At 51.9% G+C, this 57,671-nt stretch carries 49 protein-coding genes (2 of these 49 cut by a window edge); 29 read left to right on the forward strand and 20 right to left on the reverse strand.

Annotation, left to right across the window (positions count from 1 at the left end; all coding sequences use genetic code 11):
* Window positions 1-77: the start of a hypothetical protein gene (locus tag LDL70_RS00245; RefSeq protein WP_151158746.1), read on the reverse strand. The gene continues 355 nt to the left of window position 1, outside the view; the window shows 77 of its 432 coding nt (coding positions 1-77); it begins with the start codon at window positions 75-77; the stop codon falls past the left edge of the window.
* Window positions 78-328: 251 nt separating this feature from the next.
* Here LDL70_RS00245 and LDL70_RS00250 point away from each other — a divergent pair, with 251 nt between their 5' ends.
* Window positions 329-1,486: an Mrp/NBP35 family ATP-binding protein gene (locus LDL70_RS00250; RefSeq protein WP_151158745.1), complete on the forward strand. Its 1,158-nt coding sequence runs from the start codon at window positions 329-331 to the stop codon at window positions 1,484-1,486.
* Window positions 1,487-1,535: 49 nt separating this feature from the next.
* On the opposite strand, the gene LDL70_RS00255 is transcribed toward LDL70_RS00250, so the two are convergent.
* Both LDL70_RS00255 and LDL70_RS00260 read right to left on the reverse strand, forming a co-directional pair.
* Window positions 1,536-3,167 carry an alpha-D-glucose phosphate-specific phosphoglucomutase gene (locus LDL70_RS00255; protein ID WP_225685811.1) on the reverse strand — a complete coding sequence of 544 codons (1,632 nt, stop codon included), beginning with the start codon at window positions 3,165-3,167 and terminating at the stop codon, window positions 1,536-1,538.
* Window positions 3,168-3,326: 159 nt separating this feature from the next.
* On the reverse strand, window positions 3,327-4,565 hold the full coding sequence (locus LDL70_RS00260; RefSeq protein WP_225685813.1) for an ROK family transcriptional regulator: 1,239 nt from the start codon (window positions 4,563-4,565) through the stop codon (window positions 3,327-3,329).
* A 332-nt stretch (window positions 4,566-4,897) separates the two neighbouring features.
* Here LDL70_RS00260 and LDL70_RS00265 point away from each other — a divergent pair, with 332 nt between their 5' ends.
* The 8 genes from LDL70_RS00265 to LDL70_RS00300 all read left to right on the forward strand — a co-directional run bounded on the left by LDL70_RS00265 (window position 4,898) and on the right by LDL70_RS00300 (window position 11,691).
* The gene (locus LDL70_RS00265) at window positions 4,898-5,920 is read left to right on the forward strand and encodes a substrate-binding domain-containing protein (protein WP_022710216.1); all 1,023 of its coding nucleotides are present in this window, start codon (window positions 4,898-4,900) and stop codon (window positions 5,918-5,920) included.
* A 223-nt stretch (window positions 5,921-6,143) separates the two neighbouring features.
* Entirely contained in the window at window positions 6,144-7,205 is a 1,062-nt protein-coding gene (locus LDL70_RS00270) for an ABC transporter permease (protein ID WP_370637791.1), read from the forward strand.
* Window positions 7,202-7,990 carry an ATP-binding cassette domain-containing protein gene (locus tag LDL70_RS00275; protein ID WP_022710214.1) on the forward strand — a complete coding sequence of 263 codons (789 nt, stop codon included), beginning with the start codon at window positions 7,202-7,204 and terminating at the stop codon, window positions 7,988-7,990. Before LDL70_RS00270 ends, LDL70_RS00275 begins: the two co-directional genes overlap by 4 nt.
* Window positions 7,987-8,631 carry a nucleoside/nucleotide kinase family protein gene (locus LDL70_RS00280; protein ID WP_225685817.1) on the forward strand — a complete coding sequence of 215 codons (645 nt, stop codon included), beginning with the start codon at window positions 7,987-7,989 and terminating at the stop codon, window positions 8,629-8,631. Before LDL70_RS00275 ends, LDL70_RS00280 begins: the two co-directional genes overlap by 4 nt.
* A gap of 60 nt (window positions 8,632-8,691) precedes the next feature.
* Window positions 8,692-9,390 (forward strand): fumarylacetoacetate hydrolase family protein, encoded by a 699-nt coding sequence (locus tag LDL70_RS00285; RefSeq protein WP_370637720.1) that lies wholly within the window; start codon window positions 8,692-8,694, stop codon window positions 9,388-9,390.
* 234 nt (window positions 9,391-9,624) lie between these two features.
* Complete coding sequence (locus tag LDL70_RS00290) at window positions 9,625-9,813, forward strand: hypothetical protein (protein WP_028233459.1); 189 nt, start codon at window positions 9,625-9,627, stop codon at window positions 9,811-9,813.
* On the forward strand, window positions 9,813-10,844 hold the full coding sequence (locus tag LDL70_RS00295) for a lytic transglycosylase domain-containing protein (RefSeq protein ID WP_225685828.1): 1,032 nt from the start codon (window positions 9,813-9,815) through the stop codon (window positions 10,842-10,844). The genes LDL70_RS00290 and LDL70_RS00295 overlap by 1 nt, the downstream gene beginning before the upstream one ends.
* 187 nt (window positions 10,845-11,031) lie before the next feature.
* Window positions 11,032-11,691: a hemolysin III family protein gene (locus tag LDL70_RS00300; protein ID WP_225685830.1), complete on the forward strand. Its 660-nt coding sequence runs from the start codon at window positions 11,032-11,034 to the stop codon at window positions 11,689-11,691.
* Between the two features lie 176 nt (window positions 11,692-11,867).
* Here the strand turns inward: LDL70_RS00300 and LDL70_RS00305 are convergent, their stop codons facing one another.
* Window positions 11,868-13,088: an argininosuccinate synthase gene (locus LDL70_RS00305; protein WP_075654727.1), complete on the reverse strand. Its 1,221-nt coding sequence runs from the start codon at window positions 13,086-13,088 to the stop codon at window positions 11,868-11,870.
* Between the two features lie 219 nt (window positions 13,089-13,307).
* Between LDL70_RS00305 and LDL70_RS00310 the strand changes: the two genes are divergently transcribed.
* Window positions 13,308-13,967, forward strand: a complete 660-nt coding sequence (locus tag LDL70_RS00310) for a LysE family translocator (RefSeq protein ID WP_225685832.1) — start codon at window positions 13,308-13,310, stop codon at window positions 13,965-13,967.
* A gap of 56 nt (window positions 13,968-14,023) precedes the next feature.
* Here the strand turns inward: LDL70_RS00310 and LDL70_RS00315 are convergent, their stop codons facing one another.
* The 6 genes from LDL70_RS00315 to LDL70_RS00340 form a co-directional block, all read right to left on the reverse strand.
* Complete coding sequence (locus LDL70_RS00315; RefSeq protein WP_225685834.1) at window positions 14,024-14,494, reverse strand: hypothetical protein; 471 nt, start codon at window positions 14,492-14,494, stop codon at window positions 14,024-14,026.
* Window positions 14,495-14,551: 57 nt separating this feature from the next.
* Entirely contained in the window at window positions 14,552-14,995 is a 444-nt protein-coding gene (locus LDL70_RS00320; RefSeq protein ID WP_225685835.1) for a hypothetical protein, read from the reverse strand.
* A 196-nt stretch (window positions 14,996-15,191) separates the two neighbouring features.
* Complete coding sequence (gene rlmN / locus LDL70_RS00325; RefSeq protein WP_225685845.1) at window positions 15,192-16,430, reverse strand: 23S rRNA (adenine(2503)-C(2))-methyltransferase RlmN; 1,239 nt, start codon at window positions 16,428-16,430, stop codon at window positions 15,192-15,194.
* A gap of 300 nt (window positions 16,431-16,730) precedes the next feature.
* A complete protein-coding gene (locus LDL70_RS00330) occupies window positions 16,731-17,234 on the reverse strand; it encodes an invasion associated locus B family protein (protein WP_225685852.1) in 504 nt (167 codons plus the stop codon).
* 278 nt (window positions 17,235-17,512) lie between these two features.
* Window positions 17,513-17,905: a YkvA family protein gene (locus tag LDL70_RS00335; RefSeq protein ID WP_022710203.1), complete on the reverse strand. Its 393-nt coding sequence runs from the start codon at window positions 17,903-17,905 to the stop codon at window positions 17,513-17,515.
* Window positions 17,906-17,987: 82 nt separating this feature from the next.
* Window positions 17,988-18,281: a 4a-hydroxytetrahydrobiopterin dehydratase gene (locus LDL70_RS00340; protein ID WP_075654037.1), complete on the reverse strand. Its 294-nt coding sequence runs from the start codon at window positions 18,279-18,281 to the stop codon at window positions 17,988-17,990.
* A gap of 238 nt (window positions 18,282-18,519) precedes the next feature.
* Between LDL70_RS00340 and LDL70_RS00345 the strand changes: the two genes are divergently transcribed.
* Window positions 18,520-19,008 (forward strand): low molecular weight protein-tyrosine-phosphatase, encoded by a 489-nt coding sequence (locus LDL70_RS00345; protein ID WP_225685854.1) that lies wholly within the window; start codon window positions 18,520-18,522, stop codon window positions 19,006-19,008.
* A 148-nt stretch (window positions 19,009-19,156) separates the two neighbouring features.
* Here the strand turns inward: LDL70_RS00345 and thpR are convergent, their stop codons facing one another.
* Window positions 19,157-19,777, reverse strand: a complete 621-nt coding sequence (gene thpR / locus LDL70_RS00350; protein ID WP_116086219.1) for an RNA 2',3'-cyclic phosphodiesterase — start codon at window positions 19,775-19,777, stop codon at window positions 19,157-19,159.
* 302 nt (window positions 19,778-20,079) lie between these two features.
* Window positions 20,080-20,745 carry an arylesterase gene (locus tag LDL70_RS00355; protein ID WP_225685856.1) on the reverse strand — a complete coding sequence of 222 codons (666 nt, stop codon included), beginning with the start codon at window positions 20,743-20,745 and terminating at the stop codon, window positions 20,080-20,082.
* 187 nt (window positions 20,746-20,932) lie between these two features.
* Here LDL70_RS00355 and LDL70_RS00360 point away from each other — a divergent pair, with 187 nt between their 5' ends.
* The 3 genes from LDL70_RS00360 to LDL70_RS00370 all read left to right on the forward strand — a co-directional run bounded on the left by LDL70_RS00360 (window position 20,933) and on the right by LDL70_RS00370 (window position 25,202).
* Window positions 20,933-21,670 carry an ABC transporter ATP-binding protein gene (locus LDL70_RS00360; RefSeq protein WP_225688257.1) on the forward strand — a complete coding sequence of 246 codons (738 nt, stop codon included), beginning with the start codon at window positions 20,933-20,935 and terminating at the stop codon, window positions 21,668-21,670.
* Window positions 21,671-21,687: 17 nt separating this feature from the next.
* A complete protein-coding gene (locus tag LDL70_RS00365; RefSeq protein WP_225685858.1) occupies window positions 21,688-24,261 on the forward strand; it encodes an ABC transporter permease in 2,574 nt (857 codons plus the stop codon).
* A 209-nt stretch (window positions 24,262-24,470) separates the two neighbouring features.
* Window positions 24,471-25,202: a Bax inhibitor-1/YccA family protein gene (locus LDL70_RS00370; RefSeq protein WP_075654041.1), complete on the forward strand. Its 732-nt coding sequence runs from the start codon at window positions 24,471-24,473 to the stop codon at window positions 25,200-25,202.
* 66 nt (window positions 25,203-25,268) lie between these two features.
* Here LDL70_RS00370 and LDL70_RS00375 read toward each other — a convergent pair whose 3' ends face one another.
* Window positions 25,269-27,986 carry an autotransporter outer membrane beta-barrel domain-containing protein gene (locus tag LDL70_RS00375; protein WP_225685860.1) on the reverse strand — a complete coding sequence of 906 codons (2,718 nt, stop codon included), beginning with the start codon at window positions 27,984-27,986 and terminating at the stop codon, window positions 25,269-25,271.
* 178 nt (window positions 27,987-28,164) lie between these two features.
* Window positions 28,165-30,855: an aconitate hydratase AcnA gene (gene acnA / locus LDL70_RS00380; RefSeq protein WP_370637722.1), complete on the reverse strand. Its 2,691-nt coding sequence runs from the start codon at window positions 30,853-30,855 to the stop codon at window positions 28,165-28,167.
* A 346-nt stretch (window positions 30,856-31,201) separates the two neighbouring features.
* Between acnA and ccmA the strand changes: the two genes are divergently transcribed.
* From ccmA to LDL70_RS00410, 6 genes are all read left to right on the forward strand, one after another.
* Window positions 31,202-31,861, forward strand: a complete 660-nt coding sequence (ccmA, locus tag LDL70_RS00385; protein WP_225688261.1) for a heme ABC exporter ATP-binding protein CcmA — start codon at window positions 31,202-31,204, stop codon at window positions 31,859-31,861.
* Window positions 31,858-32,523, forward strand: a complete 666-nt coding sequence (ccmB, locus tag LDL70_RS00390; RefSeq protein ID WP_022711326.1) for a heme exporter protein CcmB — start codon at window positions 31,858-31,860, stop codon at window positions 32,521-32,523. Before ccmA ends, ccmB begins: the two co-directional genes overlap by 4 nt.
* 81 nt (window positions 32,524-32,604) lie before the next feature.
* Complete coding sequence (locus LDL70_RS00395; protein WP_151158731.1) at window positions 32,605-33,420, forward strand: heme ABC transporter permease; 816 nt, start codon at window positions 32,605-32,607, stop codon at window positions 33,418-33,420.
* A complete protein-coding gene (gene ccmD / locus LDL70_RS00400; protein WP_075654044.1) occupies window positions 33,417-33,575 on the forward strand; it encodes a heme exporter protein CcmD in 159 nt (52 codons plus the stop codon). Before LDL70_RS00395 ends, ccmD begins: the two co-directional genes overlap by 4 nt.
* A 2-nt stretch (window positions 33,576-33,577) precedes the next feature.
* Window positions 33,578-34,189: a DsbE family thiol:disulfide interchange protein gene (locus tag LDL70_RS00405; protein WP_225685862.1), complete on the forward strand. Its 612-nt coding sequence runs from the start codon at window positions 33,578-33,580 to the stop codon at window positions 34,187-34,189.
* A gap of 74 nt (window positions 34,190-34,263) precedes the next feature.
* A complete protein-coding gene (locus tag LDL70_RS00410; protein WP_225685864.1) occupies window positions 34,264-35,196 on the forward strand; it encodes a hypothetical protein in 933 nt (310 codons plus the stop codon).
* A gap of 46 nt (window positions 35,197-35,242) precedes the next feature.
* Here LDL70_RS00410 and ilvD read toward each other — a convergent pair whose 3' ends face one another.
* The 3 genes from ilvD to LDL70_RS00425 form a co-directional block, all read right to left on the reverse strand.
* On the reverse strand, window positions 35,243-37,087 hold the full coding sequence (gene ilvD / locus LDL70_RS00415; RefSeq protein ID WP_221722144.1) for a dihydroxy-acid dehydratase: 1,845 nt from the start codon (window positions 37,085-37,087) through the stop codon (window positions 35,243-35,245).
* 234 nt (window positions 37,088-37,321) lie between these two features.
* Complete coding sequence (locus tag LDL70_RS00420) at window positions 37,322-37,558, reverse strand: Lrp/AsnC ligand binding domain-containing protein (protein WP_022711319.1); 237 nt, start codon at window positions 37,556-37,558, stop codon at window positions 37,322-37,324.
* Window positions 37,559-37,681: 123 nt separating this feature from the next.
* Window positions 37,682-38,071 carry an MliC family protein gene (locus tag LDL70_RS00425; RefSeq protein ID WP_022711318.1) on the reverse strand — a complete coding sequence of 130 codons (390 nt, stop codon included), beginning with the start codon at window positions 38,069-38,071 and terminating at the stop codon, window positions 37,682-37,684.
* Between the two features lie 213 nt (window positions 38,072-38,284).
* On the opposite strand from LDL70_RS00425, the gene LDL70_RS00430 reads away from it, so the two are divergent.
* The 7 genes from LDL70_RS00430 (at window position 38,285) to pncB (ending at window position 53,479) form a co-directional block, all read left to right on the forward strand.
* Window positions 38,285-38,713: a hypothetical protein gene (locus tag LDL70_RS00430; protein WP_213596119.1), complete on the forward strand. Its 429-nt coding sequence runs from the start codon at window positions 38,285-38,287 to the stop codon at window positions 38,711-38,713.
* A 170-nt stretch (window positions 38,714-38,883) separates the two neighbouring features.
* Entirely contained in the window at window positions 38,884-39,903 is a 1,020-nt protein-coding gene (locus LDL70_RS00435; RefSeq protein ID WP_370637792.1) for a sulfate ABC transporter substrate-binding protein, read from the forward strand.
* A gap of 24 nt (window positions 39,904-39,927) precedes the next feature.
* Window positions 39,928-40,839 carry a sulfate ABC transporter permease subunit CysT gene (cysT, locus tag LDL70_RS00440; protein WP_075654049.1) on the forward strand — a complete coding sequence of 304 codons (912 nt, stop codon included), beginning with the start codon at window positions 39,928-39,930 and terminating at the stop codon, window positions 40,837-40,839.
* Window positions 40,840-40,918: 79 nt separating this feature from the next.
* Window positions 40,919-41,710: a sulfate ABC transporter permease subunit CysW gene (gene cysW / locus LDL70_RS00445; protein WP_370637793.1), complete on the forward strand. Its 792-nt coding sequence runs from the start codon at window positions 40,919-40,921 to the stop codon at window positions 41,708-41,710.
* A 146-nt stretch (window positions 41,711-41,856) separates the two neighbouring features.
* On the forward strand, window positions 41,857-42,897 hold the full coding sequence (locus LDL70_RS00450) for a sulfate/molybdate ABC transporter ATP-binding protein (RefSeq protein WP_225685869.1): 1,041 nt from the start codon (window positions 41,857-41,859) through the stop codon (window positions 42,895-42,897).
* A 458-nt stretch (window positions 42,898-43,355) separates the two neighbouring features.
* Window positions 43,356-52,031, forward strand: a complete 8,676-nt coding sequence (locus LDL70_RS00455; protein ID WP_225685878.1) for a GH36-type glycosyl hydrolase domain-containing protein — start codon at window positions 43,356-43,358, stop codon at window positions 52,029-52,031.
* Between the two features lie 143 nt (window positions 52,032-52,174).
* Entirely contained in the window at window positions 52,175-53,479 is a 1,305-nt protein-coding gene (gene pncB, locus LDL70_RS00460; RefSeq protein ID WP_075654053.1) for a nicotinate phosphoribosyltransferase, read from the forward strand.
* 41 nt (window positions 53,480-53,520) lie between these two features.
* Here pncB and LDL70_RS00465 read toward each other — a convergent pair whose 3' ends face one another.
* Entirely contained in the window at window positions 53,521-54,456 is a 936-nt protein-coding gene (locus LDL70_RS00465) for a carbohydrate kinase (protein WP_225688263.1), read from the reverse strand.
* Between the two features lie 10 nt (window positions 54,457-54,466).
* Window positions 54,467-55,213, reverse strand: a complete 747-nt coding sequence (locus LDL70_RS00470; protein WP_022711309.1) for an SDR family NAD(P)-dependent oxidoreductase — start codon at window positions 55,211-55,213, stop codon at window positions 54,467-54,469.
* A 140-nt stretch (window positions 55,214-55,353) separates the two neighbouring features.
* Between LDL70_RS00470 and glpK the strand changes: the two genes are divergently transcribed.
* Entirely contained in the window at window positions 55,354-56,850 is a 1,497-nt protein-coding gene (gene glpK / locus LDL70_RS00475) for a glycerol kinase GlpK (RefSeq protein WP_225685887.1), read from the forward strand.
* Between the two features lie 297 nt (window positions 56,851-57,147).
* Entirely contained in the window at window positions 57,148-57,420 is a 273-nt protein-coding gene (locus LDL70_RS00480; RefSeq protein ID WP_370637794.1) for a GNAT family N-acetyltransferase, read from the forward strand.
* Between the two features lie 148 nt (window positions 57,421-57,568).
* On the opposite strand, the gene LDL70_RS00485 is transcribed toward LDL70_RS00480, so the two are convergent.
* Window positions 57,569-57,671: the 3' end of a PBP1A family penicillin-binding protein gene (locus LDL70_RS00485; RefSeq protein ID WP_370637725.1), read on the reverse strand. The gene runs 2,327 nt beyond the window's last position; only the last 103 of its 2,430 coding nucleotides appear in the window; its start codon lies off the right edge, out of view — the gene reads right to left on this strand; the stop codon is at window positions 57,569-57,571.

The following is a 57,671-nucleotide window of genomic DNA, read 5'->3' on the forward strand; positions in this document are numbered from 1 at the left end:
GCAAAAGACAGCAAAACAAGCGCCAATACGCACAGGATGCGTATTAAAACCAGCTTGTTTTTGTGTGTCTGAACCATCACCCTGAACTATATATAACTGCGCTTTCCGCTTTTTAGCGCGGTGCTTTACGGAAGGAAAGAGCTTTCCTCTGTAATAATGATGCCGGATCTCTCTCTGCCTCACGATGTCACAGAGGTTTGCGCGGAAAGGGCTGAAGATAACTTTCTCTCAGACACAAAATCATTTAACGATGATGCATGAAATGCCGGTTGCAGGATAAAATACTGTGCCGGCAATAGTGAACAGATTATTCGACGGGGTATGAGGCATGTCACAGGTCACCAAAGATGTGGTGCTGGCTCAGCTGAAACAGGTCACGGGACCGGATTTCGAAGGTGATATTGTCAGCCTCGGACTGGTGTCCGATATTTTCATCGCTGATAATAAAGTGTTTTTCTCCATCACCGTGCCGTCTGACCGTGCGCAGGCGATGGAGCCGTTGCGCCTTCGGGCGGAAAAACTGGTGAAAGAGATTCCGGGTGTTGCCGGTGCGCTGGTCACACTGACCGCCGAGCGCAAAGGCGGCCGCACCAGCGATGATGCTCCTCCGCCAAGCCGCCCTCAGCCCGCTGCTCAGGCGCGTCCGGCTGCACATACTCATGCAGCACCGCAGCCGCAGGCAAAACCGGGTATTCCGGGTGTTGGCAAGATTATTGCCGTGGCTTCCGGCAAAGGTGGTGTCGGTAAATCCACGACTTCGGTGAATATTGCGCTCGGGCTTCAGGCACTGGGGCTGAAAGTCGGTATTCTTGATGCCGATATTTACGGGCCGTCAATGCCGCGCCTTCTCGGTATTTCCGGTCGTCCGGAAACGGTCAATGGCCGCATCATGAAGCCGATGAGCAATTACGGCCTCAAAGTCATGTCGATGGGCTTTCTGGTGGAAGAAGAAACGCCGATGATCTGGCGCGGCCCGATGGTAATGTCGGCGCTTAATCAGATGATGCGTGAAGTGGAGTGGGGCAATCTCGATGTGATGGTTGTCGATATGCCTCCGGGCACCGGCGATGCTCAGCTGACCATGGCGCAGCAGGTGCCGCTGGCCGGTGCGGTGATCGTTTCCACCCCGCAGGATTTGGCGCTGATTGATGCCCGTAAGGGGCTGAATATGTTTGCCAAAGTTAATGTGCCGCTGCTCGGTATTGTTGAGAATATGAGCTATTTCATCGCGCCGGATACCGGCAAGCGTTATGATATTTTCGGTCATGGCGGAGCGCAGCGCGAAGCTGAGCGGCTGAATGTGCCTTTCCTCGGCGCAGTGCCGCTGGATATGCAGATCCGCGAATTGTCCGATGCGGGTATGCCGATCACGGTGAAAGAGCCGGACAGCCCGCATGCGCAAATTTATCGTGAAATTGCCGAAAAAGCCTGGGCGCAGGTGAGCGGCGGTTCATCCCGCGCAGCACCGAAGATCGTTTTTGAATAACAGATGATGAAATTGAAAAAGGCCTGCAATGCAGGCCTTTTTTGTTGGGTCAGGTAATGACGCTTGGTTTTTCGCGGCCGGTATAATGCGTGATCTCTGTGAGTTCCGCAGCGGCTGCGATCAGCGGGATCAGGGCAGCCTGGGTTTCCAGATCATGCTTGCTGCTGTCAGCCTCATAGCGTTCCAGATAGATGCGGATGGTTGCACCGGCGGTACCAGTGCCGGACAGACGCACCACAAGACGGGAACCACCGGCGAAAAGAATGCGGATGCCCTGATGCTTGCTCACTGAATGATCGACCGGATCATGATAGGCAAAATCATTGGCTGCTTCCACAACCATACCCTGCACGGTCTTGCCTTTGAGATCAGGCAGTTTGGAGCGCAATGCATCCATCAGCGCATTGGCACCATCCGAGGCGACTTCTTCATAATCGTGACGTGAATAATAATTACGGCCATAGGTTTGCCAGTGCTCATGCATAATCTCGGCGACCGATTGTTTGCGTACCGCCAGAATATTCAGCCATAGCAGCACAGCCCACAATCCGTCTTTTTCACGCACATGGTCAGAGCCGGTTCCCGCACTTTCCTCACCGCAAATGGTGACAAGACCGGTATCCAGCAGATTGCCGAAGAACTTCCAGCCGGTCGGTGTTTCATGCATGCCGATCTTCAGTTTTTCAGCCACGCGGTCTGCGGCACAACTGGTCGGCATGGAGCGGGCAATACCGGCAATGCCTTTGCTATAGGCCGGAGCCAGATGCGCATTGGCCGCAAGCACAGCCAGAGAATCCGACGGGGCAATATACATGCCCTTGCCGATAATCAGATTGCGGTCACCGTCACCATCCGATGCTGCACCGAAATCCGGCGCATTGGCCGACATCAGCTCTTCATAAAGCTCATGGGCATAAACAATATTGGGATCAGGATGGTGACCGCCGAAATCTTCCAAAGGCACAGCATTGAAAACACTGCCTGCTTTTGCGCCGAGCCGGTTTTCAAAAATCTCTTTGGCATAAGGGCCGGTCACGGCATGCATGGCGTCAAAACGCATGGTGAAACCGGATTGCAGCAGAGCGCGGATCGCCTGAAAGTCGAACAGGCTTTCCATCAAGGCAGCGTAATCTTTCACCGGATCAATGATTTCCACCACCGTATCGCCGATCTGATGCGAGCCGAGCGTATCAATGTCGATATCGGCGCAATCGGCAATCTTATAGGATGTGATGGTTTTGGAGTTGGCGAACATCGCTTCGGTCAGTTTTTCCGGAGCGGGGCCGCCGTTGCTGATATTGAACTTGATGCCAAAATCACCCTGCGGTCCGCCGGCATTATGGCTGGCAGAGAGAATAATACAGCCAAAGGCTTTATTCTTGCGGATGAGATTGGAAGCCGCAGGCGTCGAGGTAATGCCGCCAAGACCGACCAGAATGCGGCCAAAACCATTCGCAGCAGCAATTTTGATCGTGCTCTGGATGACCTTGCGGTTGAGATAACGTCCGTCACCGCCGAGCACGAGTGTCTTGCCCTGAAAATCTTCCAGACTGTCAAAGATCGACTGGATGAAGTTCTCCGCATAATGTTCCTGAGCAAAGACAGTCACTTTTTTGCGCAAGCCCGAAGTGCCCGGCTTCTGATCTGTAAAAGCTGTGGTGCTGATAGTTTTAAAAGTCATGATCTGGCTTTGTCCTGACAATAACGGCTCTCGCAAAAGATAAATGCATGTGGAATGAACAAGTTGCATTCATGACGGATATTATAGGCAGTCCTGTGAAGTCGAAGTAAATGATTTCACACAAATAGCGGTTTATTGTTCAACTTTGGTAAGACGGGTTTATTGTATGTGTTTAAAAAGAACATTTTGATCAAAGAGATAGCGGCTGAAGATTGGCAGCCGCGCTGCCCCCAGTGCTTTGGCATGAACACCAACTGTGCCTTCTTCAATCACCGGCGGGATGATTCCCTGTAAATTAAGCCTGCCGATTTCACTCCGTGTAGTTTCAACAATCTTGGCGCGTAAATTTTCAGGCATCCAGCCGTCAATAATGGCAGCAGGAAAATCAATTACACTGGCGGCCGATGAAATGGCATGGGCAAGGCTGCGCGCGGTCAGCAATACCCATTCATCAAGCACAGGGTTGAAAATTTCCCAATTATCCGGCGCCGCCCAAAGCGGAGCCGTGTCTATATTCTGTTGTTTGAGGCTGCGCTCTAATATGAACAGCGATGCGGTATCAATCAGCTGGGCAGGGCGGCTGATCTGGCCTGCCGTGGTGACAAAACCGTTGCCCATCGGCATGGAACCCAGTGCGCCGGCATTACCGCTGCGTCCGGCATAAAGCGTATTGTTGAGGACAACGCCGCCGCCGATAAATGAGCCGATGAAAAAATAGACATAATCCGCATAGTCCGGCCCTGAACCGAAGGTCAGTTCCGCACCGCAGGCGGCGGTGGCATCATTCTGGATCAGAACGGGAAAAGGCAGTTTCAGGCTCAGTGCTTCGCAAATATCGGTGCTTTGCCAGGCCTGCAAATCCGCAGGCGGCGCGCCGACTTCCTCAACCCAGTTCCAGAGTTCAAACGGCATGGCAATGCCGAGACCGGCGATGCGGCTTTGCTGAAAAGGCGTGAGCTGCGCCGTGAATTGCTCAATAGCCGAAAGCGTGAAATGCAGAATATTATCCGGCACCGGCCACAGATAGGTCTGGTGCATACGTGCGCGGATCATACCGGTAAAATCAACCAGAACCAGTTCCGCACTGCGACGCCCGATCTTCAGGCCAAAGGAAAACACCCCGTCAGGATTGAGCATCATCGGCTGGCTTGGCTGGCCGACACGTCCGCGCTGTTTCTCACCGCTTAGCAATAATCCGTCCTGCTCGAGATTGCGGATGATGACGGACACGGTTTGCGCCGACAGGCCGGTTAGTCTGGCAATATCTGCCCGCGGCATGGCACCGTGACGGCGCACAACGGAAAGGATCAGCCTTTCATTATAGGCGCGCATGCCGGTCTGGTCAGAGCCGCGGCTGGTTGTGGCAGGGTCAATAGGGGCGCCTTGCGGATAGTGCATCGGGTGTCCTGTAAGGAGCATTCGGGATAAAGAGCTGGAATAAGAGAATTATTTTTGAAGTAAAGCCTGCGCAGACAGTTTTTGTCATCACGCTGATCTTAGGCTGACATAGCGAATTAATAAATCAAGTGGATTTATTAATTGACAGGGCTGAAAACCCGTGTTTCCATGATCGCGCTTGCACATATTTCTGGGGGCAATAAATTTGCCCTTTCATGAAATTGCAGCGCAGAGGCGGCGGAAGAGGGCGCCTGAGACAATTGATTTGGCTGGTTCAGCTACGCAGTTCGGTGCTTGAACTGATCGTAGAAAAATGACTCTGGGAGGAGTTCATGAGAAAAACTATTCTTACCTCTGCTTTTGCCCTTCTGGCATTGGGCGTTGCGGGTGCGGGAGCGCAGGCGGCTGAAGTGACGGCTTGCGTGATTACCAAAACAGATACCAATCCGTTCTTTGTAAAAATCAAGGAAGGCGCGACTGCCAAATCCAAGGAGCTTGGCATCAATCTGAAATCCTATGCGGGTAAGATTGACGGCGATACGGAAAGTCAGATTGCAGCAGTGGAAACCTGTATTGCCGATGGTGCAAAAGGTATTCTCATTACCGCTTCTGACACTAAAGGCATTGTTCCTGTACTGAAACAGGCGCGTGATGCCGGTATGCTGGTGATCGCTCTGGATACACCGCTGGAACCGGCTGATGCAGCGGATGCAACTTTCGCAACAGACAATTTTCTGGCCGGTGAACTGGTCGGTAAATGGGCTGCAGGGCGTCTGGGTGATAAAGCCAAAGATGCTAAAGTCGCTTTCCTGAACCTTACCGCCATGCAGCCGAGTGTTGACGTGCTGCGCGATCAGGGCTTTGCCACAGGTTTCGGTATTGATCCGAAGAATAAAGATGTGCTCGGCGATGAGGATGATCCGCGTATTGCCGGTCGCGATCTGACCGATGGTAATGAAGAAGGCGGCCGTCGCGCCATGGAAAACCTTCTGCAAAAAGACCCGAATATCAATGTGGTACACACCATTAACGAACCTGCTGCTGCCGGTGCCTATGAGGCGCTGAAAGCTGTTGGCCGTGAAAAAGATGTGATGATTGTTTCCATCGATGGCGGCTGTCCGGGTGTAAAAAATGTGGCTGACGGCGTGATCGGCGCAACAGCGCAGCAATATCCGATGCAGATGGCAACACTTGGTATTGAGGCAATTAAGAAATTTGCTGATACCGGTGAAAAGCCGAAGCCGACAGATGGCAAGACTTTTGTTGATACCGGCGTGATGCTGGTAACCGACCAGCCGGTTGAAGGTGTTGAATCTATCGATACCAAAGAAGGTCTGGCGAAGTGCTGGGGCTGATCCCCGTGCCTTTCTAATAGAGCATAATTTCTTAAACTTGAATCAGTTGAAGGTAAAATTATGCTCTAATTTTAAAGTGTCAGAGCGACCTTGTGTAGCGCCCGGTCGGGCGCACGGCGCTCTAAAAAATCAACCGGCGTGATCTTCATGCCGGTTCCTTTTCAGGCTGCAGCAACCGGAAGCTCCTATGACAGAAACCACGCAAAATCATGAAACGGAAGTCATGCGCGCACCGCAGGATTTTGAAAAGGTTCTGGTGAACAGCGCTTCCGGTGTCGCCAGTTTTGAGAATGAGGATCGCAGTCTGCTCTACAGAATGCGTGTGATCCTGCATCACAATCCGGCAGCCGTACCGCTGATCGTGCTGGTGATGTCACTGGCGATTTTTGCTGTTCTGGTCGGATCTAAATTTTTCTCTGCCTTTGCGCTGACACTCATTTTGCAGCAGGTTGCCATTACCGGCATCATTGCTTCCGCGCAGACACTTGTCATTCTGACGGCCGGTATTGATCTGTCTGTCGGTGCAATCATGGTGCTGTCTTCGGTGGTAATGGGGCAGTTTACTTTCCGCTATGGTCTGCCGCCGGAACTTTCCATCCTGTGCGGTTTTGCCGTCGGTGCATTATGCGGTTTTTTCAATGGCTGGTTCGTGGCCTATTGGAAATTGCCGCCTTTCATCGTCACGCTTGGTATGTGGCAAATCGTATTGGCAACCAATTTTCTCTATTCCGCCAATGAAACCATCCGTGCGCAGGAAATCACCGAAAAAGCGCCAATATTGCAGTTTTTCGGAAATAATATCCGCTTCGGCGGTGCGGTCTTTACCTATGGTGTGATTGCCATGGTGCTGCTGGTTCTGGTTCTCTGGTATGTGCTCAATCATACGGCATGGGGGCGGCATGTTTATGCGATCGGCGATGATCCCGAAGCGGCACAGCTTTCCGGTGTACGTGTCAAACCGGTTTTGATGTCGGTTTATATTCTGGCCGGACTGATCTGCGCACTGGCCGGATGGGCGATGATCGGTCGTCTCGGTTCGGTCTCACCGACGGCGGGGCAGTTTGCGAATATTGAATCCATTACGGCTGTGGTGATCGGCGGGATTTCCCTGTTCGGTGGTCGCGGTTCCATTCTCGGCACATTGTTCGGTGCATTGATTGTCGGCGTGTTTTCGCTGGGATTGCGCCTGTGGGGAACCGATCCGCAATGGACCTATCTGCTGATTGGTGTCCTGATTATCGTTGCGGTCGCAATTGACCAGTGGATCAGAAAGGCTGCGGCATGAAACAGTCAGTTCAGCCGGTTTTATCGGCAAAAGGCCTCGTCAAACGCTATGGCCGCGTTACGGCGCTGGATCATGCGGATTTCGATCTCTATCCGGGTGAAGTTTTGGCGGTTATCGGCGATAACGGTGCAGGAAAGTCTTCACTGATTAAAGCGCTGTCCGGTGCGATCCAGCCGGATGAAGGTGAGATTTTTCTCGACGGCCAACCGGTGAGCTTCCGTTCACCGATCGCCGCGCGGGCAGCAGGCATTGAAACTGTTTATCAAAATCTGGCTTTGTCGCCTGCTTTGTCGATTGCCAATAATATGTTTCTGGGGCGCGAATTGCGCAAACCCGGACTGATGGGCAGTGTGTTCCGCCAGCTCGATCATAAGAAAATGGAGCAGATCGCCCGCGATAAGCTTTCAGAACTCGGACTGATGACCATCCAGAATATTTCGCAAGCGGTGGAAACACTTTCCGGCGGTCAGCGTCAGGGTGTGGCCGTGGCGCGTGCGGCGGCTTTCGGTTCCAAAGTGGTGATTATGGATGAGCCGACAGCCGCGTTAGGGGTTAAAGAATCCCGCCGTGTGCTCGATCTTATTCAGGAAGTGAAATCACGTGGTCTGCCGATTGTTCTGATCTCCCATAATATGCCCCATGTATTTGAAGTGGCGGATCGTGTGCATGTGCACCGGCTGGGCAAAAGACTGGCGGTGATTAATCCCCGTCAATGTTCTATGTCTGATGCTGTGGCGCTGATGACCGGCGCATTGACCCCGACTGATGAGATGCTGGCTGCATGATGCCTGAAACACCTGTGATAAAGCGTGAAGCGCTGGCTGCGGAAATTCTGGCACGGGCAAAGGGGCGCGAGCGTCTGATTGTTGCGATTGCCGGAGCACCTGCCGCAGGAAAATCAACACTGGCGGAGGCATTGTGTCAGGAGATCAATGCTTTGTCCGCTGCTCAGCCATCTGTTGTCGTGCCGATGGACGGGTTTCATTATGATAATGCCATTCTGGATGCGCGTGGTTACAGGGCGCGCAAAGGCGCACCGCATAGTTTTGATGCGGATGGTTTTCGGGCGCTGCTGTCCCGTTTGAAATCGGAAACCGGTGATATTGCGATTCCGGTTTTTGACCGCTCAATGGATCTGGCGCGGGCGGGGGCTGCCATGGTCACAGCGCAACATCAGATTTTACTGGTCGAGGGTAATTATCTGCTGCTGGATCAGCCTGTCTGGTGCGATTTGCGCCAATATTTTGATCTGAGCATTTTCTTGCAAGTGCCGCTTCCGGTTCTGGAACAGCGGCTTATTCAGCGCTGGCTGGATCATGGTGCGGATTATGAAGCAGCCAGAGCGCGTGCGCTTGCTAATGATATTCCGAATGCGCAAACCGTGACAGAGCAGTCCCGTGAGGCAGACTTTATCTTGCAGCATTGAAACTTTCCTGTAGGCTCGGGCAAATTCAGAATTTAACAGCCAGAATTTACCAGTAAGAGAATGCCCATGTCTGAGACGCTGATCTTTCCTGCCCGCCCGCCGGTAACCTTGCCGATTGAGGGGAGCGATCAGCGCTTTCCCGTTCGCCGTATTTATTGTGTGGGCCGCAATTATGCAGACCATGCGCGGGAAATGGGACATGATCCGGATCGTGAGCCACCATTTTTCTTCCAGAAAAATCCGGATAATCTGGTGACAGATGGCGGTAATTTTCCCTATCCGCCGCTGTCCAATGACGTGCATCATGAAATTGAGCTGGTTGTTGCACTTCATAAAGGCGGAAAAAATATTCCGGCAACCGAGGCGCACAGCCATATTTACGGTTATGCCGTCGGGCTGGATATGACACGGCGCGACATGCAGGGGCAGGCCAAAAAACAGGGGCGCCCGTGGGAGACTGCCAAAGCGTTTGAACATTCCGCTCCTTGTTCTGCATTGGTGCCTGCAAGCCGTATCGGTCATCCGCAGGATGGTGCTATCTGGCTGAAAATTAATGGTAAAACTGTCCAAAAAGGTGATATCAATCAGCTGATCTGGTCTGTGCCGGAAACCATTGCAATTCTTTCCACACTCTATGAATTACAGGCCGGAGATCTGATCTTTACCGGTACGCCTGCGGGTGTTGGTGCTGTTGCGCGGGGCGATATTCTGGAGGGCGGCGTTGACGCTATCGGACATCTGACAACAAAAGTTGTCTGACCCTTTTGGCGCGGATTGCATTTTACGGCTGGTCTCACGGGCGGAATCTCTGTAAATATTTCATCAACCATGAGATGGAATCCTCAATCTTCGGGATTCTATGACGATTTCTACTGCATGAGCGATACAGTTTCCGGTTGCGTTTAATCAATGCATTCTGCTGTGTCGCTTCTTACGTTTGTCGGGCGATGGCTTGTGCTGCCTGCAAACGAAGACAACGAAAAGGATCGCCCGATGGCATTCGAAGAGATCAAGGCGGAAATCGCTTTACTGTTTGAGCAGATGGTCAACCAGCCGGAAGACATGCATGAACTGGCTGAGTCCATTCGTGAGAAGCTCAATGCGATGAGAGCCAGTGGTCTGCCATTGCCGGAAGATCTGGTTGAACTCGAAAAACGTCTCAACAACGAAACGGGTGCCTGATGCGATTTTCAGCTCTGGCTCTCCGTTCTGCTGTTCTGCTCTCCGGTGTTGTGGCTTTGTCGGCCTGTACCACCACCAATAATTCAAAAACTGCTGCCAGTTCGGCAACAACTCAGGCTGTTGATGTTGCCGTGGCTGATATGGCTACAGCCGTCGGAGCGCCTGCAGAGGCTGCTTCTATTGACGCTAATCCTGACGGCAGCGCAAAAGGTGCTACAATTGCAGCTTCTGCCTATGCGGCAGAAAAAGGCAATGCTGCACAGGTCGCCGCTCTGGCCGTGACAGAAGCAGGCGATCCGGTTTTGCCGGCTACCGTGCCGACACCGGCATTCCGCCAGACCGCAACAGAGGCTTTGATTGCAACGGCAACACCGTCACTGGCAACCGGTGCACATAATACACCGGGCGAAGTGAAATATACCGGCGTTACCAAGTCCGGCACTGCGAACCATCTGGTCGAGCAGCGTGCCGAGATCGCGGCAGACAGCAAGCCGGAACTGCATAATCTTATCGGCCAATATGCGGCAGCCTATCAGGTGCCGGAGCGTCTGGTGCACCGCGTGGTGCAGCGTGAGAGCCGTTATAATCCTGTTGCCCGTAATGGTCCGTATTTCGGCCTGATGCAGATCAGTCATGCCACAGCGCGCGGTATGGGCTATGATGGCAGCCCGCAGGGACTGCTCAATGCCAATACCAATCTGCGTTATGCGGTGAAATATCTGGCCGGTGCCTATAAAGTCGCCGGTGGCAATGAAACGCAGGCCGTGAAATTCTATGCCCGTGGTTATTATTATGATGCCAAGCGCAAAGGTCTGCTGGAAGAAACCGGTCTGCGTAAAGGCCCGAACTCCATCCGCACCGCTTTTATTGAGCCGGGTAAAGCTACAGAAGCCGCAAAAGCTGTGACAGCCGCAGCAACCGGCAATGCTGTTGATGTGGCGCAAACCGATCCTATGGTCACGCAGTCTGTTGCTAAATCTGCAAAAGCATCGCGTGTGCAGCCGAACAGACGGGATTTCAGCACCCGCTGATCTGAAATTTTGCAAGTTTTAAAACCGCCTGTTTTCTAATGAAGCAGGCGGTTTTTTATTGTCTGCAGCTCTGATCGGGTAATTTTACAGGCAGGTCATTTTGTCGTCATGAATCTATAATCATTCTGACGCATACTCATTTTGACCTCGCTTTTTATCATCACCCCGAAATTGTGCAGGCGGCACCATGAACCAGATTTTACAAAAGGCTGAAGCCTCCGTTGCACGTCTCTATGACAAGGCGGAATTATGGGCGGATGGCATCGTCCATGTTGTGGGCGTGGCTCTGGCCGTTGGCGGCGCAGCCGTGATGCTGTGGTATTTTGCAGGACAGATTTCGCCGGTCATTTATATTTCCGCGCTGATCTATGTGCTGAGCCTTGTGGCCGCGCTATCGATTTCAGCAATTTACAATATCTGGCCGATCTCACCGGTGAAGCAGTTTCTGCGCCGCTTCGATCACTCCATGATTTATGTGCTGATTGCCGGAACCTATACGCCCTTCATCATGAAAATGGGCGAGGGGGCTGGCTGGCATTTGGGGCTGGTCTGGTTGATTGCGTTTTGTGGTATTGCACTGAAGCTGACAATGCCCGGTCGTTTTGACCGTCTGGCAATCCTGCTCTATCTGGCGCTCGGCTGGAGCGGTGTGTTGATCTATGATCAGCTGTTGCAGTTTCTGCCTCTGCAAGTGGTGGTACTGATCGCCGCCGGTGGGATTATTTATTCACTCGGCGTTATTTTCCACGTTTGGGAACGCCTGCGCTTTCAGAATGCCATCTGGCACGGCTTTGTCGTGGCGGGAGCGGCGCTCCACTACAGTGCTGTCTTTCTCGCCGTCCACTAGGGATTCCGGCTCTGGCGGTCTGCAAATGGCAATTTTCTCCGCTCCGGTTCTCGAAAATCACCATTTTCGCCACGCCATAACCAAAATCCAACGCCGCGTTTGTGATGCCAAAAGATAAATAAAAAACAGCCGGATTGCTCCGGCTGTTTTGTTGTTTCAGTCTTTAGTTGGCTTAATTAGCCGCGGTTGCGGGCAGCCAGTGTGCGCAGACGCAGTGCATTAAGCTTGATAAAGCCCGCAGCATCTTTCTGGTCATAAGCGCCGTGATCATCTTCAAATGTCACCAGCTTGTCAGAATAAAGCGACTTGTCGCTCTCACGGCCGGTCACAATCACATTGCCCTTATAGAGCTTCAGTGTCACTTCGCCTTCTACATGACGCTGGCTGTGGTCGATTGCAGCCTGCAGCATTTCGCGTTCCGGCGAGAACCAGAAGCCGTAATAGATCAGTTCCGCATAGCGTGGCATCAGTTCATCTTTAAGATGTGCTGCGCCGCGATCCAGCGTAATGCTTTCAATCGCGCGGTGTGCTGCCAGCAGGATAGTGCCGCCCGGTGTTTCATAAACGCCGCGGGACTTCATGCCAACGAAACGGTTTTCAACGAGGTCAAGACGACCGATACCATTGTCGCGGCCATAGTCATTGAGTGCAGCCAGCAGGGTTGCAGGCGACATGCGCACGCCGTTGATCGAAACCGCATCACCGCGCTCAAAGCCGATTTTGATGATGGTTGGCTTGTCCGGTGCAGCTTCCGGTGAAATTGTGCGCATATGCACATATTCAGGAGCTTCAACAGCCGGATCTTCCAGTACTTTACCTTCCGAGGAAGAGTGCAGCAGGTTGGCATCGACGGAGAACGGTGCTTCGCCCATCTTGTCTTTTGCCACAGGAATCTGGTGCTTTTCAGCAAAATCGAGCAGGTCTGTACGGCTCTTGAACGACCAGTCACGCCAAGGAGCAATGATCTTGATATCCGGATTCAGTGCATAGGCTGACAGTTCGAAACGAACCTGATCGTTACCCTTGCCGGTTGCACCGTGTGCAATCGCATCCGCGCCGGTTTTCTTGGCGATTTCGATGAGGTGCTTGGAGATCAGCGGACGGGCAATCGAAGTACCGAGCAGGTAAACGCCTTCATAAACTGCATTGGCGCGGAACATCGGGAAAACGAAATCGCGGACGAATTCTTCACGGACATCTTCAACGAAGATTTCTTTGATACCGAGCATTTCAGCTTTTTTACGTGCCGGTTCCAGTTCTTCACCCTGACCGAGATCAGCAGTGAAAGTCACAACCTCAGCACCGAGCTCGGTCTGCAGCCATTTCAGAATGATAGAAGTATCGAGACCGCCGGAATAAGCGAGCACGACTTTTTTAACGTCTTTCCAGTTGTTCATTTTATGCATCCAGTACGAGCCGGTACGGCATCTGAGTGTTTTTCGCTTTTCAGCGATGAAATTCTGATATTTCTTTTATCATCTCAATAGTGTGAAGCAAGCCGTCTTAATGGCACAGTCGTGAGATTGTTAAATTTTAGATATGCCCGTGTAAATCCGGTTCCGCAGAAACAAATTCTGCGTTAGTTTGGCCAAACTTAACCGCTTCGGGGCGCATGCATGTCATTCTTTAATTCTCTGACTTTTATTCCGGACTGGCCGGTTCTGGTTCAGTTCGCTATTGCGACATTTATCCTGTCGATCACACCGGGCCCGGATATGACACTGTTTGTTGGTCGTGCCTTATCTGAAGGGAAGGCAGCAGGTTTTGCCTGCCTTGCGGGAGCATCCAGCGGCATCGTCATCCATACCACAATGGTGGCGATTGGTTTGTCTGCGCTGATTATTGCGTCACCAAGTGCATTTTGGGTGCTGAAAGTTGTCGGTGCCGGATATCTGGTGTTTTTGGCTATTCAGGCGCTGCGCAAAGGCTCAGCTTTTTCGCCGGAAAAAAGCAGCGGTAAAAAACATACGCTGTTTCAGAATTGGGCAACGGGCTTAGGGATTAATCTGCTCAACCCGAAGATCATCCTGTTCAACATGACCTTCCTGCCGCAATTCGTGTCAGCGCATGATCCGCATGCACCGGGGAAACTGTTTTTCCTCGGCCTGTCTTTCATCCCGCTCAGCCTGCCGGTAGTGGTGCCGATGATTTTGGCGGCAGATAAATTTGCCGGACTCCTGAAGAAAAATCCGACGGTCACACGCTGGGTGGATTATGTTTTTGCGGGTGTGTTCTCAGTTTTTGCGCTGAAAATTCTGCTGGCTGAAGGCAAATAATTTATAGCATGTCTCCCAAAAGCGGATGCCGGTTTTGGGAGACATGCGTGAAAAAACTATTCGGTTTCCGGTGTTTTTTTGCCGGAAACCAGATTGCTCCAGCGTCCGGCTACCAGCCAATAGATAAAGCCGCCGATAATTCCTGCGGCTGCGCAGCTCATCATCATCATGGCTTCGTCAGCATTTTTCACATCGGGCTGAAAACCTGCCACGAAGAGAATAATGCCGGCTGCCAAACCACAGAGACTGTAAAACAGGCTGTCGCGTTTGTTGAAATATTCACCGATGGCAATAGCTGCAAGTGCAGGCCAGAAGGCGAGATAACCGATAATCATCGCCATGAATGGTGTGGCAACGAACAGTCCCGCGCCGAAGCCATATTCAAAACCATCATTGATGATATCCGGCAGCATGCCGATCGTGGAGATCAGCATAATATTCAGAAAAAGACCCGCAGCCAGAACGGCACAGCCATAGCCAAAGATGATGACTGTGAACCGGCCGATCAGTTGCAGGCTTTTATCCATGTTGAATGTATCTTTGATTGAATTGAAGGTTGTTTCTTTAAATTATAGTGTATTATTTTACTCTCGTTGTGATGGAATATTTGTCCATCGACCTGCAATCATCCAGTATGTTAGGCCACCAATAAAACCACTGAATAAAATTTTTGCTAAAATGGCGATTATACTACCGCCTTGATTTCCAGCATCTGAGTAAGCTGCATAAAGAAACAGGTTCATAGTAATTGCAGCTAAAATGTAAAATAATTTATCTCTTCTTGAGAATAATTCTCCAGGCACGACAATAAGCAATGCTGGAAGAATTGTATATGGCCAAGTAACGTAGCTATAAAATACTGAAATTAATGCAATTCCTAAAAGTCCTAAAATATTATTCCCTCCCATAGAAGGATTTATAAAGAGAGCATTTATAAATCCTAATGAGCTAACTGCAGCAGATACGGCAAGAAAATATCCTGTAAGTATTACGAAAATACGTGCAGTTAAATTCGTTATGGTGATCATTTTGCATCCGTTTTACATGGAAATAAGCGGAATTTTTTAGTGCAAGGTTACTTTAATTAACTAATATTAGATTTACATTGCATCGCAGCGTAAAATTATGCATGTAACTATATACTTCCAGAGTGATTAATAGTTTGTTCTATCAAGTTCACTCTGGAATTGTTTTTCTAGATGTATTGAATAGGTAGGGTGCCGTTTAATCTTCGCCGTGATTGGCGATCATCATGGCTTCCAGCGCCAGACGATCAGTTTTACGCATGCGCTCGGATTCCGATTTCAGCTGACCGCAGGCGGCGAGAATATCGCGGCCGCGCGGTGTGCGGATCGGAGAGGCATAGCCCGCTGCATTCACATAATCGGCAAAGCGTTCAATCTGTTCCCAGTCGGAGCACTGGTAATTGGTGCCCGGCCACGGGTTGAACGGAATGAGATTGATTTTCGCCGGAATACCTTTGAGCAGCTGTACCAGTTTCTTGGCATCTTCCAGACTGTCATTGACGTCTTTGAGCATCACATATTCAAAGGTGATGCGCTTGGCATTGGACAGGCCCGGATAAGCGCGGCAGGCTTTGATCAGTTCTTCCAGCGGGTATTTCTTATTGATCGGCACCAGCATGTCACGCAGATCATCGCGCACGGCATGGAGCGAGATTGCCAGCATCACGCCGATTTCCTCACCGGTGCGGTAGATTTCCGGCACAACACCGGAAGTGGAAAGTGTGATGCGGCGCTTGGACAGCGACAGACCATCACCATCCGAGGCAATCAGCAGTGCTTTTTTGACATTATCAAAATTGTAGAGCGGTTCGCCCATACCCATCATCACGATATTGGTGATCTTGCGGCCTTCCGCAGGCACAATCGCACCATCCGGTGTGTTGGTTTCAGGGAAATCGCCGAGACGGTCACGGGCGGTGAGCAGCTGCGAGAGGATTTCTTCTGAAGTCAGATTGCGTACCAGCTTCTGTGTGCCGGTATGGCAGAAAGAGCAGGTGAGGGTGCAGCCGACCTGAGAGGAAATACACAGCGTGCCGCGGCCTTCTTCAGGAATGTAAACACATTCGATTTCAACCGGACGTCCCGCACCGCGTGGCGGAAAGCGGAACAGCCATTTGCGTGTACCGTCGGTGGAAATCTGTTCTTCCACAACCTCCGGACGGGCAATGGTGAAATGCTCGGTCAAAGCGCTGCGCAGGTCTTTGGAGATATTCGCCATATCGGCAAAGTCTGAAACACCGCGCACATAGAGCCAGTGCCAGAGCTGCGCGATGCGCATCTTGATCTGTTTGGCCGGAATGCCGATTTCCAGCAAGGCCTCACCCAGCTCCTCACGGGAAAGACCGATCAGTGTCGGCTTTGGTGCCAGCATTGCACGGGCATTGGCAGCCAGTGCATCACGGGTCTGAGGCGTGGTAAGGTCATAAGAAATAGACATCGGTTTTACTTAAGGCTCACAATTGCATAGCCGCATCAGAAGGACAAAAGCCCTGATTGGAAACTGATAAAGCGGCACTGTTGCATGATTTAATGGGGGCGTTTTTCGCGATGAGATCCGCAAGAATACCCTGAAGTGCGGCCTCATAGCACGGAAATGGCGCTGCGTCACGCTTTTATCAAGGGTTATGATTTGCGACTTTTTGTATTCATCGCCGGAATGCAAAAAAGCCGGACATAAATCCGGCTTTTAAACTTTTCAGATTTTACCCGCTTTAGCGGCATTTCTGACCTGCTCGCTTTAGCGGCACTTTTGAATCGCAGCGAGCGCTGCGGAAATGCCCTTCAGGGAATAGGTATAGGTGGTTTTTGTACCACGCTTTGATGCAGCATTTACAACCATATCCGCACCGCCGCGCATGGCAGCAATCAGCTTTGGTTCTTCTGCGGCATTTTCCATCCAGCCGGATTTACCATTGGTGAACATATTAAAGCGCGCATTGCCGATGGTGACGGTCACTTTAGAATTGGCCTGCAATTCATAACCGGCCATAAATTGCGGCTCAAAAGATACGTTCTGGCCTGGCTTCTGGCTGACGAGGAAGAAATTATCTCCGTGGTCTACAGATGTAGGCTGCTTCTGGGTCGGGACGGACAGGACATAACATACTTTACCGTTGCCCGACTGATAGCTGTATGCGCCCCAGGCGTTGAACTGGCTGATCTGGCTCGGCGACTGGGCAAGCGCACTGCCTGCCATAGCCATTGTGAACACAGAAGCCGCGACGATCGATTTTCCAAGCATAGGTCCTACCGGTTCTCTTTCGTTTTGCTTCAAACTCAAAATCCGGGAAACATGCTGTTTAAGGCACGTCCCGTTTGTTTGTCTTAATTTGACTTAATCTGGGTTACCAAACCGTGAAGTTTTGAGGCAAAAGAGAGGTTTTTCTGAAGAATATGCAGAAATTCTCACTCACTTGCCCTTATCCGTGACTTCAGCATCAGGAAAACGGCGATAGTTTGTTCTCGGGTTTTTTGATTCTGTATTCTTTGAAATCAGCGATTTGTGCAGACGGACAGAGCTCAGTGCTCCTGCGGTTCCGCGTCAGGGTTCTGACTTAAGGATTGTCGCGCGGCGGCATAATGCGCCGGTGTAATATGCCGGCGTACAGAGGCCAGCGCTGCCATTAAGACAGCCATATCGTCGGTGAAGCCGATGCCGACCAGAAGATCCGGTACAAAATCAAAAGGCAGCACGAAATAAGCAAGTGCGGCAAGCAAAGTTGCACGCACACGGGCAGGTGTTTTCGTATCCAGCGCGCAATAATAGGATGCGACCAGATCTTCTGTAAAAGGCACTTTGCCTGCGGTCTTTTTCAGGGTCTTCCAGAAGTTTTTGCGCACACGCTGTGCACGGCTTTCCTGCTCGCGCTCTGAGCCCGGCTGCAAAATTTCACCTATTTTGACATCATCCATAGCAAATCCTCATCAGGAAAGAGATGGTGTGACCTGAGCATCTTTACAAGATATCAGGATTGTTGCCGGTACCGAAAACGGATCACCCGGCATAATCATTGATGAGTTGCGCCATGCGCATATCCAGCGCTGTCAGACCTTTGGCCGAATGGGTGGTGAGGGTAATTTCGACCTTATTATAGGTATTTGACCACTCCGGATGGTGGTCGAGTTTTTCTGCCGCCATGGCAATACGGGTCATAAAGGCAAAGGCTGCATTGAAGTCGAGGAATTTGAAGTTTTTACGGATTGAGCCGTGATCTGCCGATAATTCCCAGCCGGAGAGGCCGGACATGGCTGTTGAAATTTCTTCGCGGGTGAGGGGGGGGCGGGACATGGCAAGCTCCTGAGACGGTCAAAAACAGGGATATGAGAACGGGGATATTAGCATAAAACCGGATTAAATTATCGTAACTTGTTTTTTGTACAGTTTCGGTTCATTTCACATTTTATATTGATGCCGTATCAGAGCAAATTCTGATCGGGGCCAATCTTGATCCAATGATTGCACAGGCTGAAACACGCCCGCATCTGTTGCTCATAAGTCTTATAGTGTGAATGTCGGGGGGGAATGTATGTCGCAGCCATTTTCGATACTTTTCATCTGTCTTGGTAATATTTGCCGTTCTCCTCTGGCTGAAGGTGTTATGCGCAGCGTTTTGCAGGAACGCTTCCCGCAGCGGGAGTTTCTGATCGATTCCGCAGGTACCAACGGGTATCACACCGGAGAGGCTCCGGATGAGCGCTCTGTTGCTGTTGCGGCAAGAAACGGAATTGATATTTCCTCGCAACGCTGCCGTCAGCTTGGAGCTGCGGATTTCAATCGCTTTGACCTTATTTTGGGCATGGATCAGAATAATCTGATGACAATCAACCGTCTTGCACCAGCAGGCAGTTCTGCGGTGACAGGCTTGTTCACCGCAGTGGCACGGGATGGTTTTGCGGGCAATAGCGCTGATCGCGGAGAAGAAATCCCTGATCCGTATTATGGCGGAAACGCCGATTTCGAGCGGGTTTACCGGATGGTTCGGGAAGCAGCCGAGGCACTGGCCGACAGGTTATAATGTGGCGCTGGCTGAAAGACAGCTTAATAAAAAAGCGGCAGAGTAATCTGCCGCTTTTTTGTTTCGCAGGTTGCCGCAACTTACTCTGCGGCGCTTTGTTTAGCAGGATGCTGCAGCTTACTCTGCGGCACTTTGTTTAGCTGGCATCCTACTCTGCAGCACCGGCACGAAACTGATAATGCAGAGGTGATGCCCCGTCTTCAAAGCCCGCATTAAATGAAGGCTTGCGCAGCGGCCACACTTCTTCCGTGACATAAGGCCCGCCGCCGGTGGATTCCTTCGACGACATCAGCACAAAACGGGTGACGTTGAACGGCAGCGTGGTGAAATTGCCCCGCTCCGAGAGATAGCGGGCAATCTGCATATCCGGCAGGCCTTTGAGCCGTGCCAGTGTGACATGCGGGGTAAATTTGCGCGGGTCAGGCGGCAGTCGCAATCTCTGACAGATCCGTTCCATTTCTGCCTGCAAGGCCAGCAGTTCGGGAGACGGTGCAACACCGGCATAAATACTATGCGGTTTTTTGGTGCCGAACACATCGACGCCGGTCAGTTGCAGCGTAAAGCCGGGCCGGTCAATCCGGTCAAGCGCGTGAACGATCTCATCGGCCACATGACCTTCGACATCGCCGATAAACCGTAATGTGATGTGGTAATTTTCCGGATCAATCCAGCGGACAGAACCTTTGGGTCCGATCAGCCCGCCACGCAAAAGTGAGAGTGACAGGGCAGCATCCCGGGAGATTTCGAGGGCAGTGAAAAGGCGCGGCATAGCATCCTCCTCAATGGGATATGGTCTCAAATATGGTTCTTTCCAAACCAGCACCATTGACTTGCGGTCTGATCTGGAGCGGCTCCTCAACCTGCAAGTGAAGCAGATTGCAAAGCCTTAACTGACAGCGAACCACCGATCTGCTCATTGCACAAGTGCTTTGTGAGATAAGCCCCAAAACTTTGTCTGCTCGTGTTAAGTTTTGCGGCTTTTTACCAGATCATGTGTTTCTGATTGAATAACTATCATACAGATTGTGTCAGGAAGATGAATCGCACTTGTTGATAATCTTCCCGGCAGGATCAGTTGAGATCAATTGATTCCTGATCCAGCATGGCCTTCACATCCGGCAGAATATTGGCAACCATGACCTTCACACCTTGCGGGTTCGGATGCATTCCGTCTTCCAGCAGCAGTTTTTTGTCGGCTGCCACACCGTCAAGAAAGAACGGGTAAAGTCTGACCTGATATTTGTCTGCGAGCTTTTGATAGAGCGGATTAAATTTGGCAGCATAATCTGCGCCCATATTCGGTGGTGCAATCATTCCGGCCAGTAACACCGGAATGCCGCGTTCCTTTAGACGCGCCAGCATCTGGTCGAGATTTTTCTCGGTCAGTTCAGGGGAAATGCCGCGCAGGGCATCATTCGCACCAAGCTCCAGAATAACCAGTTGCGCTTCATCCGGCACAGACCAGTCGAGGCGAGCCAGACCGCCGCTGGAGGTGTCGCCGGAAACACCGGCATTGGCAACTGCGGTTTTATAACCGGCTTCACTGAGTGCTGTCTGCAATTGGGCGGTAAAGCCGTCGGTCTGCGCCAGCTGATATCCGGCCATCAAACTGTCGCCGAAACCTACAATCTGCACTGTATCTGCAGCATTTTCCTGTGCCTTTGCGGGTAATGAGACAGCCCAAAAAAGACCCAGCAGCAAAGCCATGCCTGTAAGATGTATGAACCGCAATGCCATTGGTTTTTGATCCTGTCCGAGTTTTCTTATTTGCATATGGCGAATATTCTGTGGCTTGCAAGAGCCAAATTTATGGTCAGGGCAACAGTATTTCACCCTTTGCCCTGTACATTAGCTTTCTGCGACCCCAGATAGAAAACAATCTGTCTTCAGAGCCTCCGCCATTTATCAGGGAAATGACGTGACCATGCAGCCTCACCAATCCGGTATTACGCTTGAGAATATTGATCTCACACTGGGCAGCAATGCCGCCCGCGTCCATGTTCTCAATGATATTTCCCTGAAAATACAAAGCGGTGAATCTGTTGGTATTGTCGGACCGTCCGGCTCCGGTAAGTCTACATTGCTGATGGTGCTGGCAGGACTCGAAAAGGTCGATAGCGGTCAGGTGCTTATCAGCGGCGAACGGATCGACCGGATGAGTGAAGATCAGGCCGCCGCCTTTCGCGGGCGCAATATCGGCATTGTTTTTCAGTCCTTTCACCTGATCCCCAATATGACAGCACTGGAAAATGTGGCGGTACCGCTGGAGCTGGCGGGGCGCGATGATGCATTTGTCGTTGCCGAACAGGCTTTGAAATCCGTCGGGCTTGGCCATCGTCTGTCGCATTATCCGGCGGCACTTTCCGGTGGTGAGCAGCAGCGTGTGGCGATTGCCCGTGCCTTGGCACCGCGACCGGCTATTCTGATTGCCGACGAGCCGACCGGAAATCTTGACAGTGAAACCGGCAACCAGATTGCTGATCTGCTTTTCTCCAAACAAGAAGAATACGGGCTGACAATGGTGCTGGTGACGCATGATCCGTCGCTGGCTGCCCGTTGCGTACGGGAAATTCAGGTGCGCTCCGGTCGTATTCATTCTGATCCCATGTCTGGCAAGAGCCATACGCATGAAGAAACCGTTCGGGCGGAAGCCGCGCAATGACGGCGGGCACGACAGGGATGACAAGTAAAGTTGCAACGAAGCCGTCTTTCGCACTGGCGCTGCGCTTTGCATTGCGTGAAATGCGTGGCGGTTTGACCGGCTTTTATATTTTTCTCGGTTGTATTGCGCTTGGCGTTGCTGCCATTGGCGGGGTGAATTCCGTTGCCCGTTCTATTGCCGATGGTCTGGCGGTTGAAGGACAGGCTATTCTCGGTGGTGATGTCAGCTTTATGCTCAATCAGCGTGAGGTGACGAAGCAGGAACGGCAGTTTCTGAACGCGCAAGGCACGGTGTCTGAGAATATCACCATGCGTTCAATGGTACGCATGACAGATGGTTCCGATCAGGCGCTGGTTGAGGTGAAGGCCGTGGATAGCGCCTATCCGCTCTATGGCACATTAAAACTGGCACCGGATTTGGCGGCTTCAGAGCGTTTTGCATTGCAGGACGGAGCCTATGGCGCGGCTGTGCCGCAGCTTTTGCTGGATCGTCTGGGTCTGAAACTCGGTGACCAGATCATGCTCGGTTCGACAAAGTTTGCGTTGCGGGCGATTATTGAGAGCGAGCCGGATATGCTGGGCTCCGGCATGGCTTTGGCACCGCGTTTTCTGACTTCTGATGAAGCTCTGCGGGCGTCCGGTCTTATTCAGCCCGGCAGTCTGGTCAACTATATTTATAAAATCGCTTTGCCGGATACGGCGCAGGCGGGAGCACAGGATACACGTCTGGCAGCGCTGGAAGCTGCGGCGGAGAAAAATTTCCCTGAAGCGGGTTGGAATATTCGCAACCGTAATAATGCGGCACCGGCTTTATCCGCCAATATTGAGCGGTTCTCGCAATTTCTCACCCTTGTCGGCCTCACATCGCTGATTATCGGCGGTGTCGGTGTTGCTAATGCAGTGCGCAGTTTTCTCGACGGCAAACGGCCTGTTATTGCGACCTTTAAATCGCTGGGTGCATCGGCTGATTTCGTGGTGTTAATTTATCTGTTTCAGATCGTGGCTATTGCGCTGATCGGAATTGTCATTGGTCTGGTACTGTCACTGGGTTTAAGCGCCGCTGCGATCTATGGCCTGTCGTCTTATCTGCCGGTCAGCGGCGGGCTCAAACTCTACCCGCAAGCGCTGTTGCTGGCGACAGCTTTCGGGCTGATTACCACGCTGATCTTTGCCCTGCTGCCTTTGGGGCGGGCACGGGAAATTCCGGCAACGGCTTTGTTCCGCCAGAAAGGTTTTGATCAAAGCGGCTGGCCGCCGCTGCTCTATATGCTGACTGCGGGGCTTCTGCTGCTGATATTGATCGGGCTGGTGCTGTTTTTTGTTGAAGATCAGCGCATTGCCGGTGTGTTTATCGTGGGAGCGGTTGCTGCGTTTATCATTCTGCGCGGGGTCTCATACGCGTTGCGTATGCTGGCGCGTAAAGCGCCGCGGTTCCGCTCTCCGGCTTTGCGGCTGGCAGTGGGCAATATTCACCGTCCGGGTGCGCTGACACCTTCGGTTGTGCTCTCGCTCGGTCTTGGCCTGACTTTGGTGGTGGCGCTGGCTCTGGTTGATGGTAATCTGCGCCGTCAGATCACCCAGAGCCTGCCTGCTCATGCGCCGAATTTCTTCTTTGTCGATATTCAGAATACGGAAATTGATGGCTTCCGCGATCTGTTGGCGAAAACAGCACCGGAAGGCAAAGTCGTCAGTGCCGCGATGCTGCGCGGGCGCATAGTGGCTTTGAACGGCACCGATGTTGATAAGGTGACTGTGCCGCCGCAGGGTGCATGGGTGCTGCGCGGGGATCGCGGTATTACTTATGCGAAAAATCTGCCGGAAAATTCCACAATGACACAAGGTGAGTGGTGGCCAGCAGATTACAGCGGTGAGCCGCTGGTGTCTTTTGCGGCCAAAGAGGCGGAAGAGCTCGGGCTTAAAATCGGTGATACGGTGACAGTGAATGTGCTTGGCCGGAATATTACTGCGAAGATCGCCAATTTCCGTCAGGTGCAGTGGGAAACACTGGCGATCAATTTTGTCATGGTGTTCTCGCCGAATACTTTTGCCGGTGCGCCGCATTCATGGCTGGCGACACTGACCGATGCCAATGCGGCACCGGAGCAGGAAGCCAATGTGTTGCGCACCGTGACACAGACTTTCCCTGCGGTCACATCTGTGCGGGTTAAAGATGCGATTGAAGTGGCCAATGACCTGATCAGCCAGCTGGCGGTGGCTATTCGCTGGGCTGCATCGGTCGGCTTGCTGGCGGCAATTCTGGTACTGGCCGGAGCACTGGCGGCAGGTAATCGTGCCAGACAACATGATGCGGTGGTGCTGAAAACATTGGGTGCCACACGTCTCACGCTGATCCGCGCCTTTGTCTATGAATATGCGCTGCTTGGCTTGGCAACGGCCGTTTTTGCCCTTGGAGCGGGTGGTCTGGCTGCATGGTTTGTGGTGGTAAAGCTGATGAATTTGCAGATGCGGATGCTGCCGGACGTGGCATTTTTCACAGTGCTGACGGCGCTGGTTCTGACTGTCGGTTTTGGTCTTGCCGGTACATGGCGGGTGCTTGGGCAGAAGGCAGGGAGTGTTTTACGGGAATTATAAAGGCTTAGATACTCTGTTTTATCGTACTGAGAGAAACAGGGCGCAGCGTAAAAGATTCTAAAAACAAAGCTTTTTTACTGGTAAAGGGTTGTTTGGTCTTGTTTTGAACATGCAAAATAACCATTATATCAGGCAGGCATGCTGGGGTTCCGCCAGCGGCGCCTGGGGAGCGCCCCCGACACCGGACGGAACAAGGCAAGAGGAATATTATGGTAGATTTTCGTAATGTACAGGCGCAGAGCCCGGTCGGGGCGCGCGCAGACGCAGCCGTCGATCAGGGACTGCGCTCATACATGCTTGGCGTTTATAATATGATGGCGATTGGTCTGGCCGTAACCGGTCTGGCTGCACTCGGCACATCCTATCTCGCCATGAACAATCCGGCCTTCGCACAACTTATGTATGGCAGCCCGCTGAAATGGGTCGTAATGCTTGCTCCATTGGCTGCCGTATTTTTCCTGAGCTTCCGCATTGAGCGCATGAGCGTTGCAACCGCGCAGCTGACATTCTGGGTTTATGCCGGTTTGGTTGGTCTGTCGTTGTCCTCGATCTTCCTCGTCTTTACCGGCGAGAGCATCGTGCGCACGTTCTTCATTACCGCAGCCTCTTTTGGTGCCCTGTCGCTTTACGGCTACACCACCAAACGCGACCTGTCGGCAATGGGCTCGTTCCTGATGATGGGTCTGTTCGGCCTTATCATTGCCTCCGTGGTTAACATCTTCCTCGGCTCTTCTGCTCTGCAGTTTGCAGTATCGGTTCTTGGTGTTCTGATCTTTGCCGGTCTTACCGCCTATGACACACAGCAGATCAAGGAAATGTATTACGAAGGTGATGCATCCGATGCGATGGGTCGCAAGATTGTAATGGGCGCACTGCGTCTTTACCTCGACTTCATCAACATGTTCATGTTCCTGCTCAACTTCCTGGGCAACCGTGAATAGTGCTGAAGGTTTCAGGTTTTGAAATCAGAAAGGGCAGCCGCAGGGCTGCCCTTTTTCATTGTTGTTTCACCAGCGTATCTTAAATCCGAGATTGCCGGAGAGACTGTAATTGTCACTGATATTCTTCGTGGCGCCGCTGGTTTCAACTGTCCCGAAGACAGCATATTTGCCGTCATTCCAGCTATAGGTCGAACCCAGCGTTAATTGCAGCTGTGTGTGGGCTTGTCCGCCGGTATAGAAAGGTGTGCCGGAGACAAGGATGAGATTGGAATTTCCTGTGAAGTTTTGCTGCACACCAATCATGCCGTAAAGATCCAGTTTTCGGGTGAAACCGGCAGCATCCTGCCATGCATTTTCATAGTTCGTTGCCAGACCAAGACGACCCAGCACATCATTCTCATTGGAGTGATGGACTCTGGCATCGTAGAAATCCGTATAATCCTTCAGATTCAGACCGGAATAGGTCAGTTGTGCCTGCGGTGTGAATGACCAGAAATCATTATACTGGATACGTTTTCCGACTTCGATGCCAAAACCATAACCGGCATTATTATGATCGGAGACATGGTTCTTCCGTGTCAGATCAGAATAAAGGTCGGTCTTGTACCAGCTGACCTGTGTCTGGGCATCGGCATAAAAACCATTATCGCCATACCATGTCAGAGCACCGCCGAAACCATAGGCCTGCGTGTTGATATCGCCATCGCCATAGCGCGAATAGCTTCTGCTTTTGGCATCAATATAATGCACCCAGCCGCTACCGATCAGGCGGCCGGTCTCGGTTTCGCGCAACTGGCTGTCGAGACCCGCTTGTACCAGCCAGTAATTCTGGCGGTATTTGCTGGCAATGGTTGATGATTGCGAGCTGTAGTTTTCCTGACCTGCCTCTGTGCGTATCCAGAACAGTCCTGTATCCGTGACAACTGTGCCGGCTTCAGGTGGCTGATAGCCGGAGCCCACGCCATCGCCTTGCGCAATATGATAGGCTCCTGCACCGCTCCAGTAACGGTTTCCGGCGCGTGTATAGAGCGATGACATCAAAGTCTGATTGATGCTTCGCATGTTTTCTACATTATTGTTGTATAGCGGTGCGCCCGGCTGATAGCGCGGATCCGGATTTGGCCCCGGAGGTGCTGGTGGTACAGGTGGAGTAGGCGGTGACGGAGGTCCCGGAGGTGTTGGCGGAGTTGGTGGTGACGGAGGCCCCGGAGGCACTGGCGGTCCCGGAGGTGATGGTGGTGATGGCGGGGAAGTATTTGTACTACGTAAATACCAGTTGCCATCATCTGTTGAGGGGAGGCCTTTTTCGAGTGTATAGGCATAAGCGCCGGCTATAATGGCATCTTTTTCATCGGGTGTGGTGTAATCGGGATTACCCAGAAACATTGTAGCATCCGATTGTCCGTCTACTTCGATGATCTGAATGCCGTTGACAGTGGGGGATCCTTGTCCATTTTTATTGCGAATTGTTATAGCTGAATGTCCGGATGAATTACCGGTTATGGTAATCTTATCAGTTGATGAGCTATCGTCATTTAAACTGGTATCTAAGGTGATGTTACTATTCGTATTGCCTATATAGTCGCCTGAAATGTGTAGTGTTGAGAAATTATTGTCATCACCAGGAGATATTGTTCCGAAATTGCTTAGTGTTCCTATACTTGCGAATCCGGTAAATAAACCGCCATTTTCAATGTTCAATGCGCCAGATAAATTGATATTATTTTGTGCGCTTCCTGCTAATAGACTCGCATTTTGCTTGATATTAAGTGTGATGTCAGTTGAACTGTTTTTGATGATGGATGTATTTCCGGCATTAAAATTAACGATACCTTTTCCAGTAAGACTACTGTCTAAAATAAAGTCCTGATTGTTGTGATTGATATTTAAAGTAGCTATGCCGCTCCCGAAGTTAATTTCAGGAGCAATAATTTTTCCTGCCGCTTTTGTACCGTCAATATCTCCGATATTCAGAGTGCCTATCGAACCGGTATTTTGAGAAATTATAATCTTACTATTTGCTTGTAATGTAGCTCCGTCAGACACTGTAATAGTTGCTGTTCCACTTTCTGCAATTATTATATCTGAATTTGATGAAAGTATACTGTTTTCATCTGTAACGGTGATGTCGGCAATGGAGTTTACAGCATTTGCTAGTAGTAATTTTTCAGAAGACAATTTAGCTTTATCAGAAATACTGACGCTTGAGGTCCCTTGATCTGAAAATATTGTGTTACCTAGGATCGCTTCTGTATTGTCTCCGCTAAGGAATAATGCAGTTTTAGATATCAATGACTGCGACAGTATGAAATTATTTTGAGATGAATGAATTAATTTACCGCCATTTTCAATGATTATTTTTGTATTTCCTGTGTCTACACCACTAATTAAATCTTCTTTTAAATTTAAGGTTCCGTTGTCTTGGACAGTAAGCGTGCCTTCGGCTTGCAGTTTAACAAAAGTTATATTTTCATTTACATCGAGGCGACCGCCTTTAATGACTAGGGTTGGCAGGCCGGTTGATTGATTTTGGTCAAAAATAACATTGTCGACAACCGCGTTCGTTTGCAGAATGGTAATATTCGGTGCCGAACTTGGAATGGTGACTGTATCGCCTGTCGTTGGACCAGTGTTATTTTGAGGAGCCCAATTGCTCAGGTCAGCCCAATCTGTACTTGTATCTCCCAACCATGTATAATTGGCGGCATTTAGAATATCTATATTAGAGTAAAATATTGTTGTAGATAAAAAGAGTGCATAATATTTGCTTGATTTAAGAACCATGACTATCTCCTTGGTTCTTAATTGATATGGTTAATTTTTGTTAATATCATCTGTTATATTTAACAAGATTTTAATTTATATGATAATTTAACGTTTATAAATCTACGCTGTGACTTTTATAGCAAAACACCGCTGAATTTCTTCAGCGGCGTTTTTATTCATATTAAGCGCTTAGCTATCAGGCTTTGGCCAGATCACGCAGAACGGTCTGCAGAATGCCGCCGTTCTTCATGTAGTCCAGCTCATCCAGCGTATCGATACGGCAGATCAGAGGGACCTGCTTCACTGAACCGTCAGCGAAAGTGATGGTTGCATTGGTCTTCTGGCGCGGACGAATGTCTGTCAGACCTTCAATGGTTACCACTTCGTCGCCCTTCAGGCCGAGGGACTGCCAGCTTGTGCCTTCTTCAAACACAAATGGTACAATGCCCATGCCCACGAGGTTGGAACGGTGAATACGCTCGAAAGACTGCGAGATCACAGCTTTAACGCCGAGCAAGTTGGTACCCTTGGCAGCCCAGTCACGGGACGAGCCGTTACCATATTCAACACCGGCAAACACAACCAGCGGAACGCCCTCTGCCTTATACTGCATTGCTGCATCATAGATCGAGGTTTCTTCCTTGCTTGGGTAGTGAATGGTGTAACCGCCTTCGCGACCATTTTCACCGAGCATGTGGTTGCGGATACGGATATTCGCAAAAGTACCGCGCATCATGACTTCGTGGTTACCACGACGTGTACCGTACTGGTTGAAGTCTGCAACCGCAACGCCGTTATCGAGCAGATATTTACCGGCAGGGGACTGAGCCTTGATCGAACCGGCTGGCGAAATGTGGTCAGTGGTGATCTTGTCGCCGAACAGGCCGAGCACGCGTGCGCCCTTGATGTCGGAGATTTCACCGGCTGATTTGCCCATGCCTACGAAATATGGCGGGTTCTGCACATAGGTCGAGTTATCGTCCCATGCATAGGTCTGGCCGGCTGGTACCTGAACGGCCTGCCAGTTTTCGTCGCCCTTGAACACGTCGGCATATTTTTCCGAGAAGATCTTACGCGTTACGTTCTTGGCAATGAATTCCTGAATTTCAGCCGATGAAGGCCAGATATCACGCAGGAATACAGGGTTGCCGTCTTTGTCTTCACCGATTGGTTCTTTGGTCAGATCTTTGGTGACAGTACCGGCCAGAGCGTGGGCAACAACCAGTGGCGGGGATGCCAAATAGTTGGCCTGAACGTCAGGCGATACGCGGCCTTCAAAGTTACGGTTACCGGAGAGAACAGCAGCGCCGATCAGGCCTTTTTCATTGATGGTCTTGGAGATCGGAGCAGGCAGCGGACCGGAGTTACCGATACAGGTGGTGCAACCGAAGCCAACCAGGTTGAAGCCCAGTGCGTCGAGATCTTTCTGCAGACCTGCATTTTCCAGATAGGCAGCAACAACTTGGCTACCAGGTGCCAGTGATGTTTTAACCCAAGGCTTGGTTTTCAGGCCTTTGGCAACAGCATTACGGGCAAGAAGACCTGCAGCAATCAGCACGCTCGGGTTCGAGGTGTTAGTGCAGGAAGTGATCGCAGCGATCACAACATCGCCGTGGCCGAGATCGAAATCTTCGCCTTCAACAGCGTAGCGTGCAGTCTGACCGGTTGTCTTCTTATATTCGTTTTCCAGAGAGGTCGCGAAACCGGAAGCAATGCCTTCCAGAGCAATACGGCCTTCAGGACGCTTCGGACCAGCCATGGATGGAACAACGTCACCCATATCCAGCTCAAGAATGTCTGTGAAGACAGGGTCTGTGCTGTCAGCTTCACGCCACATGCCCTGTGCACGGGAGTAAGCTTCAACCAGTTTGAGACGATGTTCGTCACGGCCGGTTGTGTTCATGTAGTTGAGGGTCTCTTTGTCTACAGGGAAGAAACCACAGGTCGCACCATATTCAGGGCCCATATTGGCAATGGTTGCGCGGTCTGCAAGGGTCATATTGTCGAGACCCGGACCGAAGAACTCAACGAATTTACCGACAACGCCTTTTTTACGCAGCATCTGGGTAACGGTGAGCACGAGGTCAGTCGCGGTGACGCCTTCTTTGACCTTGCCGGTCAGTTTGAAGCCGATAACTTCCGGCAGCAGCATGGAAACCGGCTGGCCGAGCATCGAAGCTTCCGCTTCAATACCACCAACACCCCAGCCAAGAACGCCAAGGCCGTTGACCATGGTTGTGTGGCTGTCTGTACCAACGCAGGTGTCAGGATAAGCAACGGTTTCGCCGTTTTCTTCCTTGGTCCATACGGCCTGTGCCAGATATTCAAGGTTAACCTGATGGCAGATACCTGTGCCCGGAGGAACAACGCGGAAGTTCTGGAATGCCTGCTGACCCCATTTCAGGAAGCGGTAACGCTCGGCATTGCGCTGATATTCGAGATCAACGTTGTTTTTGAATGCCTGCGGGTTGCCGAATTCGTCAACGATCACGGAGTGGTCGATCACGAGATCAACCGGTACCAGCGGGTTGATTTTTTCTGCATCGCCGCCGAGTGCCACCATGGCATCGCGCATAGCTGCGAGGTCAACAACGGCAGGAACGCCGGTAAAGTCCTGCATCAGCACGCGGGCAGGGCGATAGGCAATTTCCGCACCGGCAGAACCGCGGTCAACGAGCCATTTGGCGATACTCTCGATATCCGCTTTCTTGACGCTGCGGTCATCTTCAAAGCGCAGAAGGTTTTCAAGCAGAACCTTCATGGAGAATGGGAGTTTGGATACGCCTTCAAGACCGTTTTTTTCAGCTTCGGTCAGGCTGTAATAAACATAGTCTTTGCCGTCGACGGTAAGCGTCTTATGGCATTTGAAACTATCGATGTGAGACACGATGTTCGTCCTTCATGCTTACTGGCCGGAAAACCAGGACGAACGCCTCTGCTGCGTTTCAAGGACGCGCTTAGGTGCGGGTGCAGTCATTTCCGCTGTCCGTCCCGAGGCCTGTGCTTAACAAGGAACTTGTTTAACAAACATCAGGCTTTAGAGATCGGCCAAAAATGGTTTCCACGCCGACCGCTGGCATGGTAGCTGCTATATAGTCAGTTTTTTAAAACTGTTCCAGACTCTTAAAGCGTAAAATTATGCTGTTGCGGCGAAATGTTGCGGCTTGTTTTGTCGAGGTTCCTGATAGGGAAAACCGGACAATTTGATGAATAATCGAGGTATCGGAGGCCATATGCGGCTTGTTGCGGAAAATCTGAGCGGAGAACGGGGCGATAATCTCCTGTTCAACTCTCTGTGCGCAAGCCTGAATGATGGTCAGGCTTTGATTATCACAGGGCCGAATGGCGCAGGAAAATCAACGCTGCTGCGAATCATTGCCGGTCTGTTGCCTGCCTCTGACGGTACAGTCTGGCTGGAGACGGACGACGGCTTAGAGCCGGTGATGGCACACAGCCATTATCTCAGTGCCCTCAATGCGATGAAACCGGCGCTGAGCGTTTATGAAAATCTGAAATTCTGGCAGGATTTTCACGGAAGCCACCTGCACGACATTGATGAAGCGCTGGAAATCGTCGGCCTCAATAATATTGATCATCTGCCTTACGGCTATCTCTCCACGGGGCAGAAACGCCGTATAACCATTGCTACGCTGCTCTGTTCGCATCGCCCTTTATGGCTGCTGGATGAGCCGACCTCGGGTCTGGACACCCATGCGCAAGCGATGTTTGCCGGTGTGATGCGGGAACATTTAAAAAAGGGCGGCATGATTGTTGCTGTCACGCATATTGCGCTCGGTCTGGAACATGCGGGTTCTGATGCAGTGCAGCATTTGCGGCTTGAAGATTACCAACTTGGCGACCATAGCGCTGAAGCGCAGGGCTGGTTGCTATGAAGGCTTTGTTTTGGCGTGATTTGCGTATTGCCATTCGCGCAGGCGGTGGTGCTTTAACCGGCATCCTGTTTTATCTGGCTGTTGCCGCCGTCGTGCCCTTTGCTGTCGGGCCAGATCTTAAATTGCTGGCGCGCATTGGTCCTGCAATGTTGTGGCTCGGTGCGCTGCTGGCGGTGCTGCTTGGCCTTGACCGGTTGTTTCAGGCGGATCGTGAAGACGGCTCGCTGGATGTGATGATCATGGCACGGGAGCGTCATTTTCTGACATTGACGGTGATTGTGAAATGTCTGGCGCATTGGGTAGCAACGGTTTTGCCGTTGGTGATTGCCGCGCCGTTTCTCGGACTGATTATGAATATGGAGCCGCTGGCAATCGGTGCAACAGCGCTCACATTGCTGATCGGCACACCGGCGGTGATCTTTATCGGCGCATTGGGCGCGGCGCTGGCCGTTTCCATGCCGCGTGGCGGGTTGCTGGTCTCGGTGATGATCCTGCCTTTGACCATTCCGGTGCTGATTTTCGGTGTCTCGGCATCCTATGGTGCGGTGACCGAAAATGCAGCTTTTCTCTCACCTTTGCTGATGCTGTCGGCGAATACACTGATTGCTGCTATTATCGGGCCATTGGCCGCAGCTTTCGCATTGAAAATTTCGACAGATTAAACCCATATTCTGAATAAGAGTGCTGCCTCTTGCGAGGTTTCTCTAAGGATAGCTTAAGCTTACAAATATATCCGGGTATCTATGACTGAACGATCAACTGATAAAGCCTTATCCAAAGATGCACCGCGCCGCTTTCAGGCGCTGCTCGATCTGGCTAATCCGACACGTTTTCTGAGCCTGAGCAGTACAATCCTGCCATGGCTGTCGGCGCTGACTGTGCTGTTATTGCTTGCGGGTCTTTATATGGTGTGGTTCGCACCGGAAGATTATCAGCAGGGGCTGACCGTGAAGATCATGTTCATACATGTGCCTTTCGCATGGCTGTCGATGATGTGCTACACGGTGATGACCATTGCAGCACTCGGCACACTGGTCTGGCGACATCCGCTGGCTGATGTCTCGGCCAAAGCTGCGGCACCGCTGGGCGCCATGTTTACCGCATTGGCACTGGTTACCGGTTCACTGTGGGGCAAGCCGATGTGGGGCACATGGTGGGTGTGGGATGCACGCCTGACCTCGGTTTTCATTCTGTTTCTGATGTATCTCGGCATCATCGCGCTGACCCGCGCCATGGACGATCAGGCAAAAGCTGCACGTGCTGCCGCTGTCCTGACACTGGTTGGCTTTATCAATATTCCGATCATCAAATTCTCGGTCGACTGGTGGAACACATTGCATCAACCTGCTTCCGTGTTGCGTATGGAAGGGCCAGCCATGCCGCCGAGCATGCTTTATCCGTTGCTGGTGATGGCATTGGCGATGACCATGCTGTTTTTCACGCTGCATCTGATGGCGATGCGTAACGAGATTTTCAGCCGCCGTATTGCGGCAATGCGTAAAATTGCAGCGCGTAATGCCGAGCGCGAAAACCGTAAACCGGCAGGAGAAGCGGCATGACGCATCTGAGCTATGTTCTTATTTCCTATGGTGTTTCTGCCACGGTGATTGTGGCGATTGTTGCATGGATATTGCTGACCCAGACACGTTTGCGGGCAGAACTTGCACGACTTGAGAAACAGGGCATTCGCCGCCGCTCGCAAAAGGCTGATTGATAATGACTGATCCGGTGAAGACATCTGGCGGAGCGGATGCTCCGCAGAATAAAAAACGCGTTGTGGTGGCGCTTCTGCCGCTGCTTATTTTTGCAGCACTTGCCGGTATTTTTACATGGCAGTTGCTGAGCGGAAAAAATATGCAGGAAATTCCCTCAGCTTTGATCGGGCGCGATGCACCGTTGACCGATCTGCCGCCGCTGGAAGGATTGCGGCTGGCTGACGGAACGCTGGTGCCGGGCTTGAAAGGCGCTGATCTGAAGGGGCAGGTGACGCTGGTCAATATCTGGGCATCATGGTGCGTGCCGTGCCGCGATGAGCATCCGCAGATTATGAAGCTGGGGCAGGATCCGCGCATTAAAGTGGTAGGTCTGAACTATAAAGACGCGCCGGAAAATGCACTGGCCTTTCTGAACAGCCTCGGCAATCCTTACAATGTCGTCGGCACAGACCGCTCCGGCCGCGCCGGTATTGAATGGGGTGTTTACGGCGTGCCGGAAACCTTCATCGTCAACCGCGAAGGCAAGATTGTTTATAAATTCGTCGGGCCTTTAAGTGACGAGAGCATGGCAAGGCAGTTTATGCCAGAGCTTGAGAAAGCTTTGGCGCAGTAGAATTAGCTGCTGAGAATTACTTTTATTGGAGACTTTTCAGGTATTTGGAGGGTGTTTTGGGGTGGAAAAGTACAGTGCGCTCAATCAATCGGGCGGTTCAACAGGCGAAAAAAGATGAATTGAAACGCCAAAAATATGCTGAAAAAACGCAATTGATAGCCTTTTCGGCTCAAGCTGTAACTAATCTTGATGAGCATATTCATAACATAACATCTGTTCATCATTCTTCTGATCAACTCCTTGATTGGTCACATAAGAGGGAAATGATCAAAGCTTCGAGTCCTGTCTTACCATCCAAATACGATCTTGCGGTTCAAAGAGCTGCGCTGGATTTAGCTGAGTTTAAACCTAATATCTTCCGTATATTCCAAGGTGGAAATAAAGCCTGTTTCGAAAGGCTGAAAAAAACACATCAACTGGCAATACGTGCCAAAGCAAATGCTGTTGAAGATTTTAATAAGGATCATAAAGATTGGGAGGATCGTGTATCCTCAATAGAGGGAGCCTTACAGGGTGAGGTTTCGGCTTTGAAAGAGTTTTTAAAAAACATCAAAAATTTATCGGATGACTCTCGGGTTGGAAAAAATATCTTCTTTGAGATTAGTAATAATTATATTCATGCAAAGCCTATAGTTCACAGTTCTGATATAGTTCCGGCAATAAGGCGAAAACAGCTTGCAAGTGGCCGATTGTCTGAAACGAAGATGCCGGATGCACAATTTCATGAAATTTATCAAGATTATGTTTGTAGTGTCGCTTTTCGTGTAGGTGCAGAGGTGTTTAATACAGTGCCATTGAACACTGTTTTTGTTACATGTCACACGGATATGTTGGATGCATCAACGGGACATATTGAAGAAACAGCTATTCTATCTGTTCAGTTTATGCGAAGTACATTTGAAAAATTAAATCTTAAAAATATTGATCCATCAGATGCTTTGAGGAATTTTAAACATAGTATGGACTTTAAGAGGTCAAAAGGGTTCGAAAAAATAACCCCTCTGTAATGTTAGGCCAGCATTTCTAATAAGAATTGCTGGCCTATTTCGTTCTTTACTCAGGTACGTGTCTCACCGCACCTTTGGCGGCGCTGGTGGCCATGGCTGCATAGGCACGCAGTGCTGTGGTGACTTTGCGCTTGCGCACTTCTGTCGGTTTCCATGCAGCAATGCCTTTGGCTTCCATCTCTGCACTGCGTTTTACTAGCACAGCATCATCAACAGCCAGATGGATTTTGCGGTTCGGAATGTCGATCTCGATCAGATCGCCTTCTTCAACCAGACCGATCAGGCCGCCTTCAGCGGCTTCTGGCGAAACGTGGCCGATGGAGAGGCCGGAAGAACCGCCGGAGAAACGACCGTCAGTAATCAGCGCACAGGCTTTGCCCAGACCTTTCGACTTCAGATAGCTGGTCGGATAGAGCATTTCCTGCATGCCCGGACCGCCGCGCGGGCCTTCATAGCGGATCAGAACAATATCGCCTTCTTTGATCTTGCCGTTGAGAATGCCGAGAACCGCGCTGTCCTGACTTTCAAAAATACGGGCAGGGCCAGAGAAGGTCAGGATACTGTCATCCACACCGGCGGTTTTAACGATACAACCGTCTTCCGCCAGATTGCCGTAGAGCACAGCCAGACCACCGTCCTGTGAGAAGGCATGTTCTTTGGTGCGGATAACGCCGTTTTCACGGTCGCTGTCGGTGTTGTCGAAATAACGGTTCTGGCTGAAGGCAACCTGTGTCGGAACACCACCCGGTGCAGCACGGAAGAACTCATGCACGCTTTCATCGGACGAGCGCTTGATATCCCATTTTTCCAGCGCATTTTTCAATGTGCCGGAATGTACCGAGCCGACATCGGTGTTGAGCAGGCCTGCGCGGTCAAGCTCACCGAGAATACCCATAATACCACCGGCGCGATGCACGTCTTCCATATGCACATCCGGCACGGCAGGTGCAACTTTACACAGCACCGGTACTTTGCGGGACAGGCGATCAATATCGGACATGGTGAAATCCATTTCCGCTTCATGCGCTGCCGCCAGCAAATGCAGTACGGTATTGGTGGAGCCGCCCATGGCGATATCCAGTGTCATGGCATTTTCAAAAGCTGCAAAGCTGGCAACTGCGCGTGGCAACACGCTCTCATCATTGCCTTCATAATAACGCTTGCAGAGGTCAACAACCAGACGACCGGCTTCAAGAAACAGTTCTTTACGTGCCGCATGGGTTGCCAGCGTCGAGCCATTGCCCGGCAGCGACAGACCAAGCGCTTCGGTCAGGCAGTTCATGGAGTTGGCAGTGAACATACCGGAGCAGGAGCCGCAGGTCGGGCAGGCGGAGCGCTCAATCGCGTCCACTTCTTCGTCAGTATATTTGTCGTCGGCGGCTGCAACCATAGCATCAACCAGATCAAGCTTTTTAACCTTGTCATTCCAGACAACTTTACCGGCTTCCATCGGGCCGCCGGAAACAAATACAACCGGAATATTGAGGCGCAATGCGGCCATCAGCATACCCGGTGTGATCTTGTCACAGTTGGAAATGCACACCATCGCATCGGCGCAATGGGCATTGACCATATATTCAACCGAGTCGGCGATGATTTCGCGTGATGGCAGCGAATAGAGCATACCGTCATGACCCATGGCGATACCGTCATCAACGGCAATGGTGTTGAATTCCTTGGCAACACCGCCTGCTTTTTCGATTTCGCGGGCAACCATCTGGCCGAGATCTTTCAGATGCACATGCCCCGGCACAAACTGGGTAAAGGAGTTGACCACAGCGATAATCGGCTTGCCAAAATCACCGTCTTTCATGCCTGTGGCGCGCCAGAGGCCGCGCGCGCCCGCCATATTGCGGCCGTGGGTGGAAGTTCTTGAGCGATAGGCTGGCATGATCTTATTCCCTTATGCATTAACAGCGCTGCGAAACTCCTGTTTGCAGAAGTTGCAGAAATGCAGTGTTATCTTTTCAGATATGTCTTACAGTACCCGAGCGTACGGCGCAAAGTACAAATTGCCTCACATGCAAAATTCTTCGCGTGCAGCAGCGCAAAAATAAAAAAGCATCGCCCGTTTGAGACGGGCAATGCTTCATCGTCGATATTACCGGCGTTTCTGTGACTGAACTCAGAATGCTTTGAAAGTCAGCGTTGTCAGCGAGCGGATGATATGCGGGATATCATGAACATTATCATTGATAAATTTGCCGATATCATCACCTTCCTGAATGTAGATCTTTGCGAGAAGATCATATTCGCCGCTGGTGGAATAAAGTTCCGAGGCGATTTCACGCTCATAGAGCGTCTTGGCAACATCATAGGTTGTGCCGGGTTTGCACTGGATTTGCAGGAATACAGGTTTCATCTCACATCTTTCCTGTAAGAGAACGGATCACATAAAATTCAAAGCAGGTCAGAAAGACTGCTGTCTGACGGCACAAATAGCAGTCTGTGTGCTTTAAGGGTAGCGAAAAATCCTGCCTCAATTTTACTGTGCAGCTTTATCCTTGTTTACACAATTGCTAAACAATGTCTGCTCTTTGGCGCTGTCATCGGCTTCAAGAAAAGACAGAATGCCTTCATCGCCTTTTGTATGCCAGCGATAGCTGTCCTGTTCATCAAGAGCGATATAACGTGCGCCTGAAGCCGCTGGCCAGATACGCATCGGCACCAGCTTGCCTTCCGTGTAAAGGACAGCTGCTGATTCATCATTTTTCAGACCATTGATATAGACAACATCCAGCTCAACATTCCGCTCGCATATATAGGTCACTTTGGTAAGCGCCTGCATCTCGTCAGCTTCCTGCGCGGCAACACTGCCTGCAAAACCGCAAAGTAAAAGACCGGCAGAGAGTGATGGGATGATTGCTTTCAGCATCAGTTTATCCTTTTCGTTTACAGCACTTACAGAGAAGGCAGGGAACCTGCGAGCAGAAAAACAGGTCTGTTTGCGGAGTTTAAAATAAGATTCTTATTTTGATCGTCCAATAAAAACCGTATCTGGCATTAATATGATTGTTTGTCAGATATTTAAAAGCAGAGACAGCATAGTTCAGCAGAAAAGGCATTATAGCGCGTGATACAGGCTGGTTTGACATTTCGCAAAATATTCACCCCTGCGGGCATGCGCATCAGTGCGTTTGCTGCCCTCGCTGTGCTCACCGGTTGTGCCGGTGTGAATTATGTACAAGCCAAATATCAGGGGCTGCCTTCGGTTGAGTTCGTCGGCAAAAGCGGTGTTAATTATCGTATTGTCGATAACCAGACCGAAAGTCGCCTGCTGATCGGGCCGGGGCTGGCAGGTACAGCCACGCAGAATTTTGTCAAAGGTTTCTCCACCGGAACAGGGCTTGGTGTCACGCCGCCGGTAGTGTTCCGCGATGTGGCGGAAGAATATCTGAAATCCACCGGAAAACGCTGCGAAACCCGTGATGTGACACTGGTTGTCGATCCTTATTATGAGGTGCGCTATAAGTGCAGCCTGCGCAGTCCCCGTATGGGTTCGGGTATGGTTTTTTGATGCGGGACACTGAACTGTCTTTGGCAAAGGCGAATTTTTATTTTACAATGCGCTCATCTGAGGAAGATTATTTCCGTGGGAGCGGAGTATTGAGGTTCCTGTAGCATCCTTCTCCGTTCCGGCTCTGTTAGTTTGTTTTTGAACATGAAACGGAGGCCTTGATGATACTGATGCGAAATACTTTTTCCGCCTTTGCTGCGCTGATCGCTGTATCTGCGGTTTCCATCCCTGTGCAGGCACCCGCTGCCCAGACCCTGCTGAATGTTTCTTACGATCCGACGCGGGAATTATATAAAGAATTTAACGATGCCTTTGCCAAACACTGGCAGGCCGAAACCGGTGAGACGATAACCCTGCGTACATCGCATGGCGGCTCCGGTGCGCAGGCACGCTCTGTTATTGACGGTATCCCCGCAGATGTTGTGACGCTTGCTTTGCAAAGCGATATTGATGCCATTGTCGAGAAAAGCGGCAAGATCAATGCGGACTGGCGGCAGAAATTCCCGAATAATTCCGCGCCTTACACTTCAACCATCGTTTTCCTGACCCGCAAGGGCAATCCCAAGGGCATTAAAGACTGGGGCGATCTGATTAAAGACGGGGTGGAGGTGATTACACCTAACCCGAAAACCTCCGGCGGTGCCCGCTGGAATTATCTGGCCGCATGGGCATGGGCGCATAGCGAATATGGCGGCGATGAAGCCAAGGTCAAAGCCTATATGACAGAGCTGTTCCGTCATGTGCCGGTGCTGGATACCGGTGCGCGCGGCTCGACCACCAGTTTTGTACAACGCCAGTTAGGTGATGTGCTGCTGGCATGGGAAAACGAAGCCTATCTGTCAGTTGCGGAATTCGGAGCGGATTCTTTTGACATTGTCGTGCCGCCGCAATCCATTCTCGCCGAGCCGCCGGTTGCTGTGGTGGACAAAAATGTCGATGCCAAAGGTACACGCAAACAGGCGGAAGCCTTCCTGACTTATCTCTATTCTGAAGAGGGGCAGAAGATTGCAGCCAAACACTTCTACCGGCCGTCAAAGCCTGAATTAGTGCCGGAGGCCGACCGTAAATGGCTGACGGATGTCAAGCTCATCACGATTGATGACCCGTTATTCGGAGGCTGGGTTAAGGCGCAGCCTGCACATTTCGGGGATGGCGGCACATTCGATCAGATTTATAAACCGGTCAAATAAGTTCCGTCTTTCATGGTGTTACCTATGGCAGAACTCACAACAAAAACGGGCGGCGGGAAACCGGATCAGCCACATAAAAGCGGGAAAAAACCGCCCTTCTGGCAGGCATGGCGCAAGCCGTCCATCCTGCCGGGTTTTGGCCTGACACTGGGCTTCAGCGTGGCCTATCTGTCCCTGCTGATCCTGATCCCGCTGATGGTGCTGATGCTCCATGCCGTCGGGGTGGGGCCGGCACGCTTCTGGCAGCTGGCGACTGATCCCCGGCTGGTTCATGCCTTGCAGGTCAGCTTTTTCAGCGCGATCTTGGCCGCGCTGATTAATGTGGTTTTTGGCGGCATTGTTGCATGGGTGCTTGTGCGTTACCGCTTTCCGGGCAGAAGGCTGGTCGATGCGATGGTCGATCTGCCCTTCGCGCTGCCCACCGCCGTTGCCGGTATTGCACTGACAGCGCTTTATGCGCCGAAAGGCTGGATCGGTGCATGGCTGATGCCGCTGGATATCCGTATTGCTTTTACACAGGCCGGTATCGTTGTGGCGCTGGTTTTTATCGGTCTGCCATTTGTGGTGCGCACGATCCAGCCGGTGATTGAAGAGATCAGCCGTGAACAGGAAGAGGCGGCGGCAACGCTGGGTGCCAGCCGCTTTCAGACTGTGTTCCGTGTGCTTTTGCCCGGTTTGCAACCGGCTATTTTGACCGGTTTTTCGCTGGCCTTTGCCCGTGCGGTCGGGGAATATGGCTCGGTGATTTTTATCGCCGGTAACCGGCCTTATTCGACTGAAATTGCGCCTTTGCTGATCTTCATCAAGCTTGAGGAATTCGATTATTCCGCAGCTACAGTGCTGGCCACGGTGATGATGCTGATTTCTTTTGTGATGCTGCTCATCGTCAATCTGATCCAGACACGGACACGCAGGAGATATGGCTATGGCAGCTAGTGCCGGAAAACTGTTTTCGCGTCGTCTGAAGCATAATCACACGGCGCATAACCGCTCAGCGGTCACAGAAACACCGGCTATGCGCTGGTTTCTGACACTGACAGGGCTGTTGTTTATGGCCTTGTTCATTGTGCTGCCGCTGATCGTAATTTTTGCGCAGGCTTTCAGCAAAGGCACCGGTGCTTATCTGGAAGCACTGACCGATCCGGATGCAGTCTCGGCTATCCGTCTGACTTTGCTGATTGCAGCTATTGCAGTGCCTTTGAATATGGTTTTCGGGATTGCTGCTTCATGGGCGATTGCCAAATTCGAGTTTCGCGGCAAGACCTTTCTCATCACGCTGATTGATCTGCCGTTTTCGGTGTCGCCGGTGATTTCAGGGCTGGTTTTCGTGCTGCTGTTCGGCGGTAACAGTATGCTCGGATCATGGTTTCAGTCGCATAATATCCAGATATTGTTTGCTGTTCCCGGTATTGTTCTGGCAACGATCTTTGTCACTTTTCCATTTGTTGCCCGTGAGCTGATCCCGCTGATGCAGGAGCAGGGAACAGGTGATGAAGAGGCCGCTTTATCGCTGGGGGCAAGCGGCTGGAAAACCTTTCTCTATGTGACTTTGCCGAATATCCGCTGGGGGCTGCTTTACGGCGTGTTGCTGTGTAATGCGCGTGCAATGGGAGAGTTCGGTGCGGTGGCGGTGGTGTCGGGGCGTATTCGCGGGCTGACGACGACCATGCCGTTGCATGTGGAGATGATGTATAGCGAGAATATCGTGGCGGCATTTGCAGTGGCATCGCTGCTGGCGGGACTGGCGCTGATAACACTCGTTTTGAAGACGATACTGGAAATGCGTTTTTCGCATGACGGGGTTTAGTTTGTAATGCGTTTTGCGCATGAATAGCGCATCCCGAAAAGTGTGAGCGGTTTTCAGGGTACGCTTACAACAAAGAGACAGAGCATTTTGAATGCTCGAATATGAATTGCATTGCACTGGCATGAGGGTGCCTGAAAGGATTGAGAATGGAAGTACGCGTTGTTGAGGTGCGCAAGGAGTTTGAGCAGTTTCCGGCGCTGCACAACGTTTCGCTTGATATTCGTTCAGGCGAGCTGATTGCTTTGCTCGGCCCTTCCGGCTCGGGTAAGACCACTTTATTGCGTCTGATTGCAGGACTGGAAAGCCCGACAGAAGGCACGGTCTATTTGGGCGAGGATGATGCCTCGAATAAAACCGTGCAGGAACGCAATGTTGGTTTTGTATTCCAGCATTATGCTTTGTTCCGTCATATGACATTGGCGCAGAATGTCGGATTTGGTTTGAAAGTACGCCCGCGCTCTACGCGTCCGTCCAAAGCAGAAATCCATAAGCGCGCGGTCGATCTGCTCAATCTGGTGCAATTGCAGGGCTTGGAAAACCGTTATCCGGCACAGCTCTCCGGTGGTCAGCGTCAGCGCGTGGCTCTGGCACGTGCCATGGCGATTGAACCGCATGTATTGTTGCTGGATGAGCCTTTCGGTGCACTGGATGCGCAGGTGCGAAAAGAACTGCGCAAATGGCTGCGTGAGATTCATGACAGCACCGGTCATACGACGGTCTTTGTAACCCACGATCAGGATGAGGCGCTGGAACTCGCCGACCGTGTTGTGGTGATGAGTCAGGGGCGTATCGAACAAGTCGGAACACCGGACGAGATTTATGACAGCCCGAATTCTGCTTTCGTCTATGGTTTTATCGGTGAATCCAGCCGTCTGAATGTGCGTGTGGAGCAGGGGGCACTCTGGTTGGCGGATCGCTCGCTGGGGCTGAAAACCGATCAGGCAGACGGAGAAGCCGTGCTATATTTCCGACCCCATGATGTGGAGCTGGTGGAGGGATGCGGCGGCTGCATTGCCGGTGTGGTCACCGCGACACGGCGTGTGGGCGCCAAGCGCCGTGTTGAGCTGGAAGTCGGCGGTAACCGCGAAATTGTCGAGATTGAAATTCTGGCCGAGAATGAAGCGGTGACCGGTAGTCGTTTGGCGTTCCGTCCGAAATACTGGCGGGTCTTTGCCTCTCAAAACTGAAGAGATACAGCTCGAAAAATGATTCTCTGAAACGCCGGATACGGGGCTGAATTTCGGCTCTGATATCCGGCGTTTTTCTTATCAGAAAGGGGGACTTTCAAAATAATTTAATCCGTTTAAAGTACACTCAGGCAACTTTTCTCACCCTCTGGCATTATATCAAAGCGTGCTGCCCCAGCTTTGTCAGGGCTTGCGCATTGTGGGAACGCAAATTGCAGGGGGTAGCCTGTTGATTTTTATAACGTAAAGTTAAAATCAGCTATGATTTGTGCTTTGCGATTTTACCAAATTCGACCATGGCATTCTTTGCGGACGTAATTTGGTCATAACTGTTTAACACCACCGATCATGCGTGAATCTTCATGAAATTCACGGGATCTGAAGCATGTGTTTGCGGATATGGCAAATCTGACCATCCGTAGCGGAACTTAAATCTTATAAAAGGCTGTAAAAGGCATATGCCGGCTTTGTCTTTCTCTCTTTCATCGTTGTTTTCCCGCCCTGTTGCTGACCGCCTTTTGCCGGTTTTGCCTTTGCCAATCAGGGGGCATTATAAAACACCAGAAGAATTACAACTGCTCGCTGCGGCGCTGGCCCGCAATGAAGCCGTGCGCCTGCCCGATTATGAGAAATTCGACTTTAACAAACGGCTTGCAGAAAATGCCGGTCTGATCCTGCATGCCTATCGCTCGTCCGATGCGGCATCGCGCAACGGCGAGACGATTACGCCGGCTGCCCAGTGGCTGCTCGACAATTATTACGTTGTCGATAAAAGCATGCAGCAGGCACGCCGCGATTTGCCGGACAAGTTTTTGCGCCAGCTGCCGCTGGCAGCCAATATTCATCCCGATGGTGCTGTAGCAAAAAACACCGATGCATCTACCAATCTGAGCACCGAAGGCCTGCCGCGGGTTTTCGCACTGGCATGGCTCTATGTTGCCCATAGCGACAGTGGTTTCTCGCTCAAAAGCCTGAAAGCACTGATCGACGGTTTCCAGAGTGTGGAGCCGCTGCGCATCGGTGAATTATGGGCGCTGCCGTCGGTTATCCGTTTCATGCTGGTGGAAAATGCCCGTCGCTTGGCGCTGCGTGTTGAGCGCGCCCGTGCGATGCGCAATTTCGCCAATCGCGTGGCGGACAAGATTGTGGTCGCCTCTTCACCGGAAGAACTGCAATCCATCCTGACAGAATATAGCGAACCGGCTCGCGACGGCACTTTTGCCACGCATCTGCTTTATCGTTTGCGCAGTGCATCCACGGCTACCGGACCGGCGATTGAATGGCTGGAAGCCCAGCTCGAAGCCACCGGACGCGATGTTGAGGAGATTATTGTCGAGGAACATTCCCGCCAGTCCACCGGCGGTATGACCATGGGCAATATTATCCGCTCGCTCAAAACCATTGATGACGTGGACTGGACCTCATGGGTTGAGACTGTCAGCATTATGGATGCGATCCTGCGCGAGAACAGCGATTTCGAAAATCTCGATTTCGCCTCACGCAACAGCTATCGCGTGACCATTGAAAAGATCGCCCGCAATTCCCGTATGACGGAAATTGAGGTGACCAATACGGCTTTGCGGCTGGCGCGTGAAAAATCGCTGCGTGAGCATAAAATCACCGAGCGTGAACAAAGCGGTGCAATTGCCTATTATCTGAGCGGTAATGCCCGCACCGAGCTGGAACAGATTTGCGGTTATACGCCGCCTTTATCATCGCGTTTGCTGCGTCTCTATCGCGGGCTCGGCCTGTGGGGGATTGCTGCACCGGTCTGGGCAATGACTATCGGCCTGCTGGTGCTGGTTTATACCGGCATGGGTCGCATCGGTTTTGGCGAGAGCGAACAGCTGCTTTTCACTATCCTCGCGCTGTTCCCTGCCTATGAAGCCTCACTTGGCCTGTTTAATTCGCTGGTGCCGTGGTTTGTGCAGCCGAACCGTCTTGTCGGTTATGAATATCGCGACGGTCTGCCTGCCGATGCCCGCACGCTGGTAGCCGTGCCGACGCTGATCAATTCGCGCGACAGTGTGGATGAACATATCCGCAATCTCGAAGTGCATTATCTGACCAATCCGCGCGGTGAGGTTTATTTTGCGATTGTCAGTGACTGGACAGACAGCAATGTCGAAGTCACGCCTGCCGATATGGAAGTGCTGGATTATGCCCGCGAGGAAGTCGCAAGGCTTAATGCGCATTATGCCGGAGAGGATTATGCCACCAATGGTCAGGCGCGGTTCTTCTTCCTGCATCGCCGCCGTCTTTACAATCCGTCACAGGGTTGCTGGATGGGCTGGGAGCGCAAGCGCGGTAAGCTGCATGAGCTGAACCTGCTGCTGCGCGGTGATCATGATACCAGCTTCTTCCCGCCGGATGTGCCGCTGCCGCGTGATATCCGTTATGTGATGACACTGGATTCTGACACCCGTCTGACACCGCAATCGGTGACCAATCTGGTCGGTAAACTGTCACATCCGCTCAATCATCCGGTCTTTGATGAGAAAACCGGCCGTATTACCAGCGGTTACGGTATTTTGCAGCCGCGTGTTACCCCGTCGCTGACCACCGGCGATGAGGCCTCATTTCTGCAGCGCGTCTTCTCCGCCAATCGCGGTATTGATCCATACGTTTTTGCAGTTTCCGATGTTTATCAGGACCTGCTGGGCGAAGGCACTTTTACCGGTAAAGGCCTCTATGATGTTGATGCCTTTGAACGGGTGATGCAGGGCAAGATTGAGGAAAATACAGTCCTCAGTCACGATCTGCTCGAAGGCGGCTATGCCCGCTGTGCGCTCGCCAGCGATGTCGAGGTCGTGGAAGATTACCCGACCGGCTATAATGTGGATATTTCCCGCCATCACCGCTGGGCGCGTGGTGACTGGCAGTTGCTGCCGTTTCTGTTCTCAACCGGCAAAGGTGTCAGCAATGTCACCCGCTGGAAAATGGCCGATAACCTGCGCCGTTCGCTCAACCCGATCATGTGGGTGATTGCGTCTTTTGCGGGCTGGTGTTTGCTGCCGCTCGGCGTTGCCACCATCTGGCAGCTGTTCCTGATTTTGGCGATGTTCGTGCCGATGATTTTCGGCATCGTCACCAATCTTATTCCGGTGAATATGGATTATTCGCTGAAAGGCCATGCTCAGTCGGTTCTCACCGATGTGACGCTGGCTTTTGCGGATATGGCGCTGCGTCTGAGCTTTATTGCCCATAGCGCAACGCTGATGGGCGATGCGATTGTCCGCACCTTCTACCGTCTGTTTGTCTCCCGCCGTTATCTTTTGGCGTGGCGTGCGGCCGCGCAGATGAAGTCTTCCGATACGCTGGATTTCTATGTGCGCCTGATGTGGCCGTCGCTGCTGATAGGTGCACTGGCATTCCTGCTTCCGGTATTGTTCGGCAGCAAAGCGGTGCTGATTGCTGTGCCTTTTGCCGTGATCTGGATTGCTTCGCCATGGATTGCATGGGCGGTAAGCCGCTCAGCCAAACCGCAGGATACACTGGAAGTCCGCTCAAGCGATAAAGGCGATCTGCGCCGCTATGCCCGCCGTACATGGCGCTATTTCGAAGCCTTCACCAATGAGGAAGGCAACCATCTGCCGCCGGATAATTATCAGGAAGATCCGGTGGGTATTGTGGCAATGCGCACATCCCCGACCAATATCGGTGTCTATTTCCTCTCTGTGATTTCGGCGCGTGATTTCGGCTGGATCGGCTTCAACGATACGCTGAACCGTATTGGTTTGACGCTGGATACGCTGGAGAAGATGGAGAAATTCCGTGGCCATCTCTATAACTGGTATGAGACTGATACGCTGAAACCATTGCAGCCGCTTTATGTGTCGGCAGTGGATAGCGGCAATCTGGCCGGTCATCTGGTTACACTGTCTTCGGCGCTGGAAGAATGGGCGCAGGCGCCGTCCGTCTATCTGCAGGGCGATTTTGAAGGTATTCTCGACGTTAACGACATTCTGGAAGAGGCAATTGCTGCCATTCCGGATGATCGCCGTATTCTGCGCCCACTGCGTCGCCGTTTGGAAGAGCGGATTGCCAATTTCCGCCGTGCTGTGCGTTCCTTCCGCGAGGAGCCGGAAACCGCCTCTTTCCGCACCATCAATATTTCACTTTTCGCCAAGGATATTGAAAAACTGGCGCTGGAACTGGATGACGAGCTGGAAACCACCCAGTCGCAGGAAGCGCTGGAATGGGCACGTACACTGGTTGCTACCTGTAAAGCCCATACGGATGATGCGATCGGCGAACACAATGCTGAAGAACTGCGCATGCAGTTGCAGAGCCTTGCCAGCCGTTCCCGTCAGCTGGCTTTTGACATGGAATTCGGCTTCCTTGAGCGCAAGGAACGCCGCCTGCTGTCGATCGGTTTCCGCGTTCAGGAAAACGAGCTGGATGAGAGCTGCTACGATCTTCTGGCTTCGGAAGCCCGTCTTGCCAGCCTGTTTGCGATTGCCAAGGGCGATGTGCCGGTAGAACATTGGTTCAAACTTGGCCGTCTGCTGGTGCCGGTTGGCTGGAAAGGCGCTCTGCTGTCCTGGTCCGGCTCGATGTTTGAATATCTGATGCCGCCATTGGTGATGAATGAGCCGCTTGGCTCGCTTCTTGACCAGACCAACAAGCTGGTCGTGCAGCGTCAGATTGAATATGCAACCTCGCGCGGTCTGCCTTGGGGCATTTCGGAAGCGGCCTATAATGCCCGCGATCCGCAGATGAATTACCAATATTCCAATTTCGGTGTGCCGAAACTGGGGCTGCAACGCGGTCTGTCACGTAATGCGGTGATTGCACCTTATGCAAGCCTTTTGGCTTCGCAATATCGCCCTGCTGATGCGGTTTCCAACCTGAAGACCTTGCAGAAGCTCGGCGCTTTGGGTCGTTACGGCTTCCACGATGCCGTGGATTTCACGCCGTCACGTGTGCGCGAAGGTGAAAAATGCGCTGTGGTGAAAAACTATTATGCTCATCACCACGGCATGTCGATTATCGCGGTCAATAATGTGATTTTTGATGGTCGTATGCGCAGCCGTTTCCATTCCGATCCGGTGATTGAAGCGGCTGAACTGCTGTTGCAGGAAAAAGCACCGCGTGAAATTCCGATGGTTTATGCCAAGACGGAAAATCCGATGCGTGTGGACAGCGGTGCCTTTGATGAAGCGCCGATGCGCATTATCGAAGAGCCGTTGAAAGCACCGCGCAGTGTACATCTGATGTCCAATGGTCAGTATTCGCTGATGCTGACGGCTGCCGGTAATGGTTACAGCCGCTGGCATGATCTGGCGATTACCCGCTTCCAGCCAGACGCGTCTGAAGGCATGCAGGGCAGCTTCCTGTTCCTGCGTGATATTGAAAGCGGACGCTGGTGGTCGGCAACCGGTGAGCCGTCGCGCCATATGGAAACCGAAACCAAGACGGTATTCACGGAAGACAAGGCCGAGTTCTACAAGACCTCCGGTGATATCAAAACTGTGGTGGAAACCATTGTCACCACCGATGTCGATGGTGAAGGGCGCCGGATTGATATTATCAATACCAGTTCGCGCGACCGTGTAATCGAGGTCACATCCTATGCGGAGCTGGTGCTGAATAATCCGGATACGGATGATGCACATCCGGCTTTTGCCAAGATGTTTGTGGAAACGGAAATCGCACCGGACGGCACAACCATCTATGCCAAACGGCGCAAGCGTGCACCGTCAGACACAGAAGTGCATGTGGCGCATTTCGTGACCGATCTGTCGGGCGCTGTGCGTGAAACGGAAGCCGAAACCGACCGCCGTGTCTTTATCGGCCGTGGCCGCACGCTGCGCAATCCGGCAGCATTTGATCCGGAGATGAAGTTTACCGGCAGTCAGGGCACTGTGCTTGATCCGGTTGCCTCATTGCGTACCCGTGTCCGTGTTCCGGCGCATAAAAAAGTGTCGCTGGTCTTCTGGACACTGGCGGGTGGTTCGCGCTCATATCTGGAAGAAAAAGCGGCAGTCCTGCGTTATCCGGAAGCTTTTGCCCGTGAATATACTTTGTCATGGACACGTTCGCAGGTGCGTCTGCATCATGTCGGTATCAAACCGGCTGAAGCGACAGATTACCAGAAAACCGCTGCCTATCTGATCTATCCGGATCGCGCTTTGCGCCAGCCATCGGAAGTGATTGCAGCCGGTCTTGGTGCGCAGTCTGATCTCTGGCCATTGTCGATTTCCGGCGATGATCCGATATTTGTGCTGCGGATTGATAATGAGGCCGATCTTGAAGTGCTGCGCGGTGTGCTGAAAGCACAGGAATACTGGCGCGAAAAAGGCCTCACCGTCGATGTGGTGGTGGTCAACGAACGGGCCTTCTCCTATGCGCAGGATACCCAGCGTGCAGTTGAATGGCTGACGGAAAGTTTCCGTGTCCGTTCGCAGCATCAGGGACAGAAACAGCACATCTTCACGGTGCGCCGCGATCAGATGAGCGAGGCGTCCTATAATACGCTGTTGGCGGCTGCACGCATTGTGATGCATGCGCAGAACGGTTCTCTGGCAGAGCAGCTCAAGCGTATTCAGGAGCTCTCCGTTGATCTGGCACATCGCAAAGAAACCAAACCGGAAAGTGCTGATCCGCGTCTGAACCGCCGCGACAGCCGTCTGGCTGCAGAAGCTGATGCCGCACAGCAAAGCGGTGATGGTGTAAAAGCCATCGCCAAATTGCCGGGTGTGGCTCCGCGCCAGTCTATAACAAATAAGCCGGTTTCCGGTGACGGGCTGGAATTCTGGAACAGCTATGGCGGTTTTGATACAGACGGCAATTATGTTGTGCGTCTCAATGGTGACCGCACAACCCCGCATCCGTGGATCAATGTGATTGCCAATGCGGAATTCGGCTTCCATGTTTCAGCGGAAGGCTCTGCTTTCACATGGAGCGGTAACAGCCGTGATTATCAGCTGACCCCATGGTCAAATGATCCGGTGTCCAATTTGCCGGGCGAGGCGCTCTATATTGCGGATCGTGACAGCGGTAAGGTTTTCGCACCTGCGGCCAATGTCATTCGCGATGCGGATGTGACCTATGAAGCACGTCACGGTCAGGGTTTTAGCACATTCACCTCTAAACATGGTGATGTGTTCTGTGAACTGACAATGGCGGTCGATCCGGACAAGCCGGTGCGCCTGACGCGTCTGCGTCTTGTTAATCGCGGCCAGTCGATGAAACGCCTGCGGTTGTATAATTATGCGGAATGGGTGCTGGGCAATGTCCGTGCCAAAAACGCCGCTTATATTGTCCCGCGTTTTGATGAAGAGCTGGGCGCACTCTTTGCCCGTAATCCTTATCACACCGACAAGGCAGGGCAGGTGGCTTTCCTGACGGCAAATATTCTGCCGGTATCAGTCACCTCTGACCGGCAGGAATTTATCGGTGCCACCGGTTCCGTGACAGAACCTGATTGTGTGATGCAGGGCAAATCCCTGTCAGGCACAGTTGAGGCCGGACGCGATCCTTGTGCGGCTCTGAACTATGATCTGGAACTGAGTGCAGGACAGACCAAAGACATTCTCTTCATTCTTGGTAATGCCAAAGATGAAGAAACGGCACAGGGACTGATTACCTATAGCCGTGGTCTGGATATAGATGATCTGCTGGCGCGTACTTCTGAGCAATGGCAGGATTTCACTGCGCCATTGCAGGTGAAAACGCCGGATCGCTCTTTCGATCTGATGGTCAATCGCTGGCTGCCTTATCAGAGCAAGGCTTCGCGTATTCTGGCGCGTGCGGCGTTCTATCAGGCCAGCGGTGCCTATGGTTTCCGCGATCAGTTGCAGGACACGCTGTCATTGCTGATGCTTGATCCGCTTTTGGCACGCAAGCAATTGCTCAATGTTGCCGGTCGCCAGTTTGCGGAAGGCGATGTGCAGCATTGGTGGCTTCCGGTGACGGGGGCAGGTGTACGTACATTGATCTCCGATGATGTGGTGTGGCTGTCCTATGCGGCAACGCTCTATACGCAGGTGACCGGCGATCTGGCGGTGCTTGATGAGGAAGTTGCTTATCTACAGGGCCGTGCTTTGGGCGAGGGCGAACATGACGCTTTCTATCAGCCGGAAACCTCCGACAAAACCGATACGGTTTATGAGCATTGCGTGAAAGGGCTGGAACTGGCCATGCAACGCACCGGTCAGCATGGTCTGCCGCTGATCCTTGGCGGCGACTGGAATGACGGTATGAATCTTGTCGGTGTTGAAGGCAAAGGCGAGAGCGTCTGGCTCGGCTGGTTCCTGAGCTATACATTGCAGCAGTTTATTCCGTTGAGTGTTTCGCGTGGTGATACGAGCCGTGCGGAAGCTATGCAGAAGCATCTGGATGCTCTGAACAAGGCATTGGAAGAGCATGGCTGGGATGGCGAATGGTATCGTCGCGGTTATTTCGATGACGGCGCACCGCTTGGTTCTCACCTGAGTGACGAATGCCAGATTGATGCGATTGCCCAGAGCTGGGCTGTGCTGTCCGGTGTTGCTGATCCTGAACGCGCAGATCAGGCGATGGCTTCACTTGAAAAGCATTTGCTGGATGAAGAAGGCGGCTTGCTGCGTCTGTTCACTCCGCCATTTGACAAGACTGAACATGAGCCGGGTTATATTAAAGGCTATCCGCGCGGTGTGCGTGAGAATGGCGGGCAATATACCCATGGTGCCACATGGGCGATCATGGCGCTGACCAAACTTGGCCGCGGTGATGAGGCTTACAAGCTGTTCTCGCTGATTAATCCGGTGCATCACGGCGAAAATCCTGAGACCTATCGTGTCGAGCCTTATGTGATTGCAGCGGATATTTACTCCGTTGAGCCACGTCGCGGTCAGGGCGGCTGGACATGGTATACCGGTTCTGCCGGCTGGTTCTACCGTGTGGCGACAGAGGGGATTCTCGGCTTGAGCAAACGCGGCAATGAGCTGTTCCTCAATCCGGTATTACCGTCTGACTGGGATGGTTTTGAACTGGACTATCGCCACGGCGAAGCGCTTTACAAAATTACAGTGCGCAATAAAGCCGGTCGGGACAGTCTGAAAGTGGACGGCAAAGCAGTCAAAAAACGCGATGCCGGTATTGCACTGACAACGCAGGGACAGCACGAGATTGTGCTTGAACTGAAATAAGTCAGACCAAACAGAAACTTTAAATAAAGGGCGGTGAGCAATCATCGCCCTTTATTTTTGCTGAATTCTGCTTATGGTCTGTCCAACAAGAATGATGCTCAGGATGAGAATAAATCTCATCGGATCAGATAAGGACATCTGGCATGACCAGAACAGATATTGCGCAGCGCGTTTATAACCATACGTGGAAGCTGGATCCGATTGTCCGCAGTCTGCTGGATACGGATTTTTATAAGCTGCTGATGCTGCAAATGATCTGGGGGCTGTATCCGCAGGTGGATGCTACTTTCTCGCTGATTAACCGCTCGAAAACTGTGCGGCTTGCCGATGAGATTGATGAAGGTGAGTTGCGGGCGCAGCTCGACCATGCCCGCTCATTGCGCATGACCAAAAAGGAAATGATCTGGCTGGCCGGTAATACATTCTATGGCCGCAAGCAGATTTTTGCACCGGAATTCCTGCAATGGCTCAGCACGTTCCAGCTGCCGGAATATGAGCTGACACGCCGCGACGGGCAATATGAGCTGCATTTCCACGGACCGTGGACGCATACGACAATGTGGGAAATTCCGGCGCTGGCGATTATCAATGAATTGCGCTCCCGCGCAGCGATGAAGTCCCTCGGGCCTTTCGCGCTGGATGTGCTTTATGCCCGTGCCAAAGCCAAAATGTGGGGCAAGGTTGATCGTCTGCGCCAATTGCCGGATCTGAAAATCTCTGATTTCGGCACCCGCCGCCGCCATTCATTTCTTTGGCAGCGCTGGTGTGTGGAAGCGCTGAAAGAAGGCATTGGCGATGCCTTTACCGGCACTAGCAATGTGCTTCTGGCGATGGACACTGATCTGGAAGCGCTCGGTACCAATGCCCATGAATTGCCGATGGTGCTGGCAGCTATGGCCGATACGGATGAAGAATTACGCTCGGCACCTTACCGCGTGTTGCAGGACTGGAACCGTTATTATGGCGGCAATCTTTTGATCGTGCTGCCGGATGCATTCGGCACCACAGCATTCCTGCGCGATGCGCCGGACTGGGTTGCAGATTGGACAGGTTTCCGCCCCGACAGTTCACCGCCTATTGAGGGCGGAGAGCGGATTATCGAGTGGTGGAAATCCAAGGGCAAAGACCCGCGTGAGAAATTGCTGATCTTCTCCGATGCACTGGATGTAGATACGATTGAAGAGACCTACCGCCACTTTGAAGGCCGTGTGCGGATGAGCTTTGGTTGGGGCACCAATCTCACCAATGATTTTATCGGCTGCGCACCGAAACACGTTTCAGGACTAGGAGCCATTTCGCTGGTCTGTAAGGTGATTGACGCCAATGGCCGTCCGGCGGTGAAACTCTCGGACAATCCGTCAAAAGCCACCGGCGATCCGGAGGCGGTCAAACGCTATATCGAGTTTTTCGGCGGTGAAGATCGGGTCACTCAGGAAGTGCGGGTTTAAAATACAAAAGGCGGCTTTTTAAGAAAACCGCCTTTTCCTTATCAAGTGATTTCATAATCCCATGGCGGATTGGCACCGGCACGCGACACGGTAATCGCTGCGGCTTTGATGCCAAAGGCGATGGCTTCGGTAAGCTGTTCTTGCGAGATGGCCGCAAGGGATTGCTTATTTAGCAGGCCTTGTTTTTCAAGGCTCACCAGCACGCCGGCATTGACCGTATCACCGGCACCGACCGTATCGGCCACGGTGACTTTCTCACCACCAACACTGATTTTACCGCAAGATGCGTAGGCCACGGCACCATCCGCGCCTTTGGTGACGATGATGATTTTTGGTCCGTCCTGTCCCTCTGCGGCCAGCCAGTTGCGGATAATCGCATCATGATCCGTGCCTTCATCAAACCAGAGCAGGTCTTCATCTGAGACTTTGACAATATCAGCCAGTGCAATCATCCGCTTGATCCGCGCCAGATGGGCGGCTTTGTCCGGAATAAAATTCGGGCGGATATTCGGGTCGAGCATTGTCACACGGTTTGGCGCTTCCCGCCGCATCAGCGCTTCATAGGTGCTGCCGCAAGGTTCCGGAATGAGGCTGATACCGCCAAACATCAGAGCACTGACATCATCATTCAGTTCCGGCAGTTGCGCCTCACTGAGCAAACGACCGGCGGTGTTTTCATCGTAGAAATTATAGCTCGCCTGACCATTATTCAGCCGCACAAAAGCAAGCGTTGTCGGCTGATCCGAGATCGCACAAAACCGCGTATCAACGCGGGATTTCTCCAGCGTATCGCGCAGGATTTGCCCGAGAAAATCCGATGATAGGCCGGAGAAAAATCCGGCCTTTGCACCCAGCCTGCCAATGGCAATGGCTGTGTTGAACACGGAACCGCCTGCATGCGGCACAAAGCCGGTCTCGCCGCTCTGTGTTTCGCGCGGCAGCATATCAATCAGCGCTTCTCCGCAGGAGAGGATCATGCTCTCACCCTTAAACGTGTTGACCGCCATTGATGTGGATTTCCGAGCCGGTCACGTAGGATGAGGCTTCAGTGCAGAGGAAATAGATGGTTTCAGCCACTTCCGATGTCTGGCCAAGACGGCGCAACGGCATCTGCTCCACCAGTTTTTCTGTGCCCGGTGACAGGATGGAAGTTTCAATTTCGCCCGGTGCAATCGCATTGACGCGGATACCATGCGGGCCGAAGTCGGAGGCCATTTCACGGGTCAGACCGGCAAGCGCTGCTTTGGATGTGGCATAGGCGGTACCGGCAAAAGGATGCACGCGGCTTCCGGCAATCGAGGTGACATTGACCACCGAACCCTGCGCCGCTTCCAGTTCTTTAAATAATCCGCGCGCCAGCATGATCGGTGCAAAGAAGTTTACCTGAAACACATCGCGCCAAGTGGCCATCTGGGTTTCAATGGAATTGAGGCGGCTTCCGCCAGCGCCTTTTGGCGAAATACCGGCATTGTTGACCAAGGCATTAAGCTGACCGCCATTGTCTTCCAGACGACGACGGATTTCCGAAATTGCACGACCGATATCTTCCGGGTCAGCCAGATCAACCTTGATATGATCTTCAGGGCCTGCAGGCCACGGGCAGTTGTCGGAAAAATCCTGACGTGAGCAGGTGATGACACGCCAGCCCGCCCGTGAAAAACGCTTCACGGTTGCATGGCCGATACCGCGGCTGGCACCGGTCAGTACGATGGTTTTTTTAGGCGTATCAGTCATTTTACTCGGGCCTTTATCGCTAATTTTAAGTGGACACTATCACTATAGATTTTAAAATTTGCAAGGCGTGTTTAAATTTGGCACTGAATGATTCAAGCATATAATTTTTTAAAAGATGCTTTTGAGAAACGGAGATATTTATGTCGAAACTGATTTTGGCAATCGATCAGGGTACAACATCCAGCAGAGCCATTTGTTTCGATCAAAATCATAAGATCACCGGTCTCGGACAAAAGGAATTTACACAGCATTATCCCAAATCCGGCTGGGTCGAGCATGATCCGGAAGAAATCTGGCAAAGCGTTGTCGCGACCTGCAAACAGGCGGTTGAAAATGCCAGCGCCAGTATGGAAGATGTAGTCGCAATCGGCATTACCAATCAGCGTGAAACGGTAGTGGTTTGGGATAAGACAACCGGCAAGCCGGTCTATAATGCGATTGTCTGGCAGGACCGCCGCACGCAAAAAGACTGCCTGAAACTGAAAAAACAGGGCATTGAGCCGCGTATCCGCCGCAAGACAGGCTTGTTGCTTGATCCGTATTTCTCCGCAACCAAGCTGGCATGGATTCTCAACAAAGTGTCCGGTGCGCGTAAAAAAGCGGAGAAGGGCGAGCTGCTGTTCGGTACAATCGATAGTTTTCTGATCTGGCGGCTGACCGGCGGTCAGGTTCACGCCACCGATGCCACCAATGCTTCCCGCACATTGTTGTTCAATATTGCCAAGAATGAGTGGGATGAAGAACTGCTGAAACTGTTTAACATTCCGCGTAACATGCTGCCGGAAGTGAAAGACTGTGCCGATGATTTCGGTGTGACGAAGGCAGATGTTCTGGGCGCGGAAATTCCGATCCTCGGTGTGGCGGGTGACCAGCACGCGGCTATGATCGGTCAGGCTTGTTTTGCCAAAGGTATGTTGAAGGCGACTTTTGGCACCGGTTGTTTTGCGCTGCTCAATACCGGCAAGGATAAAGTTCTGTCGCGCAACCGTTTGCTGACGACTATTGCCTATCGTCTGAACGGCGAGGTGACTTATGCACTGGAAGGTTCGATTTTTGTTGCCGGTGCAGCGGTGCAATGGCTGCGCGATGGTTTGAAAATCATCAAAAATGCAGCGGAATCCGGTGAACTGGCGCTCAAAGCGGATGAGACACAGGATGTCTATCTGGTACCTGCTTTTGTGGGCTTGGGCGCTCCTCATTGGGATGCAGAGGCGCGTGGTGCCATATACGGGCTGACCCGTAATTCGGGACCCGCCGAGATTTCCAAGGCTGCGCTGGAATCCGTTGCTTATCAGGCACATGACCTGCTTGAAGCCATGCATAAAGATTGGAAAACTGACACCAGCGATATTGTTCTGCGGGTTGATGGCGGCATGGTTGCCTCCGACTGGACGATGCAAAACCTGTCGGACATTCTCAACGCGCCGGTTGACCGTCCGGTTATTCTGGAAACCACGGCGCTGGGCGCGGCATGGCTTGCAGGTATGAAAGCCGGTCTCTGGGGCGATATGCAGGCTTTTGCCGAAGACTGGCAGCAACAGCAGCGTTTTGAACCGCTGATGGAGCCTGCTTTGCGTAAACGCAAAATCAACGGCTGGCATAAGTCTGTGCGCAGCACACTCCGTGCGAAACAATAAAATGCTGATAAGGGCGGCGATAGCGCAGGATGTTGCAGAGATTTGCATGGTTCTGCGCCGCTCGATCACGGAGCTTTGTGCTGCGGATCATCAGAATGATTCGCAGATTTTGAGCCAAAGCGGTTTACGTTCAGATAGGATCACAGCGCTCGCTTTGGGTTTTTTAGTGGTCGCATTATCACTGCCGTCAAGTTGACACAACTTGACTGTGAAATGCTCTAGTGGCTTGCCAATAAAACAGAAGACAATCTGCGGGCATGGATTGCGTGCGAGGGGCAGATCTATTTTGTTGCCGAGATTGACGGGCGGATTGCCGGTGTTGCTGCTGTCTCGGCAACAGACGGTGTTTTGCTGAATTATGTTTCACCGGATCATCAGTATCGCGGTGTCAGTAAAGCTTTGATGGCAGTATCTGAAGGCTGGCTTAAAGAGCAGGGGCAGGTTGTGAGCCGTCTGACCAGCACGGCCACAGCAAAACAGTTTTATGAAAAGCTCGGTTATTTGCCCGAGGGCGATGCCAAAACGGGAAGGTCGGGCATGCCGTCCTTCCCGATGAAGAAACTGCTATAAGCATTTCCAGCAAAAGTGCGAAGCGCCTCCGCAGGGAAATCAGTTCGCAGGACTGATTTCTTTTCCTGCTGCGATGCGTGAGGCACATGCGTAAAAACAAATAGACAGAGCGGTTCCTACGATTCATTCTTAACTGGAACCGCTCTGATTATTCCCCGTTACCCATAATTACATCTAGCAGCGTGGTGTTTTTGCGCACCGGCTGTCCGCCGACATCACCTTGCGGGCGCGGGCCGTCATAGGCCGGATCT

The organism is Pseudochrobactrum sp. XF203 (assembly GCF_020341615.1).
GTDB lineage: Bacteria > Pseudomonadota > Alphaproteobacteria > Rhizobiales > Rhizobiaceae > Pseudochrobactrum > Pseudochrobactrum saccharolyticum.

Excerpts from the sequence above, each read along its gene's own strand:
- ccmA (WP_225688261.1), top strand. The coding sequence starts at position 31,202 with ATGCGGCTTGTTGCGGAAAATCTGAGCGGAGAACGGGGCGATAATCTC.
- LDL70_RS00345 (WP_225685854.1), top strand. The coding sequence starts at position 18,520 with ATGTCGCAGCCATTTTCGATACTTTTCATCTGTCTTGGTAATATTTGC.
- LDL70_RS00300 (WP_225685830.1), top strand. The coding sequence starts at position 11,032 with ATGAACCAGATTTTACAAAAGGCTGAAGCCTCCGTTGCACGTCTCTAT.
- LDL70_RS00465 (WP_225688263.1), bottom strand. The coding sequence starts at position 54,456 with ATGATCCTCTCCTGCGGAGAAGCGCTGATTGATATGCTGCCGCGCGAA.
- LDL70_RS00250 (WP_151158745.1), top strand. The coding sequence starts at position 329 with ATGTCACAGGTCACCAAAGATGTGGTGCTGGCTCAGCTGAAACAGGTC.
- LDL70_RS00360 (WP_225688257.1), top strand. The coding sequence starts at position 20,933 with ATGCAGCCTCACCAATCCGGTATTACGCTTGAGAATATTGATCTCACA.
- LDL70_RS00265 (WP_022710216.1), top strand. The coding sequence starts at position 4,898 with ATGAGAAAAACTATTCTTACCTCTGCTTTTGCCCTTCTGGCATTGGGC.
- LDL70_RS00425 (WP_022711318.1), bottom strand. The coding sequence starts at position 38,071 with ATGCTGAAAGCAATCATCCCATCACTCTCTGCCGGTCTTTTACTTTGC.
- LDL70_RS00370 (WP_075654041.1), top strand. The coding sequence starts at position 24,471 with ATGGTAGATTTTCGTAATGTACAGGCGCAGAGCCCGGTCGGGGCGCGC.
- LDL70_RS00340 (WP_075654037.1), bottom strand. The coding sequence starts at position 18,281 with ATGTCCCGCCCCCCCCTCACCCGCGAAGAAATTTCAACAGCCATGTCC.
- rlmN (WP_225685845.1), bottom strand. The coding sequence starts at position 16,430 with ATGTCTATTTCTTATGACCTTACCACGCCTCAGACCCGTGATGCACTG.
- LDL70_RS00330 (WP_225685852.1), bottom strand. The coding sequence starts at position 17,234 with ATGCTTGGAAAATCGATCGTCGCGGCTTCTGTGTTCACAATGGCTATG.
- cysW (WP_370637793.1), top strand. The coding sequence starts at position 40,919 with ATGCGCTGGTTTCTGACACTGACAGGGCTGTTGTTTATGGCCTTGTTC.
- cysT (WP_075654049.1), top strand. The coding sequence starts at position 39,928 with ATGGCAGAACTCACAACAAAAACGGGCGGCGGGAAACCGGATCAGCCA.
- LDL70_RS00280 (WP_225685817.1), top strand. The coding sequence starts at position 7,987 with ATGATGCCTGAAACACCTGTGATAAAGCGTGAAGCGCTGGCTGCGGAA.
- LDL70_RS00255 (WP_225685811.1), bottom strand. The coding sequence starts at position 3,167 with ATGACTTTTAAAACTATCAGCACCACAGCTTTTACAGATCAGAAGCCG.
- ilvD (WP_221722144.1), bottom strand. The coding sequence starts at position 37,087 with ATGCCAGCCTATCGCTCAAGAACTTCCACCCACGGCCGCAATATGGCG.
- LDL70_RS00450 (WP_225685869.1), top strand. The coding sequence starts at position 41,857 with ATGGAAGTACGCGTTGTTGAGGTGCGCAAGGAGTTTGAGCAGTTTCCG.
- LDL70_RS00365 (WP_225685858.1), top strand. The coding sequence starts at position 21,688 with ATGACAAGTAAAGTTGCAACGAAGCCGTCTTTCGCACTGGCGCTGCGC.
- ccmD (WP_075654044.1), top strand. The coding sequence starts at position 33,417 with ATGACGCATCTGAGCTATGTTCTTATTTCCTATGGTGTTTCTGCCACG.
- LDL70_RS00285 (WP_370637720.1), top strand. The coding sequence starts at position 8,692 with ATGCCCATGTCTGAGACGCTGATCTTTCCTGCCCGCCCGCCGGTAACC.
- LDL70_RS00470 (WP_022711309.1), bottom strand. The coding sequence starts at position 55,213 with ATGACTGATACGCCTAAAAAAACCATCGTACTGACCGGTGCCAGCCGC.
- glpK (WP_225685887.1), top strand. The coding sequence starts at position 55,354 with ATGTCGAAACTGATTTTGGCAATCGATCAGGGTACAACATCCAGCAGA.
- LDL70_RS00435 (WP_370637792.1), top strand. The coding sequence starts at position 38,884 with ATGCGAAATACTTTTTCCGCCTTTGCTGCGCTGATCGCTGTATCTGCG.
- LDL70_RS00270 (WP_370637791.1), top strand. The coding sequence starts at position 6,144 with ATGCGCGCACCGCAGGATTTTGAAAAGGTTCTGGTGAACAGCGCTTCC.
- LDL70_RS00295 (WP_225685828.1), top strand. The coding sequence starts at position 9,813 with ATGCGATTTTCAGCTCTGGCTCTCCGTTCTGCTGTTCTGCTCTCCGGT.
- LDL70_RS00260 (WP_225685813.1), bottom strand. The coding sequence starts at position 4,565 with ATGCACTATCCGCAAGGCGCCCCTATTGACCCTGCCACAACCAGCCGC.
- LDL70_RS00275 (WP_022710214.1), top strand. The coding sequence starts at position 7,202 with ATGAAACAGTCAGTTCAGCCGGTTTTATCGGCAAAAGGCCTCGTCAAA.
- pncB (WP_075654053.1), top strand. The coding sequence starts at position 52,175 with ATGACCAGAACAGATATTGCGCAGCGCGTTTATAACCATACGTGGAAG.
- LDL70_RS00420 (WP_022711319.1), bottom strand. The coding sequence starts at position 37,558 with ATGAAACCTGTATTCCTGCAAATCCAGTGCAAACCCGGCACAACCTAT.
- LDL70_RS00310 (WP_225685832.1), top strand. The coding sequence starts at position 13,308 with ATGTCATTCTTTAATTCTCTGACTTTTATTCCGGACTGGCCGGTTCTG.
- LDL70_RS00375 (WP_225685860.1), bottom strand. The coding sequence starts at position 27,986 with ATGGTTCTTAAATCAAGCAAATATTATGCACTCTTTTTATCTACAACA.
- LDL70_RS00455 (WP_225685878.1), top strand. The coding sequence starts at position 43,356 with ATGCCGGCTTTGTCTTTCTCTCTTTCATCGTTGTTTTCCCGCCCTGTT.
- LDL70_RS00315 (WP_225685834.1), bottom strand. The coding sequence starts at position 14,494 with ATGGATAAAAGCCTGCAACTGATCGGCCGGTTCACAGTCATCATCTTT.
- LDL70_RS00305 (WP_075654727.1), bottom strand. The coding sequence starts at position 13,088 with ATGAACAACTGGAAAGACGTTAAAAAAGTCGTGCTCGCTTATTCCGGC.
- LDL70_RS00290 (WP_028233459.1), top strand. The coding sequence starts at position 9,625 with ATGGCATTCGAAGAGATCAAGGCGGAAATCGCTTTACTGTTTGAGCAG.
- thpR (WP_116086219.1), bottom strand. The coding sequence starts at position 19,777 with ATGCCGCGCCTTTTCACTGCCCTCGAAATCTCCCGGGATGCTGCCCTG.
- LDL70_RS00405 (WP_225685862.1), top strand. The coding sequence starts at position 33,578 with ATGACTGATCCGGTGAAGACATCTGGCGGAGCGGATGCTCCGCAGAAT.
- LDL70_RS00335 (WP_022710203.1), bottom strand. The coding sequence starts at position 17,905 with ATGGATGATGTCAAAATAGGTGAAATTTTGCAGCCGGGCTCAGAGCGC.
- LDL70_RS00320 (WP_225685835.1), bottom strand. The coding sequence starts at position 14,995 with ATGATCACCATAACGAATTTAACTGCACGTATTTTCGTAATACTTACA.
- LDL70_RS00395 (WP_151158731.1), top strand. The coding sequence starts at position 32,605 with ATGACTGAACGATCAACTGATAAAGCCTTATCCAAAGATGCACCGCGC.
- LDL70_RS00355 (WP_225685856.1), bottom strand. The coding sequence starts at position 20,745 with ATGGCATTGCGGTTCATACATCTTACAGGCATGGCTTTGCTGCTGGGT.
- ccmB (WP_022711326.1), top strand. The coding sequence starts at position 31,858 with ATGAAGGCTTTGTTTTGGCGTGATTTGCGTATTGCCATTCGCGCAGGC.